The 53,126-nt window shown below is 74.2% G+C and carries 19 protein-coding genes and 3 pseudogenes (1 of these 22 cut by a window edge); 12 read left to right on the plus strand and 10 right to left on the minus strand.

Annotated features, from left to right (window positions below; all coding sequences use genetic code 11):
- Positions 1-223 carry the final stretch of a 4-hydroxybenzoate 3-monooxygenase gene (locus VET29_RS02240; RefSeq protein WP_324913827.1) on the plus strand. Its footprint begins 929 nt before the window's first position, so 223 of the gene's 1,152 nt are visible here — the last part of the coding sequence; the start codon falls outside the window, past its left edge; it ends in the stop codon at positions 221-223.
- 60 nt (positions 224-283) lie between these two features.
- Here VET29_RS02240 and VET29_RS02245 read toward each other — a convergent pair whose 3' ends face one another.
- From VET29_RS02245 to VET29_RS02270, 6 genes are all read right to left on the minus strand, one after another.
- The gene (locus VET29_RS02245) at positions 284-916 is read right to left on the minus strand and encodes a LysE family translocator (protein WP_324913829.1); all 633 of its coding nucleotides are present in this window, start codon (positions 914-916) and stop codon (positions 284-286) included.
- 5 nt (positions 917-921) lie between these two features.
- Positions 922-1,758 carry a hypothetical protein gene (locus VET29_RS02250; RefSeq protein ID WP_324913832.1) on the minus strand — a complete coding sequence of 279 codons (837 nt, stop codon included), beginning with the start codon at positions 1,756-1,758 and terminating at the stop codon, positions 922-924.
- A complete protein-coding gene (locus tag VET29_RS02255) occupies positions 1,755-3,137 on the minus strand; it encodes a TrpB-like pyridoxal phosphate-dependent enzyme (RefSeq protein WP_324913834.1) in 1,383 nt (460 codons plus the stop codon). The genes VET29_RS02250 and VET29_RS02255 overlap by 4 nt, the downstream gene beginning before the upstream one ends.
- Before the next feature lie 367 nt (positions 3,138-3,504).
- On the minus strand, positions 3,505-3,930 hold the full coding sequence (locus VET29_RS02260; RefSeq protein WP_324913836.1) for a S26 family signal peptidase: 426 nt from the start codon (positions 3,928-3,930) through the stop codon (positions 3,505-3,507).
- Positions 3,927-4,352: an ATP-binding cassette domain-containing protein gene (locus VET29_RS02265; protein WP_324913838.1), complete on the minus strand. Its 426-nt coding sequence runs from the start codon at positions 4,350-4,352 to the stop codon at positions 3,927-3,929. Before VET29_RS02265 ends, VET29_RS02260 begins: the two co-directional genes overlap by 4 nt.
- Positions 4,353-4,402: 50 nt before the next feature.
- Complete coding sequence (locus VET29_RS02270; RefSeq protein WP_324913871.1) at positions 4,403-4,696, minus strand: hypothetical protein; 294 nt, start codon at positions 4,694-4,696, stop codon at positions 4,403-4,405.
- A gap of 179 nt (positions 4,697-4,875) precedes the next feature.
- Between VET29_RS02270 and VET29_RS02275 the strand changes: the two genes are divergently transcribed.
- The 4 genes from VET29_RS02275 to VET29_RS02290 all read left to right on the plus strand — a co-directional run bounded on the left by VET29_RS02275 (position 4,876) and on the right by VET29_RS02290 (position 8,603).
- Positions 4,876-6,009: a tetratricopeptide repeat protein gene (locus VET29_RS02275; protein WP_414636431.1), complete on the plus strand. Its 1,134-nt coding sequence runs from the start codon at positions 4,876-4,878 to the stop codon at positions 6,007-6,009.
- 290 nt (positions 6,010-6,299) lie between these two features.
- Positions 6,300-6,647, plus strand: a complete 348-nt coding sequence (locus tag VET29_RS02280; RefSeq protein WP_324913840.1) for a hypothetical protein — start codon at positions 6,300-6,302, stop codon at positions 6,645-6,647.
- Entirely contained in the window at positions 6,644-7,822 is a 1,179-nt protein-coding gene (locus VET29_RS02285; protein WP_324913842.1) for a hypothetical protein, read from the plus strand. Before VET29_RS02280 ends, VET29_RS02285 begins: the two co-directional genes overlap by 4 nt.
- Before the next feature lie 10 nt (positions 7,823-7,832).
- A complete protein-coding gene (locus VET29_RS02290) occupies positions 7,833-8,603 on the plus strand; it encodes an ESX secretion-associated protein EspG (protein ID WP_324913844.1) in 771 nt (256 codons plus the stop codon).
- Positions 8,604-8,947: 344 nt separating this feature from the next.
- Here the strand turns inward: VET29_RS02290 and VET29_RS02295 are convergent, their stop codons facing one another.
- From VET29_RS02295 to VET29_RS02305, 3 genes are all read right to left on the minus strand, one after another.
- A complete protein-coding gene (locus VET29_RS02295) occupies positions 8,948-9,964 on the minus strand; it encodes a cytochrome P450 (protein WP_324913846.1) in 1,017 nt (338 codons plus the stop codon).
- 61 nt (positions 9,965-10,025) lie between these two features.
- Entirely contained in the window at positions 10,026-10,235 is a 210-nt protein-coding gene (locus tag VET29_RS02300) for a tryptorubin family RiPP precursor (protein WP_324913848.1), read from the minus strand.
- Positions 10,236-10,410: 175 nt separating this feature from the next.
- Positions 10,411-11,289 carry an oxidoreductase gene (locus VET29_RS02305; protein WP_324913850.1) on the minus strand — a complete coding sequence of 293 codons (879 nt, stop codon included), beginning with the start codon at positions 11,287-11,289 and terminating at the stop codon, positions 10,411-10,413.
- 97 nt (positions 11,290-11,386) lie between these two features.
- On the opposite strand from VET29_RS02305, the gene VET29_RS02310 reads away from it, so the two are divergent.
- A complete protein-coding gene (locus VET29_RS02310) occupies positions 11,387-11,962 on the plus strand; it encodes a helix-turn-helix domain-containing protein (RefSeq protein ID WP_324913852.1) in 576 nt (191 codons plus the stop codon).
- Positions 11,963-11,981: 19 nt separating this feature from the next.
- On the opposite strand, the gene VET29_RS02315 is transcribed toward VET29_RS02310, so the two are convergent.
- Entirely contained in the window at positions 11,982-12,581 is a 600-nt protein-coding gene (locus tag VET29_RS02315) for a TetR/AcrR family transcriptional regulator (RefSeq protein ID WP_324913854.1), read from the minus strand.
- Positions 12,582-12,859: 278 nt separating this feature from the next.
- Here VET29_RS02315 and VET29_RS02320 point away from each other — a divergent pair, with 278 nt between their 5' ends.
- The 6 genes and pseudogenes from VET29_RS02320 to VET29_RS02340 all read left to right on the plus strand — a co-directional run.
- Positions 12,860-13,963, plus strand: coding sequence for an NAD(P)-dependent alcohol dehydrogenase (locus tag VET29_RS02320; protein WP_324913856.1), 1,104 nt, complete (start codon positions 12,860-12,862; stop codon positions 13,961-13,963).
- 52 nt (positions 13,964-14,015) lie between these two features.
- On the plus strand, positions 14,016-26,666 hold the full coding sequence (locus tag VET29_RS02325; protein WP_324913858.1) for a type I polyketide synthase: 12,651 nt from the start codon (positions 14,016-14,018) through the stop codon (positions 26,664-26,666).
- 36 nt (positions 26,667-26,702) lie between these two features.
- A pseudogene (locus tag VET29_RS02330) lies at positions 26,703-35,105 on the plus strand (type I polyketide synthase); the annotation flags it as partial.
- Positions 35,106-35,126: 21 nt separating this feature from the next.
- Positions 35,127-43,841, plus strand: a pseudogene (locus tag VET29_RS02335) (type I polyketide synthase); the annotation flags it as partial.
- A gap of 705 nt (positions 43,842-44,546) precedes the next feature.
- A pseudogene (locus VET29_RS44025) lies at positions 44,547-45,050 on the plus strand (ketoreductase domain-containing protein); the annotation flags it as partial.
- 155 nt (positions 45,051-45,205) lie between these two features.
- Positions 45,206-53,126 (plus strand): SDR family NAD(P)-dependent oxidoreductase (locus tag VET29_RS02340; protein ID WP_414636432.1); only part of this gene is annotated, 7,921 nt, incomplete at its 3' end.

Consider the following 53,126-nt stretch of genomic DNA (forward strand, 5'->3'; position numbering starts at 1 on the left):
CGCCCGCGCGGTCGTCCACCAGGTGGAGAAGGACGACTCGAGTCTGCTGGCGAGCTACTCGCAAACCTGCCTGACCCACACCTGGGAGCGTCAGGCGGCCGCGGTCTGGATGACCGACGCCATGCACGACTCCGGTGACGCCGCCCACCGCGGGGAGTTCCTCAGGCAGGTCGCCAGGGCGAACCTGGAGAACCTCGTCCAGCCACGGACTCCGGAGAACTGAGCCGGCACCGGCCGGACGTCGTCGCCGGGACGGGATTGTCCCGGCGACGACATGCCGGGGTCAGGCCTGGCTGACCGCGGCGGCGATCGCACCGAGGATGATGTAGATCGCGCCGCTGGAGAGGTCCAGCCTGCGGCGGGCCTTGGCGGTGCTGCGCAGCCGGCCGGACAGCACGCTGGCCAGCATGGCGTAGGAGCCGTCGCTGAGGATGCCGAGCACGATGAACCCGATGCCGAAGAACAGCAGCTGCCAGACGGCCGGGCCGCGGGCCGGGTCGACGAACTGTGGCAGGAACGCGACGAAGAACACCAGGGTCTTCGGGTTCAGCACGTTCACCAGGACGCCCTGGGCGAAGATCCGCGCGTTCGACATCGGCGGTGGTTCCGCCACCGTGCCGTCGTCGGCGCGTCGCGCGCGCAGCTTCTGGATCCCCAGCCACACGAGGTAGGCGACGCCGAGCCATTTCACGATCTGGAACACCGTCGGCGACGCCAGCAGCAGCGCGGACATGCCGAGCGAGGTGAGCAACACGTACACGATGGAGCCGACGTGGACGCCGAGCACCGACAGGAGACCGGCCGCCCGTCCCTGCGCCACCGTTCTGGTGACGATGTAGACGACCGCCGGGCCGGGCACGATCAGCAGTGCCATGGTCGCCGCGACGAACAACAGGACTGTGGACAGGGTTGGCATTTCCGTTATCCCGCCTTTCTGGACTGGGCACGCTCCGCGACCGAGGGGAGCCGCCGGTGGTTGAACAGGGTGCCCGCGCCGATGCCGGTGTCGAGCACGCCAGCCATCCGCAGGCACTGCCACAGGCACGCCTGGTTGGACGTGACGACGGGCAGCCCGAGGTCGCGCTCCAGCGGTTCGACCGCCTCCAGCGTGCGGAACCCGCTGCCCGGCAGGAGGATCCCGTCCGCGTGTGCCGGCGTGGACGCGCGCACCTGCCGGTACACCTCCTCCGGGCGCACCTCCCACTGCCCGCCGAGGTCCCAGATCTCGTAGGTCTCGCGGTCGCGCCAGCCGACGCCGAGGTCGAACCGGGTCTGGCCGGCGAAGGTGACGCCCACGTCGGCGAAGTAGCGTTCGGCCGCGGCGTAGCTGGTGGCGGTGAACCACGGCGGGGTGACCAGGTACGGCCTGCGCACGCCGAGCGTGGCCATGGCGTCGAGCATGGCGAGCGGCGCGGTGGTGACCGGCGTGCCGCCGGCCCGGTTGCTCGCCTCCACCGCGAACCGCTCGTCGAACCCGGCGCCGGCGAGGAAGCTGCTCGAACCGAAGCACAGGCAGATGACGTCGAGCCGGAGCTGGCCCAGGTGCGCCAGCCCGCGGGCGATGTCGGGGGAGTCCGCCAGTGCGGCGGCGTGGTCGCCCTGGAAGTCCGACCCTCGCTTGCGCGGGCTGACGAACCGGGCCGCGTACACGGTCACCCCCGGCGGCGCCATCGCCCAGATCTCCGCCTCCGGGACGGGGTCGGCGTGGATGACCAGGATCCCGATCCTGGCCCGCCAACCCCAGCTGTCCGAAGTCATGCCGCGGGCTCCTCGACGTCCCACACCTGCTCGGGGATGGTCGCCTTCGCCGCCGCGATGGTCTCGTCGTCCAGCACGGTGTCGTCGAGCTCGCCGGCGAAGTAGCGCTCGTACGCGGTCAGGTCGAAGTGCCCGTGCCCGGAGAGTCCGAAGAGGATGGTCTGCTGGCGGCCCTCCTCGCGGCACCGCATCGCCTCGTCGATCGCCACGCGGATGGCGTGGGTGGACTCGGGTGCGGGCAGGATGCCCTCGGTCCGCGCGAACAGGACGGCGCCGTCGAAGCAGCGCCGCTGGGTGACGGCGGTGGCCTCCATGTGACCGTCCTCGACCGCCCGGCTGACGAGCTGGCCCATGCCGTGCGCGCGCAGGCCGCCCGCGTGGAAGGTCGGCGGGACGAAGCCGTGGCCGAGGGTGTGCATGCGGAACAGCGGGGTGAGGCCGGCCTTGTCGGCGTAGTCGTAGGCGACCGTGCCGCGGGTGAGCGTCGGGCAGGCGGCCGGTTCGGCCGCGATGAGCCGCACGTCCTGGCCGCCCCGCAGCTTCTGCCCCAGGAACGGGAAGGAGAGTCCGGCCAGGTTGCTGCCGCCGCCGGCGCACCCGATGACGATGTCCGGGTAGTCGTCGGCCAGCTCGAACTGGCGGATCGCCTCGAGACCGATGATCGTCTGGTGGCCGAGCACGTGGTTCGCGGCGCTGCCGAGCACGTAGCCGAGCGAGTCGTCCGTCGAAGCGGCCTCCAGCGCCTCCGAGGTCGCGATCCCCAGGCTGCCGGGGCATTCGGGGTCCTCGGCCAGCACGGCCCGGCCGGCCGCCGTCTCGACGCTCGGACTCGGCACGCACACGGTGCCGAACGTCTCCATCAGCGACCGCCGGTACGGCTTCTGCGTGAAGCTCACCTTGACCATGTAGACCTTGGCGGACATGCCGAACATGGCGGCGCTCTGTGCGGTCGCGCTGCCCCACTGGCCCGCGCCGGTCTCGGTGACGAGCCCGCGCTTGCCCGCCAGCTTGTTGTAGTAGACCTGCGCGACCGCCGTGTTGGGCTTGTGGCTGCCGGTCGGCGCGACGCCCTCGTACTTGTAGTAGATGCGCGCGGGCGTGCCCAGCTCGGCCTCGAGCCGACGGGCCCGGTGCAGCGGCGAGGGCCGCCACTGGGCGTAGATCTGGCGCACCGGTTCGGGAATCTCCCATTCGCGTTCGGTGCTCAGCTCCTGCTCGATGACCGGCTCTGGCATCGTGGCGGCCATCTCGTCCCTGGTGACCGGACGCCCGGTGGCCGGGTTCAGCGGCGGGTGAAGCGGGGGCAGATCCGCGGCGAGGTTGTACCAGGTGGTGGGGATGTCATCCTCGTCGAGAAGAAACCGGACCCGGTCGACCATTACTGCCTCCTGAATGCAGGGGAGTCTGCGCGAAGGGTGGTTGTCGTGTGCCCAGATGATTTCACGGGTAATTACCTTGGTCGAGTGAATCGACGGCAGTTGAGTCAGAATTCAGTGATACTCAACCGGTGCGGTGGCAATTACTGACTGATTGCGTGTACGGTTATCGCACGATTGGTGACACCCAATCCGGACAGCTGACCAGCGGATATCACGAAGCGTGACAAATAGTGGACGTGCGCGGGAATATTAGTCTGTTGGGGTGAAAAAATAGATCGTGCAATAATACGGTCATGGCCGCCGGTATGTTCCTCGGCGTGCCGGCATCGCCTGGGTGGGCCTGAACGCGGCACCGGATGCGCGCGCGTCAGGGGACCCGGCGGGAGATTCGGTGCACGACGCCCAGCAGGGCGGGTTCCTTGACGTAGCCGAAATGCCGGGAGTCGTAGCTCTCGTCCCGGTTGTCGCCCAGTACCACCATGTGGTGGGCGGGCACCCGGTTGCCCGGGTAGCTCCACAGGGTGGCGACCCTGGCGCGCGGGATCACGTCACCGGGGACGGCGATCGCGCGCTTGATCATCCAGCCTGGTTCGGTCGTCCTGGGGCGGGCGAAGACCACGAGGGCACCCGCCGCCACGGCACGCAACGGCTTGCGCCGCACCAGGACCTGGTCGCCGGAGCGGAGGGTGGGGACCATGCTGTCCCCGCGGACGGTCACGACGACCAGTCGCAGCCGCAGCCAGGTCAGTGCGGCGGCGGCGAGCGCCAGGGACACGGCCAGCACGACGATCATCCCGGTACCTCCTGCAGGTATCCCTTGCTCTGCAACCGGTACAGCCGGGCGTACACGCCGCCGTGGGCCAGCAGTGCCGCGTGGTCGCCCAGTTCGGTGACCCGTCCCTCGTCGAGCACGGCGATCGTGTCGGCGTCGCGGATGGCGCCGAGGCGGTGCGAGATCAGCACGCTGGTGCGTTCGGCGCGGTGCTCGTGAAGGCGGGTGTGGAGGTCGTGCTCGGCCTCCGCGTCGAGGCCGGAGCTCGGTTCATCGAGGATCAGCAGGTCGCGGCCGACGCGCAGGAACGCCCGCGCGAGCGCGACCCGCTGCCACTGGCCGCCCGACAGCGCGACGCCGGTTCCCGGGTCGGCGTTGTCGGTGAAGGTACGGCTGAGCATCGTGTCGTAGCCGCGCGGCAGCGCCGCGAGCGTGTCGTGCACACCCGCGCGCCCGGCGGCTTCCCGCAGGCGGGTCTCGTCGCCGAGCGCGGTCAGGTCGCCGAGCGCGACGTTTCTCCGCCGCGGACAGGTCGTAGTTCACGTAGTCCTGGAACACCACGCCGATCCGGTCCCGCAGACGTGGAGTCGGCGAACTCGACGGTCACTGGGTCGGCGGCCGGCGGCTCACGCGGCGGGACACGGATCCGGTGCGGGTAGAGGGCCTCCCGGGCCGCGTCGGCGGCACGCAGGTAGTACGCGAGCAGGTTCCCCATCGCGTGCTCGCGGTCGGCGGGACGTTCCTCGTCCGTCGCGCGTTCGGCGGCGTAGAGCCGGATCAGGGGCACTGCGGTGGCTGGAGGCGGAGCTGCCCAACCTCACCTCCGCCGTCCAGCACGCCGCCGACACCCGGCACGCCACGCTGGCCTGCCTGCTCGCCGACGCGATCCGCGGCTACTTCCCCGGCCGCGGACGTGCGTCGGAGCAGTTCACCGTCGCGTCGACCGCGCTCCGGGCGGCCACCGAGGTGGATGACCCGCTGCTGGCAACGTCGGCCCACCTCAGCCTCGCCGAGGCCCACGCGGGGCTTGGCCAGTACGAGCCGGCCATCGAGCACTGCGCCTCGGCACGGGCGTTCGCGCTGAAGGCAGGCTGGACCGACGGCGAGTCGACCGTGTTGGGACGCCTGGGCACGATCCACCGCGAGACCGGGAGACTGCGCGACGCCGCGACGTGTTTCCGCCAGGCCCTGGACATCAACACCCGGCTGAGCGCACGCCGCAAACAGGTGCTCGACCTGATGAACCTGGGCGTCACCCACGCCGTGCTCGGTGACCTGGCCGAGGCCGCCGGCCTGTTCGGCCGAGCACACGAGCTCGGCCGCGAGTCGGTCTCCCCGACCAACACCGCGATGGTCCTGCACTGCCTGGGCAACGTGCACCGCTACCTGGGTTCGCTGACGGAGGCCGTCGGATACCTGACGGAGGCGCTGGCCATCAGCCGCGCCGTCAACGAGCTCGGCAGCCAGGCGGGAATCCTGGACAGCCTCGCGGGCGTCCACACCGACAAGGGCCACCACGACGACGCGATGGCGTTCGCCACCGAGGCGCTCTCGCTGGCCAGGCAGGTCGGTGCCCGCCACACCGAGACAGCGGTGCTGGTGAGCCTGGGCGCCATCCACCAAGCCCAGGGCGACCACGGGCAGTCCCTGCGCAGACACGGCGACGCCCACCGCCTGGCCACGGACAACGGCCAGCTGATGGGGGAGCTGGACGCACTCGTCGGACTGGCGTGCGCCCACACCAGCCTCGGCCACCACGAGGCCGCCGGCGAACATGCCAACGCGGCGCTGACCCTGTCCCGCGGGGCCGACCACCGCCTGCAGGAAGGCCAGGCGCTGACCGCCCTCGCCGACAACGCCCTGGCCGCCCGGTCCGTCCCGGAAGCCGCCCGGCTGGCGGAGGAGGCCCGCACCGTCCACAACAAGACCGGCTACCGCCTCGGCGAGGCCCGCAGCCTCCGCACCCTCGGCCACGCCATGTGCCGGCTCGCCGACACCCACGCCGCCCACGCCCACTGGCACGCCGCACTCACCCTGCTGACCGACATCGACACGAGTGAAGCAGAGGACCTCCGCGCCCTGATCGCCCGCGGTTCCTGAACGGCTTGGCCGGGGTGGGCGACGGTGCGGGCGTCGAAGATCGCCCGACCGGACAGTGACACGCCGAGCCGGCGGCGGCCGGTCGAGAACGCTCCCGTGACCGGTGCCGTGGATATCCCCGTCGGCGACCGCCGGGAGAATCGGATCTTCCGATACTCCGATCGGGTTGTCTTTTCTTGAATCAGCGCCAGCCGGGTGTCGTCGTCCGTGTCGTGTATTCGGAGAAGGTGTCACGGACTGCCGATCGCCAGGTTAGGATTCTCTTCGGCAGGCACGATGATTGGGGGAACATGTCCTACCCGGGTGCCGACAACGCTGAGCCGAGTGGATATTCGTTCGCCGATCTCGGTGGGCTCGACGGAGTCATCGGTGGATGGCGAGAACAGCGGGATGAAATCGAACAGGACGGGACGCTGCTGGCCCACGCCGTCCACGGTCTCCGGCCGTCCGCCCACGACGTGGTCACCGCCGGCTACTTCGTCGCGCTGGGTGCCACGTTCGGCGTGTTCCACCACCACAACAACGAGATGGCCCGGTACACGACCGACTACGCGCGGAACCTCGCGGCGAGCCGGCTGCAGATGTCCGTGACCGAGGACGGAGTCAGGGCCGCGTTCTCTCGCGAAGGGGACGGATGATGGGCGCACCGATGTCGGGCCAGGAGATCTACGAGAGCTTCACACGCGGGGACTTCAGTGGTCTGCAGACAAGTGGCGTCGCGACGATGAGGCTCTCGGTCAGCTACGCAGACCGCGCTCAGCGGTTGGACCGCCTGGCCGCGGAAATGGAAAGGGCATGGCAGGGCGACGCCGCCGACTCCGCACGCCGCGGGGCCGGTCCCCTGGCGAACAGGCTCGCGCTGGCGATACCGCAGCTCGGTAACGCGGGAAGGTCGATAGAACAGCAGGCAGAGGAATTCCTGGTCGCCAAGAACTCGGTGGTTCCGGTGCCACCCGTACCCGAGAAGCCCGGTTTCTTCGACAACGTCTTCAGCCTGGGCAACGCTCAGGGCGACTACGAGAAAAAGCTGGCCGCGGCCCAGAGCGCGAACGACAACAACGTCGCCGTGATGACGCGGTACGAGGACGCCACTCGACGCAACGTCGACATGCTCACCCAGATTCCCGCGGCATTCGCGTCCTTTCCGTCGCTCGGTGACGCTCACATTCACGAACTGCCTCCATCGGGGGCGCCGATTCCGGAAACCACGACCACCGGCATACCGCCGGCAGGTCAGGGCGGGCAACCCGCCGCCGACTCGGCGCCGGCCGGCGAAGCGGCCTCGACGTCGCAATCGCGGGCAGGAAACCCGTCGCAGTCCGCCGCGGCCGACGCCGGCCTGGCGGGCACCCGCGCGGAGTCCACCGGCACGGCGGCAGCGAGCGTGGCACCGCTGGACATCGCTTCACCGAAGCAGAGTCTCGCGCCGTCGCTCGACGGGCCGCGTGCCGGTCCGCCGCTCGGGCCGGTCGGTGTCGGTTACGGGTTGGGCGCAGACGCGACGCGCGGCGGCGTGCCGGGCGGACCGCGTGAGCCCGGTGGGCTCGGCGGTCCGCGCGGGGCCGTCGCGAGACCTGTGAGCGACCCCGGCGTACGAGGCCGGGGCCCGGCCTGGCCGGAGAGCCCGGCCGCGCGTGGCGCCGGACGTGCCGGCACCGGACGTGCCGGCGCTGGCGGACCCGTCGGCGCCGGCAGGCGGAGCGAGTCGGAGGACGACCTCGAGCACCGGCGACCGGCCTTCCTGGTCGAGGCGGACCCGGACGAGTTGTTCGGCAACGACCAGACCACGGCGCCGCCGGTGATCGGCGGGTAGGCGACAGGAGATGGCGCTACCACAACCGCTCACGCTGTCGGCCGAGGCGCTGGTCCGGCTCGTCGCCATGGAGAACCTCGGCGAACCGCACGTGGCACTGAGGCCGCCGGCGGTCTGGCGGCCCCGGAAGGATCGGGACGCGTTCGACGAGGCGCTCCGGGACCACTTGGCGTCGATTGGGTTGTTCGACCGCCACGGCCGCGTCGACGTGGAGGTGGCGTCGTCGTTGGCGGTGCTCTGCCGGTCCGGGACCGAGTTCTACGGCTGGATCCATGCCGAGAACCGCACGAAGGCCGTGCTCGCCGCGGCGGTCGGCAAGGAGGGGGTCCTCGCGGTCCGCGACGGCGAGGACGTGCGGTTGCGCCAGATCGGTGCGAAGACCCTGGCAGAGGCCCTGGTCCGGCAGACCGCAGACGTGCCGCCCGGCAGGGGCGGCGCGGTCAGCTTCCTGCGGTCGGAAGCAGCCGCGGCGGTCAACGGCCGGCGAACCAGCGAGAGCGGCGTCCGCACCATGGCCGCCGGCCGGGAGATCCGGTTGGCACAACGCATCACGAGCCAGCCGACCACCGGCGGTGGACAGCTCTTCGTCGCGTGCCGGGACCACATAGGCCCCAGGCGGGCCTGCCAGCACCCGCTGCGCTACGCCGACACTCCCACCGGCCGCTGGCTCAACCTCATGACGCCACTTCCCGGCGGGGACAACCGGATCCTCCTCGCACCCGCCAGCAGGGCCGACCTGGCCACCAGGCTCCACGAGATGCACCACGCACTCACCCGCTGAACCCGTCGTTCCCGCCGGCCGGTTCCGGACCGCGTGTGGCCGGAGAGTCGCACCCTCCGGCTCCCACGGAGCCGAGCGCAACAGCCCACGCTCGCGGCCATCGTCGCCCGGCAGGGCCCACTGCCGCGGTACGTGCTCACCGAGTTCGGCCGGACTGCGGTCACTGCGGCCGGTGCTGGTGGCACTCGCGGTGCCCGGGCGCTTTTCCAGGCGCTGCGCCAGGGCAGGCGTGGACGGTGCGGCCCCCGACGATGACGGTGGTGCCCTCCTGCCCCGGCGGCGCCGAGGTCACGCGTCGCGTGCCGGTCCACCTCCGCCGGGCGTCCGGTGGCTCGCCACGATGGTCACGTGTGCACCACCCGAAGGTCGTCGACGCCGAGTAGACCCGCCAGCGGTACGTGCGCCGTGCGTTGCCGCGGATGCACCGCGAGGCCAGTCGCCCGCACGATCCGCAGCAGTCGTTCCGCCAGTGGCAGCACCATGTGCCGTCCCCAGCACCGTTCGTTGCGATGCCCGAAGGGCACGTAGCCCGGGTGCTCCTCGGGGTCGAGCGTCGCCCAGCGCTGGGGCCGGAAGGCGGCCGGCTCGTCCCACAGCGAGGGGTCGCGGTGGGACAGCAGCGGCAGCAGCAGCACGTCGTCGTCCGGCCGGATCAGTGGGTGCAGGTCGGCGAACTCCGGTGAGGCGACGCGCAGGATGTTCCACGACGGCGGCAGCAGCCGCGCCGACTCCGCGATCACGTACGCGTCGGGCACGTCGGCGAACGGCGCACCCAGCCACAGTGCGTTGGTGACCAGTGCCGACACCGTGAAGCACACCGGCGCCGCCGCCCGGCGGTACATGCCCATCGCGTGCCTGCGTTCGGCGTACCCGCCATGAACCCGTTGTGCCAGCGCCGATCCCGAGCGGGGGCCCGGCAGCGCCGCGCCGGCCGCGATGGTCGTCCAGGTCAGTTTCGTGGTCAGTTCCAGTGTCCGGTCCACCATCACCCGCAGGCGGAACGGGTCGGTGCCGAACACGAGGTCCCGCAGGTAGTTGTGGGCCACGTGCGGCCAGGTTCCCGCGAGATCCGGTGTGCCCTCGGCGACCTTCAGCGCGCGCCGCACGTCCTGGCCGACCGCCTGCATCACCGCGGCCGCCTCGGCGCGGCTTATCTCCTTACCGCGCAAGGGCTTGAAGGTCGGCCGTTCGGCCGGCCCCGCCGGCCGGGCACGGAGCACCGCGTCCATCACGGCGGGATCGGCCACCCCGACGGTGTCCGCGTCGATGCGGAACACGCCGTCCCCGAGGTGATCGTCGAGCAGCCGCCGAATACGCGGCGCGAACACTGTCGCGTTGTTGACGCTGGTCGGGACACGCACGACGATCTCCCCGGAAAGAATCGGCACCCGGACCCGGCCTACCGGATCCGGGCCGATCGACTTAGTACCAGATGTACCAGGCGTGCGATTTCAGGCTCTTGCGGGAACCGATCTTGCGCTTGAGAAGCGTGACCACTCTCATGCTTGCCTCCAGTGCCGATGGTGTGAACATTTCCATCAGTAGTGGATCGTCCGCATCCTGGTCAAGACAAGCCGTGGTCCCGCTTTTCACGGTTTCCCACTCACGAACGAATTTCTCCGGAAATGTCACGCCGATTCCGATTTCGCCACGGTCGGCGCGCCGGTCGGGACACCGTAACGGCACCCGTCACATCAACGGCGCGTTAATTTCCGGGGACATAGGAAAATGGCCGTTTTTGAATTGGTGGAAGCGCTGGTCAATGGCGACCCGGAGCACCGAAACTTTTGGAAAGGTGACCCGACGGTCAGGATCGCCGGACCGGGTCCGGGAACCGGGTGTTGGTGAGCCGCTCGGAAAGCGACCAGAGTCGTGTGGCCACGGCCGGGTCCCCGGCGGTGGCGGAACGCTTGATGAGCTCCGGTGCCCCACGCATGTGCGCGAGATAGCTCGGTCCGGTGAAGCTGTTGCCGGGCAGGTCGGCGACGGCCGCGTACAGGACGGGCAGGGCGCCCTGCTCGGGGGTCTGTGCCACCAGCCTGACGAGGAGCTTGGCCAGGCGGCCGCTGCCGGCGTAGATCTGGGTCGCGACGAAGCCGGGATGGGCCGCCTGCGCCAGCACTGTCGAGCCCGCCTGGTCGAGGCGGCGCTGGAGCTCGGCGGTGAAGAGCAGGTTGGCCAGCTTGGACCGGTTGTAGGCCCGGGCCGGCTGGTAGGGGTGGTGCTCGTCGTGGGGGTCGTCGAAGTCGATGCGGCCGACTCGCTCGGCCTGTGACGAGACGGTCACCACGCGGCCGGTGACGTGCTCGATCAGCAGGTTGGTCAGGGCGAACGGGCCGAGGTGGTTGGTGGCGAACTGCAGTTCGAACCCGTCGGCGGTGCGGCGCAGGTCCGGCACCGACACGCCGGCGTTGTTGATCAGCAGGTCGATGGGCTCCCGCCAGTGCGCGGCGAACGCTCGCACCGAGCCGAGGTCGGCGAGGTCGAGCTCGCGCACCTCGGTCTCGCCCGGTGTCGTACCGGCGGCCGCGCGGCCCTTCTCGACGTCACGGACGGCGAACACGACCCTGGCGCCGGCGCCACCCAGTGCGCGGGCCGTCGCGAGCCCGACACCGCTGTTGGCGCCGGTCACGATCGCCGTCCTGCCGGTCAGGTCAGGGAGGTCGGCGGTGGTGAACTTCATCATGGGCTCCGCGGGTGTTCGAAGGGCTCGAGTGATTGCACTCAGTGGCATCACTGTACAGCGCTGATGCCACTGAGTGCAATCACGGTAGGCTGAGGCCGTGGGCAGATGGGAACCGGACGCGTTCGGACGCCTCCGCGACGCGGCGTTGGCGCTCTTCGTCGAACAGGGCTTCGAGAAGACGACGGTCGCTCAGATCGCCGAGCGAGCCGGCATGAACAGGCGGACCTTCTTTCATCACTTCGCCGACAAGCGCGAGGTGGTCTTCGCCGGCCAGGCGGACTCCGACGAGCTCATCGCCACCGAGATCCGCGCCCAGCCCGACTCCGTCGACCCGCTGCACGCCGCCGTGGCGGGGCTCAGGCTCGCCGCCGACACGCTCTACGAGCAGTACCGCCAGGGCGCGGTCGAGCTCGGTCGCGTCATCGCCGAGAGCCGTGAGCTGCGGGAACGCGAGCTGGTGAAGCGCGCCACGCTCGCCGACCGGATCGCGGCCGCACTCCGCGACCGGGGCACCGCCGAGCCGGTGGCCCTCGTCACCGCGTGGACGGCGGTCGCGGTGTTCTTCGTCGCCAGGAACCGCTGGAACCAGCCCACGAACGACCGGACGCTGGCCGGCCTCATCGAGTTGACCCTCGAGGAGTTCGTCCGCGCCGCGCCGCTTCCGTCCGCGTGACGGAAGCAGCCCCGGACCGTCAGGCTCGGGGGCGTAGTCCGTGCACGAGGAGGGCGAGCAGCCGGTCGGCCTGGGCCGAGCTGTCCGGGGTGTCCTGGGCGGCCCAGGCGATGGCGTTGACCATCCGCAGCACGTCCGTGTCGTCCGCGCCGGCGACGAGCGTGCCTGACCGGCGCGCTCGTGCCAGCAGGGCGGCGGCCACCGCGAACATCTCCGCGTGCCAGGTCGGCACCGGGTCGTCCGCGCGGTCGAGGGCCGAGTTCATCACGAAGGCCGCCAGGCCGCGATAGGTGAGGGCATGCGTGACCGCGGCACGCAGCCAGGTGTGCAAGGCGTCGAACTCGTCCTCGGCGGTCAACAGGCGGTTGCCGAGGTCGACCAGTTCGGCGATCCGCTCGGCGAGCACCTTCTCGATGAGATCCAGCCTCGTGGGGAAGTGCCGGTACAGCGTCCCGCTGGCCACCCCGGCGCGCCGGGCGATCTCGTCCAGTGAGGCGTCCACGCCGGACTCGGCGAACGCGATGCGTGCCTGCTCGACCAACTGCTCGTGGTTGCGTCGGGCGTCCGCGCGCCTGGGGCGCCCGGCACGCGGCGAACCGTTACCTGCCAGCGTGATCACCCGTGGCCCTACTAGCCGGGGACACCGTCCGCTACGGTGTCCGTCTCAACCGGGCTGTGTCTCACCTTAATGTGTGGTCTCGGTATGTGCGAACGCGGGACTCGCTATGTTTGAACGCGGGACTCGCGCGTAGAGCGTGGTTCGAGGTCGCGCTGCGGCGGCGCGTCCGTCCGCAATGGACAGTAGGGCTTTGTAGGGGTTGTTCGGCATCCCGAATCGCCTGATCGTGGACTGGGGCCGGAGCTTGCCGGCCATGTCGACGAGACCTCAGGAGAGCGATGACCGACACCCGAGCCGCCGTGCTGCGCGAGAAGGCCGCCGAGTTCGTGTTCGAGGACGTGACCGTGGGCGACGCGCGCCCCGGCGAGGTGTCGGTCCGGCTCGTCGCGTCGGGCGTCTGCCACACCGACCTGCTGGTGCGTGACCAGGTTCTTCCCCCGGGGCTACCGGCGATCCTCGGCCACGAGGGCAGCGGTGTCGTCACCGCGGTCGGCGCCGGGGTGACCACCGTCGCGCCGGGCGACCCCGTGGTGCTCGCGCCGCTCCACTGCGGACGCTGCCGGAACTGCCTGAGCGCGCACCCGATGCACTGCGACGCGTGGGGCCCGCTGAACCTGCGGGGCCGCCGCGCCGACGGCAGCACGGCGTACCGGGATGCCAGGGGCGTGGAGCTGAACGGACACTTCTTCGGCCAGTCGGCGTTCGCCGGGCACGTCGTGGTCAGCGAGCGGTCGGTGGTGAAGGTGCCGGACACGGCGCCGCTGGCGCTGCTCGGCCCGCTGGGCTGCGGACTCCAGGCCGGTGCGGGGACCGTGCTGCGTGTCCTCGACCCGGAGCCGGGTTCGGCGATCGCGGTGTTCGGCGCAGGCGCCGTCGGCCTGGCCGCCGTGATGGCCGCGCGGGTCGCCGGCTGCGCGCGCATCATCGTGACCGACCTGCACGCGCCGCGCCGCGAGCTGGCGACCGAGCTCGGCGCGACCGACGTGCTGACGCCCGGACCGGACACCGTCAGCCAGATCATGGACCTGACCGGCCGCGGTGTCGGCTACGCCGTCGACGCCGTCGGGCTGCCGCAGACCGCCAGATCCGCGCTCGCGGTGCTCGCCATGGGCGGGACCGCCGCCATCGCCGGCTCGGCGGGCGCCGGGCAGGACGCCGCGTTCGACCTCACCCAGCTGATGGGCCGGCGGGTGTGCGGCGTGATCGAGGGCGACAGCGTGCCGGGGTTGCTCATCCCGCACCTGGTGGCGCTGTACCAGGCCGGCCGGTTCCCGTTCGACCGGCTGGTGCGGACCTACCCGTTCGACGAGCTCAACCGGGCGGTCGCGGACTCCGAGTCCGGCGCGACGGTGAAACCCGTCGTGCTGCACCCGGCTGCCTAGCCGCGACCGACCGCACCCTCCACATCCACGGACTTCGTTCTGGGGCTGCCCGATGCGTGATCTGGACCGTACGACCGACATCGCCGTTGTGGGCATCGCCTGCCGCCTGCCGGGCGCGGCCGACCCCGGGCGGCTGTGGGAGCTGCTGGTGGCCGGCGAGCACGCCGTCGGCGAGGGGCCCGCCGACCGGTGGCCGGACCACGCCGAGGTCCCGCGGTGGGGTGCGTTCCTCGACGACGTGTACGGCTTCGACGCCGACTTCTTCGGGATCTCCGCGCGCGAGGCACCCTTCGTCGACCCACAGCAGCGGCTCATGCTGGAGCTCGGCTGGGAGGCGCTGGAGGACGCCAGGATCATGCCCGGCACGGTGGCGGGCCGGGCGCTCGGCGTGTTCGTCGGCGTGAACATGGACGACCACGCGAAACTCCTGCATGGTCCCGCGCTCGCGCACGGCGGCCACCACGCCATGCCCGGCAACCAGCGCGGGATCATCGCCAACCGGATGTCCTACGTGCTCGGCGCGCGGGGGCCGAGCATCGCGGTCGACACCGCGCAGTCGTCGTCGCTCGTCGCCGTGCACCTGGCGTGCGCGAGCCTGCGTGCCGGGGAGTCGGAGCTGGCGATCGCGGGCGGGGTCAACCTGCATCTGCTCGCGGAGAGCCTGGTGCTGGCGAACCGGTGGGGCGGGCTGTCCCCGGACGGCCGCTGCTACACCTTCGACGCGCGTGCCAACGGTTACGTGCCGGGCGAGGGCGGCGCCGCGGTCCTGCTCAAGCCGCTGGCCCGCGCGGTCGCCGACGGCGACCGGATCCACTGCGTGATCCGCGGCAGCGCGACCAACAACGACGGTGGCGGCGACACGCTCACCACGCCGAGCGCGGCCGCGCAGGAGGCCGTGCTGCGGGCCGCGTACCGGCGTGCCGGCGTCGACCCGGCCGAGGTGCAGTACGTCGAGCTGCACGGCACCGGTACCAGGGCGGGGGATCCCGTCGAGGCGGCCGCGCTGGGGGCCGTGCTCGGCGCCGCTCGGCCACCGCGGCACCCGGTCGTGGTCGGGTCGGCGAAGACGAACGTCGGGCACCTCAGCGGCGCGGCGGGGATCGTCGGCTTCCTGAAGACGGTGCTCAGCCTGCGGCACCGGCGGATTCCGGCGAGCCTCAACTACGAGACCCCGAACCCGGCGATCCAGCCGGACCGGTTGAACCTCAGCGTGGCGCGGGAGACCGGGCCGTGGCCGGCGCCGGACCGCGAGCTGGTCGCCGGCGTCAGCTCGTTCGGCATGGGCGGGAGCAACTGCCATGTCGTGCTCGCCGAGTGGCCGGCCGCCGCGGCGCCTCGGCCGCCGGCCGAGCCGGACGTCGTGCCGGTCGTCGTGCCGGTCGTCGTGCCGTGGCTCGTGTCGGCCAGGTCGCCGGAGGCGTTGCGCGGTCAGGCGGCCCGTCTCTCCACTGTGGACGCGGCGCCGGCCGACGTCGGGTGGTCGCTGGTCGCCACGCGGTCGGCGTTCGAGTTCGGCGGGGTCGCCGTCGGCGCGGACCGGGCCGGCCTCGTGGCCGAGCTGACCGCGCTGGCCGACGGCGACGTCGCCGCCGTGCGTGCGGATCCGGGCTCTTTGGCGGTGGTGTTCACGGGTCAGGGCGCGCAGCGGGTGGGGATGGGCCGGGAGCTCCATGCCGCGTACCCGGTGTTCGCCGCGGCGTTGGACGAGATGTGTGCCGCGTTCGGGCCGGACCTGCGGGAGGTGATCTTCGAGGACCCGGACGAGGTGCTGTCGCGGACGGGGTGGGCTCAGCCGGCGCTGTTCGCGGTCGAGGTGGCGCTGTACCGGTTGCTGGAGTCGTGGGGACTGCGCCCGGACTTCGTCGCCGGGCACTCGATCGGGGAACTGACCGCCGCCTACGTGGCCGGTGTCTGGTCGCTCCAGGACGCGGTGCGGGTGGTGGCCGCGCGGGGCCGGCTGATGCAGGCGTTGCCCGCGGGCGGCGCGATGGTGGCCGTCGAGGCCGGTGCGGAGGAGATCGCGGCGGGGGTGGAGATCGCGGCGGTCAACGGTCCGCGGTCGGTCGTGCTCACCGGCGAGACGGACGTGGTGCTGGCCGAGGCGGCGCGGTTGGAGACGTTGGGGCGCAGGACGAAGCGGCTCCGGGTCAGCCACGCGTTCCACTCCTCGCTCATGGCGCCGATGCTGGACGAGTTCCGTGCCGTGCTGGCGTCGGTCACCTTCCGCGAACCGACGGTTCCGCTGGCCGGCCGGGGTGGTGGTGACCCCGAGTACTGGGTCCGCCATGTTCGCGAAACGGTGCGCTTCGCCGACCACGTCGCGATGTTGTCCGCCGAGGGCGTGACCACCTTCCTCGAGGTCGGGCCCGATGCCGCGCTCACCCCGATGCTGCGGGACTGCGCGCCGGACGGGGTGACCGTGCCGACGCTGCGCCGCGACGGGGACGAGGTCCGGGACGTCGTGCGTGCCCTGGGCATCCTGCACCTGCGGGGTGTCCCGGTCGACTGGGTGGACTTCTTTCCCGATGCCCACGCCGTCGACCTGCCCTCCTACGCCTTCCAGCGCACGCCCTACCGGCTCGACGGCGCCGCTGCGCCGGCGGTGACCGTCCCCGCGGGTACACCGGCGCCCCCGGCCGATGACGTCGACGTGCCCGGTCTCGTGCTGCGCCAGGTGGCCCGCGTGATCGGGCGGCGTCCGAGCGACGTGGACCCCGCCCGGACGTTCCGGGACCTCGGGTTCGACTCGATGATGACGTTCCGGGACCTCGGGTTCGACTCGATGATGTCGTCGGAGCTGTCGGCGGCGCTCGCGGCCGCCACCGGGCTCCGGCTGCCCGGGGGCGTGATCTTCGACCACCCGACGCCCGAGGCGCTCGTCCGGCACGTGCTGGACGAGCTGACCGGTGCGCCCGCCGCCGGCGCGGACGGCGTCACGACCCGTGCCGACGACGCCGAACCCGTCGCGATCGTCGGCATGGCGTGCCGGTTGCCCGGCGGCGTCGCGACGCCCGAGGTGCTGTGGGACCTGCTGGCGGCCGGCGGCGAGACCATCACCGGCTTCCCCCGTGACCGCGGCTGGGACCTCGACGCGCTCCGCCACCCGGACCGCCCCGGTTCTACCGGCGCCCACTCCGGCGGCTTCCTCGACGACGTGGCCGGGTTCGACGCGGCCTTCTTCGGCATCTCGCCGCGCGAGGCCCGGTCGATGGACCCGCAGCAGCGCCTGTTGCTGGAGACGGCGTGGGAGGCGGTGGAACGCGCCGGCATCGATCCCACGACCCTGCGCGGCACCCCCACCGGCGTGTACATCGGCGCGACCACCCAGGACTACGGCCCGCGCGCCCACGAGGCGCCGGAGACGTCCGCCGGGTACCTGCTGACCGGCACCACGCCCAGCGTCATGTCCGGTCGCATCGCCTACACCCTCGGCCTGGAAGGGCCGGCGCTCACGGTGGACACCGCGTGCTCCTCGTCGCTCGTGGCACTGCACCTCGCCGTGCGGGCCCTGCGTGCGGGTGAGTGCACGGCCGCGCTCGCGGGCGGGGTCGCCGTGCTCTCGACCCCCGGCATGTTCGTCGAGTTCGACCGGCAGGGCGGGCTCGCCGCGGACGGGCGGTGCAAGGCGTTCGCCGCGGGCGCCGACGGGACGAGCTGGGCCGAGGGCGCCGGCGTGCTCGTCGTGATGCGGCTGTCCGACGCCGTCCGCGACGGACGCCGTGTCCTCGCCGTCGTGCAGGGCAGCGCGGTCAACCAGGACGGCGCCTCGAACGGGCTGACGGCGCCGAACGGCCCGTCACAGCAGCGGGTGATCCGGGCCGCCCTGGCCGACGCGGGACTGTCGCCGTCCGACGTCGACGCCGTGGAGGCGCACGGCACCGGCACCCCGCTCGGCGACCCGATCGAGGCGCACGCGTTGCTCGGGACGTACGGCCGGGACCGCGCCGAGCCGCTGTGGCTGGGGTCGCTCAAGTCGAACGTCGGGCACACGCAGGCCGCCGCCGGCGTGGCCGGTGTGATCAAGATGGTGCTCGCCCTCCAACGTGAGACGCTGCCGAGGACGCTCCACGCCGAGGACCCGACCCCGCAGGTCGACTGGCCCGCCTCCGCGCTGGAGCTGCTGACCGAACCGGTGCCGTGGCCACGCGGGGAGCGCCCGCGCCGGGCGGCGGTGTCGTCGTTCGGGATCAGCGGGACGAACGCGCACGTGATCCTGGCGGAGGGGCCCGCGGCCGCGCCCGCCCCGCGGAGCCTGTCGCGCCCGCCGGTCGTGCCGTGGGCGGTGTCGGCGAAGTCGGCCGAGGCGCTGCGAAACGCCGCGTCCCGACTGTCCACTGTGGCGGACGAACCGGATAGCGAACCGATGGACGTCGGCTGGTCGCTGGTGTCCACCCGGCCGTCGTTCGAGCACCGCGCCGTGGTCGTCGGTGGGGACCGGGACGAGCTGGCGGCGGGGTTGCGCGCGCTGGCGGCGGACGAGCGCTCGCCGCTCGTGGTCCGGGGCACCGTGACGGGCGGGCGGCTCGCGCTGGTGTTCACCGGGCAGGGTGCGCAGCGGGTGGGCATGGGCCGGGAGCTGTACGCCGGCCATCCCGTGTTCGCGACGGCGCTGGACGAGGTGTGTGCGGCGTTCGGCCCGGGGTTGCGTGAGGTGATCTTCGAGGATCCGGATGTCGTTCTGGGGCACACGGGGTGGGCGCAGCCGGCGTTGTTCGCGGTCGAGGTGGCGCTTTTCCGTTTGTTGGAGTCGTGGGGTGTGGTGCCGGATTTCGTTGCTGGGCACTCGATTGGTGAGTTGACGGCCGCGTACGTGGCGGGTGTCTGGTCGCTCGGGGACGCGGTGCGGGTGGTGGCCGCGCGGGCCCGGTTGATGCAGGCGCTCCCGGCCGGCGGCGCGATGGTGGCGGTGGCGGCGGCCGAGGACGAGATCGGCGCGGGCGTCGAGATCGCGGCCGTCAACGGGCCGCGGTCGGTGGTGCTCACCGGCGACGCCGACGTGGTGCTGGCCGAGTCCGCTCGGCTGGAGGCGTTGGGGTGCAAGACGAAGCGGCTCGACGTGAGTCACGCGTTCCACTCGTCGTCGATGGCTCCGATGCTGGACGAGTTCCGGGCGGTGCTGGCGTCGGTCACCTGCCATGAGCCCGTGGTTCCGTTGGTGTCCAACCTGACCGGTGAGATCGCCGGCGACACCGGTCCCGACTACTGGGTCCGCCATGTCCGCGAGCGGGTCCGCTTCGCCGACGGCATCACGACGTTGACGGCACACGGGGTGACCACGTTCGTCGAGGTGGGACCGGATGCCGCGCTCACGCCGATGATCGCCGAGGTGGCGCCGGAGGCCGCGGTCGTGTCCACGTTGCGCCGCGGTCGGGACGAGGTCCGGGCCGTCACCGGGACCGTGGCGCGGCTCCATGTCCGGGGGTGCCGGGCCGACCTGGCGGCGCTGTTCCCCGGTGCCCGCGCCGTCGACCTGCCGACCTACCCCTTCCGGCACGAACGCTTCTGGCTCGGCACCGGGCCGGCCGGTCACCCGCTGGCCGGCACCGCGGTCCACCTCGCCGACGACGGCGGGCTCGTGCTCACCGGCCGGCTCGCCACCGGGGCCCAGCCGTGGCTCGCCGACCACACCATCCTCGGCGCCGTCATGCTCCCCGGCGCCGCGTTCGTCGAGCTGGCCGCGCACGCCGCCGCGCTCGCCGGGCTCACCGAGGTCGCCGAGCTGACCGTGCAGGCGCCGCTCGTCCTGCCCGAGCACGGTCACGTGCACGTCCAGGTGAGCGTGCGCGGACCGGGCGACGACGGCGCGGGGCTGGCGATCCACGCACGGCCGGACGAGGACGGCGACTGGACCCTCCACGCGACCGGGACCGCGCACACCGGCGAGACCGCCCCCGTGGCGCTCACCGAGTGGCCACCACCGGACGGGCAGCCGGTCGACCTCGACGCGGCGTACGAGAACCTGGCCGAGGCCGGTTATGGCTACGGGCCGGCCTTCCGCGGGCTGACCGCGGTGTGGACCGCCGGTGACGACCTGTACGCCGAGGTCGCGCTGCCCCCGGGCGAGCAGGCGGACGCGGACGCGTTCGGGCTGCATCCGGCTCTGCTCGACGCCGTGCTGCACGCCGACCTGGTCGCGGGTGAGGGGACCGGGCGGCTGCCGTTCTCCTGGAACGGCGTCACGCTGCACGCGCGGGGTGCCACGGCACTGCGGGCCCGGCTGCGCCGCACCGGACCCGGCACCACCGAGATCGCGCTCGCCGACCGCACCGGACAGCCCGTCGCGACCGTCGGTGCGCTGCTGTGGCGACCAGTCGACCCCGACGCCCTCCGCGACGCGGGCGCCCCGGCCCGCCACGCCCTGTTCGAGGTGCGGTGGCTCCCCGCCGCCACGCGGTCCACCGTGGACACCTCGCGGTGGGTGGTGCTCGGCGACCACCCGGACCTCGCCGGCACCCGCAGCCCGGACCTGACCGCGCTGCGTGCCGAGATCGTCGCCGGCGCACCGGTGCCGGACGTGGTGGTCGCCGTCGCGGCGGAGGCGCCCGATCCCGACGGCCTGCCCGCGACGGCGCGTTCCAGGGCCGCCGAGACACTGGCACTGGTCCAGGACTGGCTCACGGGTGACACGTTCGACGAGTCCCGCCTTGTCGTGCTCACCTCGGGCGCGGCCGGACCGGGGCCGGTGACCGACCTCGCCTACGCGCCCGTCTGGGGCCTGCTGCGCAGCGCGGGGACCGAGCACCCGGGGCGGTTCGTACTCGTCGACGCCGACTCCTCGGGCGTCGCGCTGCTGCCGGCGGCCGTGGCCACCGGCGAACCGCAGGTTGCCATCCGCGACGGCGAGCTCACCGCGCCGCGGCTGGCCCGGGCGGTGCCGGCCGAGCCGGAGCCGGGGTTCGACGGGACCGGCACCGTGCTCGTCACCGGGGCGTTCGGCCGCATCGGCAGGCTCGTCGCGCGGCGGCTGGTCGTCAGCCACGGCGTCCGCCACCTGCTCCTCACCAGCCGCCGCGGCGCCGACGCCGACGGGGCCGCGGCGCTGGCCGCCGAGCTTGCCGGGCTCGGCGCCGACGTGCGGGTCGCGGCATGTGACCTCGCCGACCGGAACGCCGTCGCCGAGCTGCTCGCGGCCATCCCGCCGGACCGCCCGCTGCGCGGTGTGGTGCACGCGGCCGGCATTCTCGACGACGGCGTGCTCACCTCGCTCGACGCGGAGCGGGTCGCCGCGGTGCTCCGACCCAAGGTCGACGCCGCCTGGCACCTGCACGAGCTGACGCGTGAGCTGCCGCTGTCCGCGTTCGTGCTGTTCTCGTCCGTGTCCGGGCTCGTCGGCGCGGCCGGACAGAGCGCGTACGCCGCCGCCAACACCTTCCTCGACGCGCTGGTCGCGCACCGCCGCGGCCAGGGGCTGCCGGGGCAGTCGCTGGCCTGGGGCCTGTGGCGCCGGTCCACCGGCATGGGCGAGCGGCTCGACGAGACGGACCTCGCGCGCATGTCCCGCGCCGGGGTCGGCGAACTGTCCGAAGAGGACGCCCTGGCGCTGTTCGACGTCGCCGTCCGGCAACCCGCCGCGCTGCTCGCGCCGATCCGGTTCGACGGCGCCGTCGTCCGGGCCCGCGCCGAGCAGGACGGCGTGCCCGCGCTGCTGCGGCTGCTCGTCCGCCCACCCACCCGCCGGGTGACCGCCGGCGCCGAGGACGGGCGGCGGAGCCTGAGCGACCGGCTCGCGGCCATGCCGCCACGCGAGCGTGAGACGACGCTTCGCGAACACGTCCTGGCACAGGCGGCGCTCGTGCTCGGGCACTCCTCGGCAGCCGCCGTCGACCCGGGCCGGCCGTTCAGGGAGCTGGGGTTCGACTCGCTCGCCACGGTCGAACTGCGGAACAGGGTGAACGCGACGACCGGTCTGCGGTTGCCGGCGAGCCTGCTGTTCGACCACCCCACGCCCGACGCGCTGACCGCCCACCTCGCGGCCCTGCTGGGCGGTGACCCGCGCGCGACGACGGCGCCCGTCGCCACGGTCGCGGACAGCGGCGACCCGATCGCCGTCGTGGGCATGGCGTGCCGCTACCCGGGCGGCGTGCGCACGCCGGACGACCTCTGGCGGCTCGTCGCGTCCGGCGCCGACGCCATCACCACCTTCCCCACCGACCGGGGCTGGGACCTCGACAACCTCTACGACCCCGATCCCGACCGGCCGGGCCGGAGCTACACCCGCGAAGGCGGTTTCCTCCACGACGCGGCCGAGTTCGACGCCGCGTTCTTCGGCATCTCGCCGCGTGAGGCGCTCGCCATGGACCCGCAGCAGCGGCTGCTGCTCGAGACGTCGTGGGAGGCCGTCGAGCACGCCGGCATCGACCCGACCAGCCTTCGCGGCAGCCGGACCGGTGTGTTCGCCGGGATCATGTACCACGACTACGCCCCGCCGCTGGACCAGATGCCCGAGCAGTTGGAAGGAGTGCTGCTCACCGGGAACACCGGCAGCGTGATGTCCGGCCGGATCGCGTACACGTTCGGGCTGGAGGGTCCGGCGGTCACCGTGGACACGGCGTGCTCGTCCTCGTTGGTGGCGCTGCACATGGCCGTGCAGGCGCTGCGGACCGGGGAGTGCGACATGGCGCTCGTCGGCGGCGCGACCGTGATGTCGACCCCCGGCACGTTCGTGGAGTTCAGCCGTCAGCGCGGGCTGTCGGCGGACGGCCGCTGCAAGGCGTTCGCCGAGGAGGCGGACGGCACGGGGTGGGCCGAGGGTGTCGGCATGCTGCTCGTCGAGCGGTTGTCGGAGGCGGAACGCCTCGGACATCGGGTGCTGGCGGTGGTTCGGGGCACTGCGGTCAACTCCGACGGCGCGTCGAACGGGTTGACGGCGCCGAACGGCCTGGCGCAGCAGCGGGTGATCCGGCAGGCGCTCGCGAACGCGCGGCTCGATCCGTCCGATGTGGACCTTGTCGAGGCGCACGGGACGGGCACCAGGCTTGGTGACCCGATCGAGGCGCAGGCGCTGTTGGCGACGTACGGGCAGGACCGTGACCGGCCGCTGTGGCTGGGTTCGCTGAAGTCGAACATCGGCCACAGCCAGGCCGCGGCCGGCGTCGGCGGCGTGATCAAGATGATCCAGGCGTTCCGGCACCACCTGCTGCCGAAGACGCTGCACGCCGGCACCCCGACGTCCCAGGTGGACTGGGCGGACAGCGCCGTCAGGCTGCTCGTCGAGGCGCAGCCGTGGGAGGTGGCCGGCCGGCCGCGGCGCGCGGCGGTGTCGTCCTTCGGCATCAGCGGCACCAACGCCCACGTCGTCCTCGAACAGCCCGCGGAGGTGCTCGTGCCGCCCCCGCACCACGAGCCGGCCGCCGTGCCGTGGGTGCTCTCCGCGCGGACCGAGGCCGGCGTGCGTGCGCAGGCGGCACGGCTCGCCGCCGCGACCGGCGACCCGGCGGGCATCGGGTACTCACTCGTGGCGGCACGGCCACGGTTCGAGCACCGCGCGGTGGTCGTGGGACGGGACGAGGAGACCCTGCGGGCCGGGCTGGCGGCGCTCGCGGCGGGCCACCCGGCGGCCAACGTCGTCACCGGCGCCGGCGCGACCTCCGGGGTGGTGTTCGTGTTTCCCGGTCAGGGTGCGCAGTGGGCCGGGATGGCGGTGGGGTTGTTGGAAGACTCGCCGGTGTTCGCGGAGCGGATGGCCGAGTGTGCGGCGGCGTTGGATCCGTTGACGGGGTGGTCGTTGCTCGACGTGGTCCGCGGCGTCCCCCGCGCGCCGGGGCTGGACCGGGTGGACGTCGTGCAGCCGGTCCTGTTCGCCGTGATGGTCTCGCTCGCCCGGTTGTGGGGTTCTCTTGGGGTTCTGCCGGAAGCCGTGATCGGGCACTCTCAAGGGGAGATCGCGGCCGCGTGTGTGGCCGGCGCACTGTCGCTTCCGGACGCCGCGCGGGTCGTGGCGTTGCGTAGCAAGGCGTTGCTGGCCCTGGCCGGTGGCGGCGCGATGACATCGGTCGCACTGCCCGCCGAGGCGGTGCGCGTACGACTGGAACAGTGGGGGGACCGGGTGTCGGTGGCGGCGGTCAACGGGCCGGCCTCGACGGTCGTCGCGGGCGACACCGAAGCGCTCGACGAGCTCGAGGCGCAACTGGCCGCGACGGACGTCCGGGTCCGCCGCGTCCCGGTCGACTACGCCTCCCACTCCGCACACGTCGAGGCCATCGAGGACGTGCTCGTCGGGCAGCTCGCCGGAATCGAACCGGTTCCCGCGACCGTGCCGGTGTACTCGTCGCTCACCGGCGCGGTGCTGGACACGTCCGGGATGGACGCGAGGTACTGGTACCGCAACCTGCGGCACACGGTCCGCTTCGAGGACGCGGTGCGAGCGGCGCTGGCCGCCGGGCGCGGCACCTTCGTGGAGGTCAGCCCGCACCCGGTGCTGGGCATTGGGGTCGCGGAGACGTGCGAGAGCGCGGGCGTCCAGGCGGTGTCGGTGGGCACTCTTCGCCGTGACGACGGTGGCATGGAACGGTTCCTGGCATCCGCGGCCGAGCTGCACGTGCGTGGCGTGCCGGTCGACTGGACCGGCCTGTTCGGCGCCGCGCCCATCGTCGAGCTGCCGACCTACCCCTTCGAACGGGAGCGGTACTGGCTGACACCCGCATCCGCGCGTGCCGCGGCCGATCCGGCGGAGACGGACTTCTGGCGGGCGGTGGACGCGCGGGACGGTGCCCGGCTCGCCGAGCTCGTCGCGCCGGGTGAGCTCGGCGCGGACTCGTTCGCGGACGTCCTGCCCGCGCTGACATCCTGGCGCGCACGCCATCGCGAGCGTGCGCTGGCCGACTCGTGGCGCTACCGGATCGCGTGGCGGCCGGTGCCCGTGCCGGCGTCGACCGTCCTCAGTGGACGCTGGCTCGTGGTCGCCGGCGAGCACGGCGAGCAGGACGACCGTGTGGTCGAGGTCGCGGGCGCGCTCGCCGTGGCGGGCGCCGAACCGGTGGTGCTGCGGGTGAGCGGGGAGGACCGCGCCGCGCTGGCGGCGAGACTGTCCGGCGAGCTGTTCGGTGAGCTGCCTGGTGAGCTGGCCGGCGTCGTGTCGCTGCCCGGCGGCCGGCGGCCCGTCGCCGACACCGTCACGCTTGTGCAGGCCCTCGGTGACGCGGGAGTCCGGGCGCCGCTGTGGTGTGTGACCGACGGTGCCGTCGGCGTCGACGGCAACGCGCCGTCCGATGTGGACGGTGCGATGCTGTGGGGCCTCGGCCGGGTCGCCGCACTCGAGCTGCCCGACCGCTGGGGTGGCCTGGTGGACCTGCCGGCCGGTCCGGAGCAGGCCGCGCTGCTCGCCGCGGTGGTGAGCGGGGTGACCGGCGAGGACCAGGTCGCCGTGCGCGGCGGGAGGATCCTGGCCAGGCGGCTGGAGCACGCGCCGCGGGTGGCCGCCGCGCCGTGGCGTCCCCGCGGGACGGTGCTGATCACCGGCGGCACCGGTGCGCTCGGCGCGCGGGTGGCGCGGTGGGCCGTGCGGTCGGGCGCCGAACACGTGGTCCTGGTGAGCCGGCGCGGGCCTGCCGCCCCCGGCGCCGAGGAGCTGTGTGCCGAGCTGACCGCGGCCGGGGCACGCGCGACGGCGGTCGCGTGCGACGTGGCCGACGGCGCCGCCGTCACCGGCCTGCTCGACCGGGTGGGTCCGGTCGACGCGGTCGTGCATGCCGCCGGTGTGGTGACGTACGTGCCGATCGCGGAGACGTCGGTGGCGGAGTTCGCCGACGCGCTGACCGTGAAGGTCGAGGGCGCCAGGAACCTCGACGCCGCGCTCGGTGACAAGCCCCTGGACGCGTTCGTCCTGTTCTCCTCCGGCGCGGGCGTCTGGGGTGGCGGCGAGCAGGGCGCCTACGCCGCTGCGAACGCGTACCTGGAGGCGCTGGCCCAGTGGCGTGCCGCCCGGGGCCGCCCGGCGACCGCGATCGCGTGGGGCTCGTGGGGCACCGGCGGCATGCTCACCGACGACCGGCGCGTGCTGCTGGACCGTGCCGGGGTGCGCACCATGGATCCCGAGCCGGCTCTTGCCGCGATGGCCGCGGCGGTCGGGGCGGGCGAGCCGTCCGTGACCGTCGCCGCCATGGACTGGGTCCGCTTCCACGCCGGGTTCACCGTGCGCAGGCCGAGCCCGCTGCTGCGCGACCTGCCGGAGGTCGCCGAGGCGCTCGCCGCGGCGACCGCGACCGGCGAGGCGCCCGCCGGCACGCTGGCCGACCGTCTCGCCGGGCTGCCACCCGCGATGCGGGAACGCCACGTGCTCGAGTTGGTCCGCGCCACGACCGCGAGCGTGCTCGGGCACGCCGCACCCGCGAGCGTCGACCCGGACCGCGCCCTGCGGGAGGTCGGCCTCGACTCGCTGACCGCGGTGGAACTGCGCAACCGGCTCGCCGCCGCGACCGGCCTCACCCTGCCCGCCGCACTGGTCTTCGACTTCCCGACACCGGCGAAGATCGCGGCGCACCTGCGGTCGCTGTCCGGCGCCCCGGCGCGGACCGCGGCGGAACACGACGAGATCCATCGGCTCCTCGCCGGCCTCTCCGGCGAGGAGCTGCGCGGCTCCGGCGTGCTCCAGGCGCTGCGCGACCTGGCGGCACGGGACGCGGCCCCGACCGGCGATACGGGCGTCGACGACATCGACGAGCTCGGCATCGACGACCTCGTGCGCATGGCGTCCGGCCGGGACTGACCACAAGAGACTGGGAAGGAAGGGATCGTGGCAACGTCGACCGACGAGATCGTCGCGGCACTGCGCAGCTCGGTCAAGGAGAACGAGCGGTTGCGCCGCCGGTTGGACGAGGTGACGCAGGGCGAGCCGGTCGTCATCGTCGGCATGGCCTGCCGTTTCCCGGGCGGTGTCGACAGCCCCGAGCGGCTCTGGGACCTGGTCGCGGCGGGCCAGGACGCCATCGGCCCGTTCCCCGAGGACCGGGGCTGGGACCTGTCGGCCCTCTACGACCCCGATCCCGACGCCGCGGGCCGCACCTACGTCCGGGAAGGCGGTTTCCTCGCCGGTGCCGCGGAGTTCGACGCCGGGTTCTTCGGGATCTCGCCGCGGGAGGCCCTGGCGATGGACCCGCAGCAGCGGTTGCTGCTGGAGACCTCGTGGGAGGCGGTCGAGCGGGCCGGCATCAACCCCCACAGCCTCCGCGAGTCCGCGACCGGCGTGTTCGCGGGCTTCACCAACCTCGACTACCTGGCCATGCACCAGGCGCCACCGGGCTACGAGGGCTACCTGCTGACCGGCAACATCGCGAGCTTCCTGTCCGGGCGGATCTCCTACACGTTCGGGCTGGAGGGCCCCGCGGTCACCCTGGACACGGCGTGCTCGTCGTCGCTGGTGGCGTTGCACCTCGCCACGCAGGCGCTGCGGGCGGGCGAGTGCACCACGGCACTGGTCGGCGCGGTCTCGGTGATGTCCGAACCGGGCGAGTTCCTCGAGTTCAGCCGCCAGCGCGGGCTGTCTCCGGACGGGCGGTGCAAGGCGTTCTCGGCCTCGGCGGACGGCACGGGCTGGGCCGAGGGCGCCGGTGTGCTCGTGGTGGAGCGGCTGTCGGACGCGGTGCGCCGGGGCCGGCGGATCCTGGCGGTGGTCCGGGGTTCGGCCGTGAACTCCGACGGCGCGTCGAACGGCCTGACCGCGCCCAGCGGTCCCTCCCAGCAGCGGGTGATCCGCCAGGCGCTGGCGAGCGCGCGGTTGTCGGCAGCCGAGGTGGACGTCGTCGAGGCACACGGGACGGGCACGAGGCTGGGCGACCCGATCGAGGCCCAGGCCGTGCTGGCGACCTACGGCCAGGACCGGGACCGTCCACTGTGGCTGGGGTCGATGAAGTCGAACCTCGGTCACACCCAGGCCGCCGCCGGCGTCGCCGGGGTGATCAAGATGGTCATGGCGTTGCGGCACAAGGTGATGCCGAAGACCCTGCACGCCGACGAGCCCACGCCCGAGGTCGACTGGACGGCCGGCGACGTGCGGCTGCTCACCGAGGCACGCGACTGGGCGGACCTCGGCAGGCCCCGCCGCGCCGGGATCTCGGCGTTCGGCGCCAGCGGCACCAACGCGCACGTGATCCTGGAGGAGGCGCCCGCCCCGCAACCGGCCGAACCACGCGGGGACACGCCCGCGCTGGTGCCCTGGGTGGTGTCCGCGCGGTCGACGGAGGCACTGCGTGCGCAGGCCACCCATCTGTCCACAGTGGAGGATGCGCCCGTCGATGTCGGGGCCTCGCTCGTGGCCACGCGGGCGTCGTTCGAGGAGCGCGCCGTGGTCCTCGGGGCCGACCGTGCCGAGCTCACGGCGGCACTGCGGACACTGGCCGACGACGGCCGCGGCCCCGGCGTCGTGCGGGGTACCGCCGTGCCGGGATCCCTGGCGGTGGTGTTCACGGGCCAGGGTGCGCAGCGGGCGGGGATGGGCCGGGAACTGGCAGCGGCCTTTCCGGTGTTCGCCGAGGCGCTGGACGAGGTGTGCGCGGCGTTTGGCCCGGGGTTGCGTGAGGTGATTTTCGAGGATCCGGATTTCGTTCTGTGGCAGACGGGGTGGGCTCAGCCGGCGTTGTTCGCGGTCGAGGTGGCGCTCTACCGGCTGTTCGAGTCGTGGGGCGTGCGGCCGGACTTCGTTGCCGGGCATTCGATCGGTGAGCTGACCGCCGCGTACGTCGCCGGTGTGTGGTCGCTGGAGGACGCCGCGCGGGTCGTCTCGGCCCGAGGGCGGTTGATGCAGGCACTCCCGGCCGGCGGCGCGATGGTCGCGGTCGAGGCGGCCGAGGAGGAGATCACCGCCGGGGTGGAGATCGCCGCGGTGAACGGCCCGCGGTCGGTGGTGCTCACCGGTGACGCGGAGGTGGTGGAGGCGGAGGCGGCGCGGCTGGCGGCGTCGGGTCGACGGACGAAGCGACTCACCGTGAGCCATGCGTTCCACTCCGCCCTGATGGCGCCGATGCTGGACGAGTTCCGGGCCGAGCTGGCGGCGGTGACCTTCCGCGAACCGGTGATCCCGTTGGTGTCCAACGTGACCGGCGAGATCCTCGGCGGCACGGATGCCGGTTACTGGGCCCGGCATGTCCGTGCGACCGTGCGGTTCGCCGACGGGATCACGACGTTGGCCGGCGCGGGAGTGACCACCTTCCTCGAGGTCGGGCCGGACGCCGCGCTCACCCCGATGATCAGCGAGACGGTCCAGGAGAGCGTGGCCGTGCCGACGCTGCGCCGCGACCGCGGCGAGGTGCGGACCGCCGTGACGGCACTGGCACAGCTGCACGTTCGCGGCACGACGGTCGACTGGACGGGCTTCTTCCCCGGCGCCCGGACCGTCGACCTGCCCACCTATCCCTTCCAGCGCACGCGGTACTGGCTCCGGCCGGACACCGAGCACCGGCCCCACCTCGACGAGCCGGTACCGGTGGCGCCCGCGCCGCGGCCGACCGGGCGGTGGCTCCAGGACGTCCCCGAGGGCGACCGCCCCGCCGCCGCCCTCGTGCTGGTGCGGAGCGCGGCTGCCGAGGTGCTCGGCTACGCCCGCGTCGACGACGTGGTCGACACCCGCTCCTTCAAGGACGTCGGGGTCGACTCGCTCGGCGCGGTCGAGCTGCGCAACCGGTTGCGTGCCGCGACCGGGCTGGAGCTGGCGACCACCGTCGCGTTCGACCACCCCACCCCGGCAGAGCTGGCCGAGTACCTGCTGGCGGAGGCGACCGGGTCGGCCGCGACCGAGACCGTCGCGGCGGAAGGGGCCGGCGCCGGCGCGGGGGAGCCGATCGCGATCGTCGGGATGGCCTGCCGCTACCCGGGCGGTGTCGCGTCCCCCGCCGACCTGTGGCGGCTGGTCGCCGACGGCGTCGACGCGGTCAGCACCTTCCCGGCCGACCGCGGCTGGGACCTCGACGCCCTCTACGACCCCGATCCCGACCGTCCCGGCACCAGCTACACCCGGGAGGGCGGGTTCCTGACCGGCCTCGCCCAGTTCGACCCGGCGTTCTTCGGCCTGTCCCCCCGGGAGGCGGTGTCGATGGACCCGCAGCAGCGGCAGCTGTTGGAGACGACCTGGGAGACGTTCGAGCAGGCGGGCATCGACCCGACCACGGTCCGCGGCGACCGGGTCGGCGTGTTCGTCGGCTCCAACGGGCAGGACTACCCCGACCTGCTGCCGGGCCGCCCCGAGGACTTCGACGGCTACCTGATGACCGGCAACGCGGCGAGTGTGATGTCCGGCCGGATCGCGTACACGTTCGGGCTGGAGGGTCCGGCGGTCACCGTGGACACGGCGTGCTCGTCCTCGTTGGTGGCGCTGCACATGGCCGTGCAGGCCCTGCGTGCCGGCGAATGCTCCCTCGCGCTCGCGGGCGGTGTCGTCGCGATGTGCACGCCCAACACCTTCGTGGAGTTCAGCCGCCTGCGGGCGCTGTCGGCGGACGGCCGCTGCAAGGCGTTCGCCGAAGGGGCGGACGGCACGGGGTGGGCCGAGGGTGTCGGCATGCTGCTCGTCGAGCGGTTGTCGGAGGCGGAACGTCGCGGGCACCGGGTGCTGGCGGTGGTTCGGGGCACTGCGGTCAACTCCGACGGCGCGTCGAACGGGTTGACGGCGCCGAACGGCCTGGCGCAGCAGCGGGTGATCCGGCAGGCGCTCGCGAACGCGCGGTTGGACCCGTCCGATGTGGACCTTGTCGAGGCGCATGGCACGGGCACCAGGCTTGGTGACCCGATCGAGGCGCAGGCGCTGTTGGCGACGTATGGAAAGGACCGTGACCGGCCGCTGTGGCTGGGTTCGCTGAAGTCGAACATCGGCCACAGCCAGGCCGCGGCGGGCGTCGGCGGCGTGATCAAGGCGGTACTCGCGATGCGGCACGGGGTCCTGCCGCGGACCCTGCACGCGGGAGAGCCGACGTCCCACGTCGACTGGGCGGACGGCCCGGTCCGGCTACTCACCGAGCCCTGGCAGTGGACGCAGGACGGCCGGCCGCGTCGCGCGGCGGTCTCCTCGTTCGGGGCCAGCGGCACCAACGCCCACGTCGTCCTCGAGGAGGCCCCCGCCTACGGAGAACTCGGACCGGCCGCCCCGCCGCCCGCGGTGCCGTTCGTGCTCTCCGCGCGCGGCGCGACCGCCCTCGCCGGGCAGGCGGCCCGCCTGCTGTCCGAACTGGACGGTGCGGACCCGTGGCCGCTCGCCGACGTCGGCTACTCGCTGGTGGCGACGCGCACGCGCTTCGAGCACCGGGCAGTCGTCGTGGGGCGCGACGAGGAGAGCCTGCGGGCAGGCCTTGTCGAACTCGCGGCCGGCCGGCCGAACCCCGCCGTCGTGACCGGCGTGGCTCGCCCGGCGGGCCGGGTCGCCTTCGTGTTCCCCGGTCAGGGTGCGCAGTGGGCCGGGATGGCGGTGGGGTTGTTGGAAGACTCGCCGGTGTTCGCGGAGCGGATGGCCGAGTGTGCGGCGGCGCTGGACCCGTTGACGGGTTGGTCGCTGCTCGACGTGGTCCGCAGCGTGGACGGTGCGCCGGACCTCGACCGCGTCGACGTCGTGCAGCCCGTGCTGTTCGCGATGATGGTGTCCCTCGCCCAGCTCTGGGACTCGGTCGGCCTGACGCCGGACGCGGTCGTCGGGCACTCGCAGGGTGAGATCGCGGCCGCGTGTGTGGCCGGCGCACTGTCGCTTCCGGACGCCGCGCGGGTCGTGGCGTTGCGTAGCAAGGCGTTGCTGGCCCTGGCCGGTGGTGGCGGGATGATGTCGGTCGCGCTGCCGGCCGCCGAGGTCGCCGACCGGCTCGCGCCATGGGCGGGCCGGCTCTCGGTGGCCGCCGTGAACGGGCCGTCGTCCACCGTGGTCGCGGGCGAGCCCGCCGCGCTCGACGCGTTGTTCGCCGCGCTCACCGCCGCGGACGTCCGGGCCCGCCGCGTCCCGGTGGACTACGCCTCGCACTCGTCGCAGGTCGAGGCGATCGAGGACGAGCTGCTCGCGGTGCTCGACCCCATCGCGCCGCGATCGAGCGCCGTGCCGCTGTACTCCACGGTGTACGGCGACGAGATCGACACCGCCGGCATGGACCCCGGCTACTGGTACCGCAACCTGCGCCGGACCGTCGAGCTGGAGAACGCGGTCCGGTCGCTGCTCGCCGCGGGCCACACGGTGTTCGTGGAGATCAGCCCGCACCCGGTGCTGGCCATGGGCATCCAGGAGACCGCCGGGGACACCGACGTCGTGTCGGCCGGCACGCTCCGCCGCGACGAAGGCGGCCTGGACCGGTTCCTGACCTCCGCGGCCGAGCTGCACGTGAGCGGCGTCCCGATCGACTGGGCCCGGCTGTTCTCCGCCGCCCGGCCGGTCGACCTGCCGACGTACGCCTTCGACCGCGACCGCTACTGGTTCGACCAGGCCGGCCCGGTGACCGGCGACGTCGCGGCGGCCGGGCTGCGCGACACCGGGCACCCGCTGCTCGGCGCCGCGGTCGAGCTGGCGGTCGGCACCGGGGTGGTGCTGACCGCGCGGCTCTCGCTCGCGACACATCCGTGGCTGCGCGACCACGCCGTGGCGGGCACGGTACTGCTGCCGGGCACGGCCTTCCTCGAGCTCGCGGTGCACGCGGGCGACCAGGTGGGCGCGGGGCGCGTCGAGGAGCTGACGCTCGCCGCACCACTCGTCGTGCCGGCCGAAGGCGCGGTCGCGCTCCAGGTCACCGTCGGCGAGGCGGATGACGCCGGCCGCCGGCAGCTCGACGTGCACTCCCGCCCCGACGACGACTCGCCGTGGACCCGCCACGCCACCGGCACGCTCGTGACCGCGGGCCCGGCGACCGTGAGCGGTCCCGCCGAGTGGCCACCCGAGGGTGCGGCCGAGTTCGACGTCGCGGACACCTACGAGACGCTGGCCGAGCAGGGCTACGAGTACGGGCCCGCGTTCCGGGGGCTGCGGCGCGCGTGGCTGCGGGGAGCGGAGGTCCACGCCGAGATCGCGCTGCCCGAGCCGGCACGGGACACGGTGGCCGGCTTCGCGCTGCACCCCGCGTTGCTCGACGCCGCACTGCACGCGGTGTTGCACAGGACCCTGACCGACGGTGCGGAGCCGATGCTGCCGTTCGTGTGGAGCGGGGTCACCCTGCACGCCTCGGGCGCGACGGCGTTGCGTGTCAGCTTCGCCCCGGCGGGCGTCGACGCGGCCTCGGTCGTGGTGTGCGACCCGGCCGGCGTCCCGGTGCTCACGGCGGACTCCGTGCGGTGGCGGCCGTTCTCCGCCGACGGGCTGACCAGGACCCGGCCCACGGAAAGCGACTCGCTCTTCGCCGTCCGCTGGGTCCCCCTCACCCCGGCCGGCGAGCCCGGTCGCGGGCGCTGGGCGGCGATCGGCGTGACCGCGGAGCCCGGCGTCGCCGAGTACGCGGATCTCGACCGGCTCCGCACGGCGCTCGACGGCGGCGCGCCCGTGCCGGAGGTCCTCGTCGTCCGGCCGTCCTGCCCGCCCGGTCCCGTCGTCGAGGCCACCCACGCGCTCGCCCGCGACGTCCTCGCGCTCGCGCAGCGCTGGCTCGCGGACGAACGGTTCGCCGACACGCGGCTCGTCGTGGTCACCTCCGGCGCGGCCGGGGCCGACCTGCCGGCGGCCGCGGCCTGGGGGCTGCTGAAGTCCGCGCAGACCGAGAACCCCGGCCGGATCCTGCTCGTCGACGCCGACCCCGAGCACGAATGGGCCGCCGTCGTCTTCGCGCTCGCGCACGGCGAGCCGCAGGTGGCGTACGGGCCCGGCGGAGCGCTCGTGCCGCGCGTCGGCCGGGTGGCCACCGACGAGGTCGCCGAACACCGGCCGCTGGACCGCGCCGGCACCGTGCTCGTCACCGGCGGCACCGGTGTCCTCGGCGGTCTGGTCGCCCGGCACCTCTACCTCGCGCACGGGGTCCGCCACCTGCTGCTGGCGAGCCGCGGCGGTCCCGACGCGCCCGGCGCGGACCGGCTGGTGGCCGAGCTGGTCGAGCTGGGTGCGGACCCGGTGGTCGTGGCGTGCGACCTCGCCGACCGGGACACGGTCGCCGCGATGCTGGCCCGCGTGCCGGCCAACCACCCGCTGACGGCCGTCGTGCACGCGGCGGGGGTGGCCGACGACGGCGTGGTCGGCTCGCTGACCGCGGCACGCCTCGCCGCCGTGCTGCGGCCGAAGGTGGACGCGGCGTGGCACCTGCACGAGCTGACCGCGGACGCCAACCTCGCCGCGTTCGTGCTCTTCTCCTCCGCCGCGGCGGCACTCGGCGGCGCTGGGCAGGCCAACTACGCGGCGGCCAACGGGTTCCTCGACGCGCTCGCCCGGCACCGGCATGCCGTGGGGCTGCCGGCCACCGCACTCTCGTGGGGCCTGTGGGCGCGGGCGACCGGGATCACCGGCCACCTGCGGGAGGCGGACTTCCAGCGGATGGCCAGGGCCGGCATGGCGGCCCTTGACGTCGACGAGGGACTGGCCCTGCTCGACGCCGCGCTCACCCGGCCGGAACCGTGGCTGCTGCCGATGCGGCTGGACACGAGGGCGTTGCGTGGTCAGGGAGATGCGCTGCCGGCGTTGCTGCGCGGGTTGGTCCGCGGGCCCGCCCGGCGCGCGGCCGGCGGCGAGACGGTGGTCGCCGGCGGGCTTGCCGACCGGCTCGCCGCGCTGGCGCCCGCCGACCAGGGCGCGTTGCTCGACGAGCTGGTCCGCAACCAGGTCGCCACGGTGCTCGGGCACGCCGAGCCGGCCCGGGTCGACGCCGAGCTGGCGTTCACCGCGCAGGGCTTCGACTCGCTGACCGCCGTCGATCTACGCAACCGGCTGAGCACGGCGACCGGGCGACGGCTGCCGGCGACGTTGGTGTTCGACCACCCGACGCCGAGAGCCCTCGCGGAGTACCTGCTCCGCGAGCTCGCCGGCGACGGGATGTCCGTCGAGACATACGTGTTCCGCGAGCTCGACCGGCTCGACACCGCACTGTCCACATCGGATCTGGACGCCGTGCTGTCCCGCCAGGTGCGGGTCCGCCTCGAAGGGCTCCTGGCCCGGTGCGGGCGCGACGAACCGCTCGCGTCCACATCGGACGGTGAGCTGACCGGCGAGCTCGACGGGTCATCGGCGGAGGAGCTCTACGACTTCGTCGGCAAGGAATTCGGAATCACCATCAACTGACCGGGGTGCGCAGCGCAAATGCCCAGCGACGACAAGCTTCTGGCCTACTTCAAGAAGGTGACGGCCGACCTCTACCAGACCCGCGGCCGCCTGGCGGAGCTGGAGAGCCGGGCCGGTGAGCCGATCGCGATCGTGGGCGCGGCCTGCCGGTTCCCCGGCGGTGTCGGCTCCCCGGACGAGCTGTGGCGACTGGTCGCCGACGAGGTGGACGCGGTGTCCGCGTTCCCGACCGGGCGCGGCTGGCCCGCCGACCTTTACCACCCGGACCCCGACCACCAGGGCACCAGCTACGTCCGCGAGGGCGGGTTCCTCCACGACGCCGACCTGTTCGACGCCGAGTTCTTCGGCATGAGCCCGCGCGAGGCGCTCGCGGTGGACGTGCAGCAGCGGCTGCTGCTGGAGACGTCGTGGGAGGCGTTCGAGAACGCCGGGATCGTGCCAGAGTCGGTCAAGGGCAGCCCGACCGGGGTCTACGCCGGCCTGATGTACGGCGACTACGGCTCGCGGATCAGGGACATCCCGACCGGCTTCGAGGGCTACCTGCTGCACGGCAGCGCGGGAAGCGTGGCCTCCGGCCGGGTCGCGTACAACCTCGGCCTGGTCGGTCCGGCGATCACCGTCGACACCGCGTGCTCCTCCTCGCTGGTGGCGCTGCACCTCGCCGTGCGCGCGCTGCGGGCGGGGGAGTGCGCGCTGGCACTGGCCGGCGGCGTGTCGGTGATGGCGACGCCCGGTCCGTTCGTCGAGTTCAGTCGGCAGCGCGGGCTGGCGGCCGACGGCCGGTCCAAGTCGTTCTCCGCCAATGCGGACGGCGCGGGCTGGGGCGAGGGCGCGGGCATGGTGCTGCTGGAGCGGCTGTCCGACGCGCGACGCAACGGCCGGCGGATCCTCGCGGTCGTCCGGGGCACCGCGGTGAACCAGGACGGCGCGTCCAACGGTTTCACCGCCCCGAACGGACCGTCCCAGCAGCGTGTGATCCGGGACGCGCTGGCCGACGCCCGGCTGTCCGCCGCGGACATCGACGCGGTGGAGGCACACGGCACCGGCACCCCGCTCGGCGACCCCATCGAGGCGGAGGCGCTGATCGCGACCTACGGCCAGGACCGGCGGGTACCGCTGTGGCTCGGGTCGCTGAAGTCGAACATCGGCCACGCCCAGGCGGCGGCGGGCATCGGCGGCGTGATCAAGATGGTGATGGCGCTGCGGCACGGGATGCTGCCCCGGTCGTTGCACGCGGACGAGCCGACGCCGCAGGTCGACTGGTCCGCCGGCACGGTGCGGGTGCTCACCGGGTCGCGGTCGTGGGAGCAGGACGACCGCCCCCGCCGGGCGGGCGTGTCGTCGTTCGGGATCAGCGGGACGAACGCGCACGTGATCATGGAGGAGGCGCCCGAGGCGGAGCCGGCACCGGCGGCGCCCGAGCTGCCGGCGACGCCCTGGGTCCTGTCCGCGAAGACGGCCGCCGGGGTGAGGGCCCAGGCGGAGCGGCTGCTGTCCTTCGTGGAGTCACGCGATCTCGTGGCGGCGGACGTCGGCTGGTCGTTGACGTCCACCCGGTCGTCGTTCGGGCACCGGGCCGTCGTGGTGGGCGCGGACCGCGACGAGCTGCTCGCCGGGTTGCGGACGCTGGCGGCCGGTGAACGGTCGCCGGCGGTGGTCCGCGACACCGCGGCCGCCGGGAAGCTCGCGGTGGTCTTCACCGGGCAGGGCGCGCAGCGGGTGGGCATGGGCCGGGCACTGCATGCCGCGTACCCGGTGTTCGCCGAGGCCTTCGACGAGGTGTGTGCCGCGTTCGGTCCAGGTCTGCGGGAGGTGATCTTCGAGGACGCGGATGTCGTTCTGGGGCAGACGGGTTGGGCGCAGCCGGCGTTGTTCGCGGTCGAGGTCGCGCTCTACCGGTTGTTGGAATCCTGGGGTGTGCGCCCGGATTTCGTTGCCGGGCATTCGATTGGTGAGCTGACGGCCGCGTATGTGGCGGGTGTGTGGTCGCTCGGGGACGCGGTGCGGGTCGTCGCCGCGCGGGGTCGGTTGATGCAGGCCCTGCCTCCCGGCGGCGCGATGGTGGCGGTGGGCGCGGGCGAGGAGGAGATCTCGCCCGGGGTGGAGATCGCGGCGGTCAACGGGCCGCGATCGGTGGTGCTGACCGGCGACGCGGAGGCGGTGCTGGCGGAGTCTGCTCGGCTCGAAGCGTTGGGGTGCAAGACGAAACGGCTCGACGTGAGCCACGCGTTCCACTCGTCGCTGATGGTTCCGATGCTGGACGAGTTCCGGGCGGTGCTGGCGTCGGTCACCTTCCGCGAGCCGGCCGTCCCGCTGGTGTCGGCTCGTGGCGGTGAGCCCGAGTACTGGGTTCGTCATGTGCGCGAGGCGGTGCGGTTCGCCGACGACCTGGCGACGCTGGCCGCCGAGGGGGTGTCGACCTTCGTCGAGGTGGGGCCGGATGCCGCGCTCACGCCGATGATCGCGGAAGCGGTCCCGGAGTGCGCGGCGGTGCCGACGCTGCGTCGCGACCGCGACGAGGTCCGCGCCGCCGTGACGGCACTGGCCCGGCTGCACGTCCGCGGCCGCGCGGTCGACTGGGCGGCCTTCTTCCGCGGCGCGAACGCCGTGGAGCTGCCGACCCACGCCTTCCGGCGCGCGCGGTACTGGCTCGAACCCGCCGCGGGCGACGCCGACGTGGCGTCCGCCGGGCTCGACGCCGCGCGGCACCCGCTGCTCGGCGCGACCGTGCGCCTCGCCGGGCAGGACGGCGCCGTGCTCACCGGACGGCTGTCCCGTGAGGCGCAGCCCTGGCTCGCCGACCACGCGGTGCTCGACACCGTGCTGCTGCCCGGCACCGCGTTCGTGGAGCTCGCCATGCGGGCCGGGGACCAGGTCGGCGCCGCGCGGATCGACGAGCTCACCCTCGCCACGCCGCTGCTGCTCCCCGAGCGGCACGCCGTGCGGGTCCAGGTCGTGGTCGGCGCGCCGGACCCGGACGGACGCCGTGACGTCGACATCTACTCGCGGCCCGAACCGGCAGAGGACGACCCCGGCGAGCCGTGGACCCGGCACGCGAGCGGCCGGCTGGCCACCGCCGCCGAGCCCGTCACCGGGCCCGCCGCCGACCCGGCGCCGTGGCCACCGCCGGGTGCGGTCGCGGTGGACACCGACGGCATCTACGAACGGCTCGCCGACACCGGCCACGGCTACGGTCCGGCGTTCCAGGGACTGCGCGCGGCCTGGCGTGCCGGCGACGACGTGTACGCGGAGGTGGTGCTGCCCGACGACCAGCGGGCCGCCGCGACGGCGTTCGCGCTGCACCCGGCCGCGCTCGACGCGGCACTGCACGCGATCGGCGCCAGCGGGCTGCTCGGCGAGGCGCCGGGCGCCGGCGAGGGACGGCTGCCGTTCTCCTGGAGCGGCGTGACCCTTTACGCGCCGGGGCCCGCGGAGCTGCGGGTGCGGCTCACCAGGACCGGGCCGGACTCGCTGTCGATCACCGTCGCCGACGGCGCCGGCCGGCCGGTCGCGTCCGTCGAGTCCCTCGTGCTGCGTGCGGTGACGGCGGGCCAGCTCGGCGCCGCACGCCGTTTCGGCCGCGACTCACTGTTCCTGCTGGACTGGGTGCCGCTGCCGCTGCCGGACGCCGCGGGCGCCGAACCGTGGCTGGTGCTCGGCCCGGACGAGCACGGCATCGCCGACGTGCTGCGCCTGAGCGGCCAGCCCGTCGAGGTCGGCACCGGACCGGACACCGGAGCGCCGGTGGCCGTCGCCCCCCTGCTGGCCGCGGTGGACGACCCGGCGACGGCGGTGCACGAGGCGCTCGCGCTCGCACAGTCCTGGCTCGCCGACGAACGGCACGCGGACGCCCGGCTGGTCGTGCTGACCCGCGGCGCGGTCGCGACCGGGGCAGGCGAGGACGTCACGGACCTGCCCAGGGCCGCGGCGCTGGGGCTGCTGCGGTCCGCGCAGGCCGAGCAGCCCGGCCGGATCGTGCTGGTGGACCTCGACGATCCCGGCGCCGTCCGGTCGCTGCCGGCACTGGTCGCCACCGGCGAGCCGCACGCCGCCCTGCGGGACGGCGGGGTCCTGGTGCCGCGGCTGGCCCGGGTGCCGGCACCCGGGGAGCCACGCACGCTTGCGGGGACGGTCCTGATCACCGGCGGCACCGGCACGCTCGGCGGGCTCGTCGCCCGGCACCTGGTCCGGGAGCACGCCGTCACGCGGCTCGTGCTCGCCAGCCGCACCGGGCCCGGCGCCGGCGGCGCGGCCGCCCTGCGCGACGAGCTGACCGGGCTCGGGGCCCGGGTCGAGGTGGTGGCGTGCGACGCCGCCGATCGCGCCGCGCTCGCCGCCGTCCTCGACACGATCCCCGCCGAGGAGCCGCTGTCCGTGGTGCACGCGGCCGGCGTCCTCGACGACGGGGTGCTCGCCGGCCTCACGCCGGAACGGGTGGACGCCGTGCTGGCGCCCAAGGTCGACGCCGCCCGCAACCTGCACGAGCTGACCCGCGACCGCGACCTGACCGCGTTCGTGCTGTTCTCCTCGGCCGCCACGACGTTCGGCGCCGCCGGTCAGGGCGGGTACGCCGCGGCCAACGCCTACCTCGACGCGCTGGCCCGGCACCGGGCCGCGCACGGCCTGCCCGCCACGTCCCTGTCGTGGGGGCTGTGGGAACAGGTCAGCGCGCTCACGGCCGGACTGTCCGACGCGGACCGGCGACGCGGCGCCCGCGGCGGCGTCGGCGCACTGCCGACCGCGGACGGGCTGGCGCTGTTCGACGCCGCGCTCGCGACGAGCGAGCCCCACCTGGTCCCGGTCCGGCTGGACCTCGCCGCACTGCGGGGGAGCGGGACCGTGCCGCCGCTGCTGCGCGGGCTCGTCCGCCCGTCCACCCGGACGGCGGCCCGCGGCGCGGCGGCGTCGTCGTTGCGGCAGCGGTTCGCGGCACTGGCCGAACCGGCGCGGAGCGAGGCCGCGCTCGCACTCGTCCGCGACCACGTCGCGGAGGTGCTCGGGCACGGCTCCCCCGCGGCGATCGACCCGGACCGCGCCTTCCAGGAGATGGGCTTCGACTCGTTGACCGCGGTCGAGCTGCGCAACCGGCTCACCGAGGACACGTCGCTGCGGCTGCCGGCCACGCTGGTGTTCGACCACCCCACCCCGCTCGCGCTGGCCCGCCGCGTGCTCGCGGACCTGCTCGGCGAGGACACCCGGCGGCCCGCCGTGGTCGCCGCGCCCGCCGCCGACACCGACGACCCCGTGGTGATCGTCGGCATGTCCTGCCGGTTCCCCGGCGGGGTGAGCTCCGCCGACGAGCTCTGGCGGCTCGTCGCCACCGGCACCGACGCCATCGGCGGCTTCCCGACCGACCGGGGCTGGGACCTCGCCGGCCTCTACGACCCCGACCCGGACAGCGTCGGCCGGTCCTACACCCGCCACGGCGGCTTCATCGCCGACGTGGCGGGGTTCGACGCCGCGTTCTTCGGCGTGTCACCGCGTGAGGCGCTGGGCATGGACCCGCAGCAGCGGCTCCTGCTGGAGACGTCCTGGGAGGCGTTCGAGCAGGCCGGGGTCGACCCGACCTCGCTGCGCGGCAGCCGAACCGGCGTCTTCGTCGGCGCCAACGGGCAGGACTACGCCGCGCTGCTGGCGGGCGCGCCCGAGGAGTACGAGGGCTACCTGCTGACCGGCGGCTCCGCGAGCGTGATCTCCGGCCGGCTGGCCTACGCCTACGGGCTGGAGGGCTCGGCCGTCACCGTGGACACGGCGTGCTCGTCGTCGCTCGTGGCCCTGCACCTCGCCGCGCAGGCGCTGCGCGGCGGCGAGTGCGACCTCGCGCTGGTGTGCGGCGCGGCGACGATGGCGACCCCGACGCTGTTCGTCGAGTTCAGCCGGCAGCGCGGGCTGTCCGCCGACGGACGCTGCAAGGCGTTCTCGGCGACCGCGGACGGCACGGGCTGGGCCGAGGGCGTCGGCGTGCTGGTGGTCGAACGGCTGTCGGCCGCGCGGCGGCACGGGCACGAGGTCCTCGCCGTGGTGCGGGGGTCCGCGGTGAACCAGGACGGCGCGTCGAACGGCCTGACCGCCCCGAACGGACCCTCCCAGCAACGCGTGATCCGCGCCGCGCTCGCGGCCGCCGGGCTGTCGCCCTCGGACGTGGACGCGGTGGAGGCCCACGGCACCGGCACCAGGCTCGGCGACCCGATCGAGGCGCAGGCCCTGCTGGCGACCTACGGCCAGGACCGCGACCGGCCACTGTGGCTCGGCTCGCTCAAGTCGAACATCGGCCACACCCAGGCCGCGGCGGGCGTCGCCGGGGTGATCAAGATGGTGATGGCGTTGCGGCACGGGGTGCTGCCCAGGACCCTGCACGTGACCGAGCCGACCCCCGAGGTCGACTGGACCGCGGGCGACGTGCGGCTGCTGACCGAGGCGCGGCCGTGGGCACGCGACGGGCGGCCCCGCCGGGCCGGCGTGTCGTCCTTCGGCGTCAGCGGCACGAACGCGCACGTCATCCTGGAGCAGGCCGCGGAGGCGGCGGCACCGGACGAGGACCGCCCGCCCGCCGCGGTGGCGCTGCCGGTGTCGGCCAGGTCCGGCGCCGCGCTGCGCGCACAGGCCGGCCGCCTGCTGTCCACTGTGGACTCGCCGGCGCCGCTCGGGGACGTCGCCGTCGCCCTCGCCACGCGCCGCTCGACGTTCGAGCACCGCGCGGTGGTCACCGGGACGGACCGCGGCGCACTCCTGGCCGGTCTGCGTTCCCTCGCGGCGGGCTCGCCCGCGTCGAACGTGGTCACCGGCGAGGCCGCGCGCCGCGGTGCCGTCCGGCCGGTGTTCGTGTTCCCCGGGCAGGGCGCGCAGTGGCTCGGCATGGCCACCGAGCTGATGGCGGGCTCACCGGTGTTCGCCGCCAGGATGCGTGAGTGCGCGGCCGCGGTGGACGCGTTCACCGACTGGTCGCTGCTCGCGGTCCTGCGGGGCGACGACGGCGCGCCCGAGCTGGACCGCGTCGACGTGGTGCAGCCCGCGTTGTTCGCGATGATGGTGTCGCTGGCCGAGCTGTGGCGGTCGCTCGGCGTGGTGCCGGCGGCGGTCGTGGGGCACTCGCAGGGCGAGATCGCCGCGGCCTGCGTGGCCGGGGCACTGTCCCTCGACGACGCCGCGCGGGTGGTCACCCTGCGCAGCGGGGCGTTGAAGAGGATCGCCGGGCGCGGCGGCATGATGTCGGTGCCGCTGCCCGCCGCCGAGGTCACGCGACGGTGCCCGGGGCTGTCCGTCGCCGCGGTCAACGGCCCGTCGTCAACGGTGGTGTCGGGTGACGTCGAGACCCTCGACGCGGTGTTCGCGGAGCTGACCGCGGCGGGTGTCAAGGCGCGGCGGATCCCGGTGGACTACGCGTCGCACTCCACGCACGTCGAGGCCATCGAGGACGAGCTGCGCGCGGTGCTGGCCCCGGTGTCGCCGCTCGCCCCGGCGATCCCGTTCCACTCGACCGTCGCGGGGATGGCGGGTGAGGCCACGACGCCGGACGCCGCCTACTGGTACGAGAACCTGCGGCGGACCGTCCGGTTCGCCGACGCGGTCCGAGACCTGGTGGTGGCGGGGCACGACGTCTTCGTCGAGGTGAGCCCGCACCCCGTGCTCACCGTGGGGCTGCACGAGACCGCCGACGACCTGGACCGCCCGGTCGTGGTCACCGGAACGCTCCGCCGCGACGACGGCGGGCTGGACCGCGTGCTGCTCTCCGGGGGCGCCCTCCACGTCGCGGGGGTGCCGGTCGACCTGGCCGCACCGCTCGCCGGCGCCGGCGGCCACCCCGTGGAGCTGCCGACCTACCCGTTCGAACGACGGCGCTACTGGCTGCGGCCCCGGGCCCGGACCGGCGGCGCGGACGGCCTCGGCCTCGGCGACGCGGGTCACCCGCTGCTCGGCGCCGTGGTGGAGCTGCCGGGGGACGGGGGCGTGGTGCTCACGGGTCGGCTGTCGCTGGCGACGCAGCCGTGGCTCGCCGACCACGCCGTGCTCGGCACCGTGCTGCTGCCCGGTGCCGCGTTCGTGGAGCTGGCCGCGCACGCCGCCGCGCGGGTCGGTGCGGACCGCGTGGCGGAGCTGACCCTGCACGCGCCGCTGGTGTTGCCCGCCGAGGGCGCCGTGCGGGTGCAGGTCGTGGTGCGGGAACCGGACGAGGCGGGACACCGCGGGCTGGGCGTGTACTCCCGGCCGGAGTCCGCGCCGGGACAGGAGTGGACCCGGCACGCACTCGGCTCGGTGGGCGGGACCTCGGTGGCGTGGACGAACGGGGCGGCGGAGTGGCCGCCGCCCGGTGCGTCCACAGTGGACGCGACGGCCGCCTACGACCGGTTCGCCGAGCTGGGTTACGGCTACGGCCCGGCCTTCCAGGGGCTGCGCCGGGTGTGGCAGCGCGACGACGAGGTGTACGCCGAGATCGCGCTGCCCGACGCGGCGGCCGGCGACGCCGGGGACTACGGGATCCACCCGGCGCTGCTCGACGCCGCGCTGCACGCCTCCGTGCTCGCCATGCACGCCGACAGCGAGCACGCGGTGCTGCCGTTCTCCTGGAGCGGCGTGCAAGTCCACGCCACCGGAGCCACCGCGGCAAGGGTCCGTTTCCGGCGGCTCGGGCCGGACACGGTCGAGCTCACGCTGACCGACGCCGAGGGCGGGCCCGTGCTCACCGTCGACTCGCTCGCGGCCAGGCCCGTCTCGCCGGCGCAGCTCGACCAGGCACGCGCCGCGCTCGGCGACCCCACCGTGCCCGAGGACTCGTGGTGCTACCGGATCGACTGGGTCCCGGCCGCCACACCGGCGGGGACGACGCTGGACGGCCGGTGGCTGGTGCTCGCGCCGGCGGGCCACGACGCGGACCCCTGGGTACGCGCCACGGCGGAGGCGATGGCCGCCCGGGGCGCGCTCGTGGAGCACCGCACGATCGGCGACGAGGGGCTGGACCGCACCGCGTTAGCCGAGGCACTCGCCGCCGTGGGCGGCGGCGACGTGCGCGGGGTGGTGTCATGGCTGGCCCTCGACGAGACCATGCTTGCCGAACACACCTCCGTGCCCGCCGGTCTGGCCAGGACCGTCCGCCTCTACCAGGCACTCGACGACGCCGGGCTCGACGTCCCCGTCTGGTCGCTGACCAGCGACGCGGTGTCCGCGACGTCGGCGGACCGGCTCGACCACCCGGTCCAGTCGATGGTGTGGGGCCTTGGCCGGGTGGTCGCGCTGGAGCAGCCGCGGCGGTGGGGTGGTTGCGTGGACGTCCCGGCCGAGCCGGCCGGGACGGCCGCTGCCCGCGTGGCCGACATCCTCGCCGCGGGTCAGGGCGAGGACCAGCTCGCGGTGCGCGACACCGGGGTGTTCGCTCGCCGGCTCGTGCGCACACAGCTCGTGGACACCACGGTCGGGCGGTCGTGGACCCCGGCCGGGACCGTGCTCGTCACCGGCGGCACGGGTGCGCTCGGCGGGCACGTCGCCCGCTGGCTCGCCGCGAACGGCGCGGCGCACCTCGTCCTGACGAGCCGCAGCGGGCGCGACGCCGACGGCGCGGCGGAGCTCGAGAAGGAGCTGGTGGACCTGGGTGCCCGGGTCACGATCGCACGGTGCGACGTGGCCGACCGGGAGTCCCTGGCCGCGCTGCTCGACGCGCTCGGCGAACGGCTGGACGCGGTGATCCACACCGCCGGCGTGTCCCGGGACGGCGTGGTCGAGACCCTCGGCCCGGACGCCATGGACGTGGTGCTGCGGCCGAAGGTGGACGCGGCACGCAACCTGCACGAGCTGACCGCGGACCACGACCTGTCGGCGTTCGTGCTGTTCTCGTCGGTGTCGGGCGTGCTCGGCTCGGCCGGGCAGGCGGCCTACGCGGCGGGCAACACGTTCCTCGACTCGCTGGTGGAGCACCGGCGCGCCCGCGGGCTCGCCGGCACCGCCGTGGGCTGGGGCATGTGGGGCGGTGGCGGGATGGCGACGCTCGGCGGCAACGAGGAACGCATCCAGCGGCGCGGCATCCGGCCGATGGCGCCGGAGCCCGCGGTGGACGTGCTGGCCCGCGCGCTGCGGGCCGACGAGCCGTTCCTCACGGTGATCGACGTCGAGTGGCGCCGCTTCGTGGCCGCCGTGCACGGCGGCACGCCCCGGCCGCTGATCCGTGCCCTGCCCGAGGTGCGCGCGCTGGCCGCGGCCGCGCCGGCGGCGGCCGCCGTGACGGCGGAAAGCACCGCCTCACTCACCGAGCGGCTGGCCGGCCTGTCCCCCGCCGAGCGCGCACGGTCGGTGCTCAAGCTCGTGCGCGACAACGTGGCCGGCGTGCTGGGCCACACCTCCGGCGCGGACGTGACACCCGAGCGGCCGTTCAGCGAGCTCGGGTTCGACTCCCTGGTCGCGGTCGAGCTGCGCAACCGGCTGACCGCGGCGACCGGGCTGCGCCTGCCGGCCACGCTGATCTTCGACTACCCGACGCCCTCGGCGCTGGCCACGCACCTGACCGAGGGGCTGAGCCCCGTCGAGAGGTCACCCCTGGACGCCGCACTGGCCGGGCTCGCCGGGCTGGAGACGGCCCTCGCCGCGCTCGCCCCGGACGAGGAGGGCCGCGCGCTCGTCCTCGACCGGGCGCGGGACGTGCTCGCGCGGGTCGGCGCCCCGGCCACCGGGACCGCCGTGCGGACGGCGGTCGAACGCCTGGAGACCGCGTCGGACGACGAGATCTTCGCCTTCATCAACACCGAGCTCGGCAAGTCCAGCTGACTGCGGAAAGAGTGACGCACCCGATGGACAACGAACAGAAGCTCCGCGACTACCTCAAGTGGGTCACCTCGGACCTGGTGGCGGCCCGCGCCAGGGCGGAGGAGCTGGAGAACCGGGCGACCGAGCCGATCGCCGTCCTCGGCATCGGCTGCCGCTTCCCGGGCGGCGTCACCACTCCCGAGGAGCTGTGGCGGTTGGTGGCCGGGGGAGCGGACGCGGTCGCGCCGCTGCCGGACGACCGGGGCTGGGACCTCGACGCCCTGTACGACCCCGAGCTGTCCCGGCCCGGTACGAGCTACGCCCGCGAGGGCGCGTTCCTGACCGGTCTCGGCGGCTTCGACGCCGGGTTCTTCGGGATCTCGCCACGCGAGGCCCTGGCGATGGACCCGCAGCAGCGGTTGCTGCTGGAGACGTCGTGGGAGGCGTTCGAGCGGGCCGGCATCGATCCGGAGTCGTTGCGTGGCAGCCGGACCGGCGTGTTCGTCGGCTCCAACACGTGGGACTACGCGCCGCCGCTCACCCACGCGCCGGAGGAGGTGGCCGGCTACCTGATGACCGGCAACACCCCGAGCGTGATGTCCGGCCGGATCGCGTACACGTTCGGGCTGGAGGGTCCGGCGGTCACCGTGGACACGGCGTGCTCGTCGTCGCTGGTGGCGTTGCACCTGGCCGCACAGGCACTGCGGGCGGGTGAGTGCGACCACGCCCTGGTCGGCGGCGTCGCCGTGATGGCCGCGCCCGGGGTGCTGATGGAGTTCAGCCGCCAGCGGGGGATGGCGCCGGACGGCCGGTCGAAGGCGTTCGCCGCGTCGGCCGACGGGGTGGGCTGGGGCGAGGGTGCCGGCATGCTGGTGGTCTCCCGCCTGTCGGACGCGATGGCTCTTGGCAGGCGGGTCCTGGCGGTGATGCGGGGCTCGGCGGTCAACTCCGACGGCGCCTCGAACGGGTTGACCGCGCCGAACGGTCCTTCGCAGCAGCGGGTCATCCGGCAGGCGCTCGCGAACGCGCGGCTCGATCCGTCCGATGTGGACGTCGTCGAGGCGCACGGGACCGGCACCAGACTTGGTGACCCGATCGAGGCGCAGGCCCTGCTGGCCACCTACGGGCAGGACCGTGACCGGCCGCTCTGGTTGGGTTCGCTGAAGTCCAACCTCGGGCACACCCAGGCCGCCGCCGGGGTCGCCGGGGTGATCAAGATGGTGATGGCGCTCCGGCACCAGGTCCTGCCCAAGACCCTCCACGTGGACCAGCCCACGTCCCAGGTCGACTGGACGGCGGGCGACGTGCGGCTGCTGACCGAGGCGCGACCGTGGGACGACGCCGGCCGGCCGCGCCGCGCCGGTGTGTCGTCGTTCGGGATCAGCGGCACCAACGCGCACGTGATCCTGGAGGAGGCGCCCGCGGCCGAGGACTCGCCGGGCACGGCCGACGTGCCGGCGGTGCCCATGGTGCCCGTGGTGCCGTGGCCGCTGTCGGCCGCTTCCGAGACCGGGTTGCGTGCCGTCGCCGACCGTCTGTCCACTGTGGATGAACACGCGGTGGACGTCGGGTGGTCGCTCGCGACCACCCGCGCGGCGCTGACCCACCGGGCCGTCGTCGTCGGCGGCTCCCGGGAGGCCCTTCGCGCGCTGGCGGAAGGAAAGCCGGGCGCCTGCGTCGAGACGGGCACGGTTCGGACCGGCTCGTTGGCGGTGATGTTCACGGGTCAGGGCGCGCAGCGGGCCGGCATGGGCCGGGAGCTGGCGGCGGCGTACCCGGTGTTCGCCGAGGCGCTGGCCGAGGTGTGTGCCGCGTTCGGGCCGGAGCTGCGCGAGGTGATCCTCGACGACCCGGATCGCGTGCTGTCCCAGACCGGCTGGGCACAGCCGGCGCTGTTCGCGGTCGAGGTCGCGCTCTACCGGTTGTTCGAGTCGTGGGGTGTGCGCCCGGACTTCCTCGGTGGGCACTCGATCGGTGAGCTGACCGCCGCCCATGTGGCGGGGGTGTGGTCGCTCGCGGACGCGGTGCGGGTCGTCGCGGCGCGGGGTCGGCTGATGCAGGCACTGCCCTCGGGCGGCGCGATGGTCGCGGTGCGGGCCGGCGAGGAGGAGATCGCGGCGGGCGTGGAGATCGCCGCGGTCAACGGCCCGCGGTCGGTCGTGCTCACCGGCGCCGAGGAGGTCGTGCTGGCGGAGGCGGCGCGCCTGGCGGCGTTGGGCCGCAGGACGAAGCGGCTCACGGTCAGCCACGCCTTCCATTCGTCGTCGATGGATCCGATGCTGGACGAGTTCCGCGCGGTGCTGGAGTCGGTCACGTTCCACGAGCCGGCGATCCCGCTGGTGTCCGAGGGCGTCGGCGAGCCCGGGTACTGGGTCCGGCACGTGCGGGAGACCGTGCGGTTCGCCGACGACATCGCGACCTTGGCGGCCGAGGGCGTCGGGACGTTCCTCGAGCTGGGGCCGGACGCCGCGCTCACCCCGATGGTGCGCGACTGCGTGCCGGACGCGACGGCCGTGCCCACCCTGCGCGCCGGCCACCCCGAACCCACGTCCGCGGTCACCGCGCTGGCCCGGCTCCACGTCACCGGCACACCCGTCGACTGGCGGGCGCTGTTCCCCGGTGGCGGCAGGACGCTGGACCTGCCCACCTACCCCTTCGAGCACGAACGCTACTGGCTCGACACCGCCGCCATCCTCGCCGGCGACGTGTCGGCCGCCGGGCTCACCGCGGCCGGGCACCCGCTGCTGAACGCCGTGGTGCGGCTCGCCGACGGCGACGGGCTCGTGCTCACCGGACGGCTCTCCCTCGGCGGCCAGCCGTGGCTCGCCGACCACGTCATCCACGGCTCGGTGCTCCTGCCCGGCGCCGCGTTCGCCGACCTCGCCGCGTGGCTCGCCGACCAGGTCGGCGCGGCGGCCGTCGAGCAGCTGACCCTGCTCACCCCGCTCGTCCTGCCTCAGCAGGGCGCCGTGCTGCTCCAGGTCGCGGTCGGCGGCCCGGATGCCGGCGGGCACCGCACGCTGTCGGTCCACGCACGCGCCGACGGCGCCGACGAGCCGTGGACCCGGCACGCCACCGCGGTGCTGTCCCCGGCCGGCGCGGCGGGCACCACCCTCGCGGACTGGCCGCCGCGGGCGGCCGCGGTCGACCTCGACGGGACCTTCGCGACCATGGCCGAGGCCGGTCACGCCTACGGCCCGGCGTTTCGCGGGCTCACCGCCCTGTGGCGGGACGGCGACACGGTCTACGCCGAGGCCGCGCTGCCGGCCCCACACGACGGCTCGGCCGCGGACCACGGGCTGCACCCGGCCCTCCTGGACGCGGCACTGCAGGCGATCGGCCCCGGCGGGCTCGGCGGCGACGGTCCGGCGGGCCTGCCGTTCGAGTTCGGCCGCATCACCCTGCACGCCACCGGCGCGACCGCGGTCCGGGCCCGCCTCACCAGGCAGCCCGACGGTGCCGTCGCCATCGCGCTCGCCGACCCGGCGGGCGCGCCGGTGGCCACGGTGGACGGTCTGCTGCTGCGGGCAGCCACCGCCCCGGGCGCCGCGCGAGGGCCGCTCTACCACCTCGACTGGGTCGAGGCGCCCCCGAGGACCGCCGAGCCCGGCACGGTCGTCGTGCTCGCCCCCGGCACGTGGCCGGCCCCCGCCGACCCGATGCCCGGCCACGTGGTGCTGCCGCTCCCACGGCACGGCTCCGGCACCCCGGACGACGTTCGGCACGCGGTCCACGCCGCACTGGACCTCCTGCGGGACTGGGTGTCCGACGAACGGTTCGGCACCGCCACGCTCGTCCTCGTCACCGAACGCGCCGTCGCGACCGAGCCGGATGAGGAGGTCACCGACCTCGCCCAGGCCACCGTCCGCGGCCTCGTCCGCTCGGCCGCCGTCGAGCACCCGGGCCGGTTCGTCCTCGCCGACGTCGACTCGTCCGACGCGGTCACCGCGGGGCTCGCCGGGGCGACCGGCGAGGCCGAGTTCGCCGTCCGCGGCGAGCGCGTGCTGGTGCCCCGCCTCGCCAGGACCGACGAGGGACCCGCGCTCGGGGTGGTGCCCACCGGCCGCTGGCGCCTCGACGTGACCGCGCCCGGCACGTTCGACAACCTCGCCTTCCTGCCGTCCCCCGAGGCCGACCGCGCGCTGGCCGAGGGCGAGGTGCGGATCGCCGTGCACGCCGCCGGGTTGAACTTCCGGGACGTGCTGATCGCGCTCGGCATGTACCCCGGCGACGCCGTGCTGGGCGCGGAGGGCGCGGGCACCGTCGTCGAGACGGGCCCCGGCGTCACCGATCTCGCGGTGGGGGACCGGGTGTTCGGGCTCCTGCCCGGGATGATCGGCCCGGTCGCGGTGTGCGACCGGCGGCTGGTGGCGCCGGTGCCCGAGGGCTGGACGTTCACCACGGCCGCCGCCGTGCCCGTGGCGTACCTGACCGCCTACCTCGCGCTGGTCGACCTCGGCGCGGTCCGGCCGGGCGAGTCCGTGCTCGTGCACGCCGCCGCCGGTGGCGTCGGCACCGCGGCCGTGCAGCTGGCCCGGCACCTCGGCGCCGAGGTGTACGCGACGGCGAGCCCGGCCAAGTGGCCCGCCCTGCGTGCCGCCGGCATTCCGGCCGACCACATCGCGTCCTCCCGCGACCTCGGGTTCGAGCAGGCGTTCGCCGGTCCCGGGATGGACGTCGTGCTCGACGCGCTCGCCGGCGAGTTCGTCGACGCGTCCCTGCGGCTGCTCGCCCCGGGCGGGCGGTTCCTGGAGATGGGCAAGACGGACGTCCGCGACCCGGGGCAGATCCCGGCGGGCGTCACGTACCGGGCGTTCGACATGTTCGACGCCGGTCCCGACCGGATCGCCGGGATGCTCCGCGAACTGCTCGACCTGTTCGACCGCGGCGCGCTCACCACGCCCCCGGTGACCACGGTGGACATCCGGCGCGCGGACGAGGCGTTCCGGTGGCTCGGGCAGGCCGGGCTCGTCGGCAAGGCCGTGCTCACCCTGCCCGCCGGCGGCACCGCGCTCGTCACCGGTGCGACCGGCTCACTCGGCCGGCAGGTCGCCCGCCACCTCGTGACCCGGCACGGCTACCGCAGGCTGCTCCTGCTCAGCCGGCGCGGTCCGGCCGCCCCCGGCGCCGCCGAGCTGGTGGCCGAGCTCGCCGGCCTCGGCGCGGCGGCGACCGTCCTGGCCGTCGACGCCGCGGACCGGGCCGCGCTCGAACGGGCCATCGCGACCATCCCCGCCGACGCGCCGCTCGACGCGGTGGTGCACACCGCGGGGGTCCTCGACGACGGCGTGCTGACCGGGCTCACCCCGGAGCGGGTGGACGCCGTGCTGCGGCCGAAGGTCGACGCGGCGTGGCACCTGCACGAGCTGACCAGGGACCGGGACCTGTCCGCGTTCGTGCTGTTCGCCTCCGCGGCGGCCACGTTCGGCGCGGGCGGGCAGGCCGCCTACGGCGCGGCGAACTCGTTCCTCGACGCGCTCGCCCGGCATCGACGCGCTCTCGGCCTGCCGGCGGTCTCCATGGCCTGGGGGCTGTGGGCGCAGGACGGGGGGATGGCCGGCGACCTGTCCGGCGCCGACCTCCGCCGGATGGCCCGCGGCGGCCTGCGTCCACTGTCCACACAGGACGGCCTGGCGCTGTTCGACGCCGCGTTCGCCCGCGGTCCGGCGAACGTCGTCCCCGCCCGGTTCGACCTCGCCGGGATCGGTGCGAGCGGCGCCGTGCCCCCGCTCCTGCGCGGCCTGGTCCGCACCGCGACCCGCAGGGCCGCGAGCACGGCCCACACCACGTCGCTCGCCGCGGTGCTCGCCCGGCTGCCCGAGGGCGACCGCCACGCCCATCTGCTCGACCTGGTGCGAACCCAGGCCGCCGTCGTGCTCGGCCACGGTTCGCCCGACGCCGTCGTGCCCGACCGGCCGTTCCGGGACATCGGGTTCGACTCGCTCACCGCCGTGGAGCTCCGCAACCGGCTCGGCGCCGCGACCGACGTGCGGCTGCCCGCGACGCTCGTGTTCGACCACCCGACCCCGGCGGCGCTCGCCGACCACCTCCTGGCCGAGCTCCACGGCACCGCCACGACCGCGGCGGGAACCGCGCCCGCGGCGGTCGCGACCGGTGAACCGCTCGCCATCGTCGGCATGACGTGCCGGTTCCCCGGCGGCGTCGGCTCGCCGGAGGACCTGTGGCAGCTGCTGGTGGACGGCCGCGACGGCATCACCGCGTTCCCAGCCGACCGCGGCTGGGACCTCGCGGCGCTGTACGACCCCGACCCGGACCGCGCCGGCCGGACCTACGTGCGCCACGGCGGGTTCGTCCCCGACGCCACCACCTTCGACGCCGCGTTCTTCGGCATCTCCCCGCGCGAGGCGATGTCCATGGATCCCCAGCAGCGGCTGCTGCTGGAGGCGGGCTGGACGGCCCTGGAGCGCGCCGGCATCGACCCGGAATCGTTGCGCGGCAGCCGAACCGGCGTGTTCGTCGGCGCGAGCGGCGAGACCTACTCGGCCGCGCTCGCCGCGGCCGGCGGCGACTACGAGGGCTACCTGCTCACCGGCAGCACCGGCAGCGTCCTGTCCGGACGGCTCGCCTACGCGCTCGGGCTGGAGGGCCCGGCGATCACCGTGGACACGGCGTGCTCGTCGTCCCTCGTCGCGCTGCACCTCGCGGGCAGGGCGCTGCGCGCGGGTGAGTGCGACGCCGCCCTCGTCGGCGGTGTGGCCGTGCTGTCCACACCGGACCTGTTCGTGGAGTTCAGCCGCCAGCGCGGACTGTCCCCGGACGGCCGCTGCAAGGCGTTCTCCGGCTCGGCCGACGGCACGGCGTGGGCGGAGGGCGTGGGCATGCTCGTCGTGGAGCGCCTCGCCGACGCGCGCGCCAGGGGGCACCGGGTGCTCGCGCTGCTGCGTGGTTCCGCGGTCAACTCCGACGGCGCGTCGAACGGCCTGACCGCGCCGAACGGCCCGTCGCAGCAACGGGTCATCCGCGCCGCGCTCGCCGACGCCGGGCTGGCCGCGCGGGAGGTCGACCTCGTGGAGGCGCACGGCACCGGCACCCGCCTCGGCGACCCGATCGAGGCGCAGGCACTGCTCGCCACCTACGGCCAGGACCGCGCCGACCCGCTGCGGCTCGGCTCGGTGAAGTCGAACCTCGGCCACGCCCAGGCCGCGGCCGGCATGGCCGGTGTGATCAAGACCGTGCTGTCCCTGCGCCACGGGACCATGCCGAGGACTCTGCACGTCACCGAGCCGACGCCGGAGGTCGACTGGTCCGGCGGCATGGTGGAGCTGTTGACCG

Origin of the sequence: Actinophytocola sp., from assembly GCF_035634895.1 — a bacterium.
Classification (GTDB): Bacteria; Actinomycetota; Actinomycetes; order Mycobacteriales; family Pseudonocardiaceae; genus Actinophytocola.

Coding starts and splice junctions, on each gene's coding strand:
- VET29_RS02280 (WP_324913840.1), top strand. CDS start 6,300: ATGTCCTACCCGGGTGCCGACAACGCTGAGCCGAGTGGATATTCGTTC.
- VET29_RS02285 (WP_324913842.1), top strand. CDS start 6,644: ATGATGGGCGCACCGATGTCGGGCCAGGAGATCTACGAGAGCTTCACA.
- VET29_RS02245 (WP_324913829.1), bottom strand. CDS start 916: ATGCCAACCCTGTCCACAGTCCTGTTGTTCGTCGCGGCGACCATGGCA.
- VET29_RS02250 (WP_324913832.1), bottom strand. CDS start 1,758: ATGACTTCGGACAGCTGGGGTTGGCGGGCCAGGATCGGGATCCTGGTC.
- VET29_RS02290 (WP_324913844.1), top strand. CDS start 7,833: ATGGCGCTACCACAACCGCTCACGCTGTCGGCCGAGGCGCTGGTCCGG.
- VET29_RS02260 (WP_324913836.1), bottom strand. CDS start 3,930: ATGATCGTCGTGCTGGCCGTGTCCCTGGCGCTCGCCGCCGCCGCACTG.
- VET29_RS02320 (WP_324913856.1), top strand. CDS start 12,860: ATGACCGACACCCGAGCCGCCGTGCTGCGCGAGAAGGCCGCCGAGTTC.
- VET29_RS02305 (WP_324913850.1), bottom strand. CDS start 11,289: ATGATGAAGTTCACCACCGCCGACCTCCCTGACCTGACCGGCAGGACG.
- VET29_RS02255 (WP_324913834.1), bottom strand. CDS start 3,137: ATGGTCGACCGGGTCCGGTTTCTTCTCGACGAGGATGACATCCCCACC.
- VET29_RS02325 (WP_324913858.1), top strand. CDS start 14,016: ATGCGTGATCTGGACCGTACGACCGACATCGCCGTTGTGGGCATCGCC.